Source organism: Novosphingobium sp. JCM 18896 (assembly GCF_025938095.1).
Classification (GTDB): Bacteria; Pseudomonadota; Alphaproteobacteria; order Sphingomonadales; family Sphingomonadaceae; genus Novosphingobium.
Genome location: NZ_JAPCZF010000005.1, coordinates 453268 through 509192, shown reverse-complemented (window position 1 = coordinate 509192; position 55925 = coordinate 453268). Strand labels below are relative to the sequence as shown.

At 67.3% G+C, this 55925-nt stretch carries 51 protein-coding genes (2 of these 51 only partly in view); 19 read left to right on the top strand and 32 right to left on the bottom strand.

Translation table 11 applies throughout. From position 1 onward, the window contains the following. A protein-coding gene (locus OLX23_RS19590; protein WP_264446745.1) for a 4-(cytidine 5'-diphospho)-2-C-methyl-D-erythritol kinase crosses the window boundary here: on the bottom strand, positions 1 to 587 show its 5' portion. 211 nt of this gene lie to the left of the window's left edge; 587 of the gene's 798 nt are visible here — the first part of the coding sequence; its start codon is at positions 585 to 587; its stop codon lies beyond the left edge, outside the window. Between the two features lie 148 nt (positions 588 to 735). Further along, entirely contained in the window at positions 736 to 2385 is a 1650-nt protein-coding gene (locus OLX23_RS19585) for an electron transfer flavoprotein-ubiquinone oxidoreductase (protein WP_264446744.1), read from the bottom strand. A gap of 117 nt (positions 2386 to 2502) precedes the next feature. On the opposite strand from OLX23_RS19585, the gene OLX23_RS19580 reads away from it, so the two are divergent. From OLX23_RS19580 to moaB, 3 genes are read left to right on the top strand one after another with little or no spacing between them, the layout of a single operon-like run. Continuing rightward, positions 2503 to 3243 carry a hypothetical protein gene (locus OLX23_RS19580; protein WP_264446743.1) on the top strand — a complete coding sequence of 247 codons (741 nt, stop codon included), beginning with the start codon at positions 2503 to 2505 and terminating at the stop codon, positions 3241 to 3243. Positions 3244 to 3297: 54 nt separating this feature from the next. After that, a complete protein-coding gene (locus OLX23_RS19575; protein WP_264446742.1) occupies positions 3298 to 5088 on the top strand; it encodes a lytic transglycosylase domain-containing protein in 1791 nt (596 codons plus the stop codon). After that, positions 5078 to 5605 carry a molybdenum cofactor biosynthesis protein B gene (gene moaB / locus OLX23_RS19570; protein ID WP_264446741.1) on the top strand — a complete coding sequence of 176 codons (528 nt, stop codon included), beginning with the start codon at positions 5078 to 5080 and terminating at the stop codon, positions 5603 to 5605. The genes OLX23_RS19575 and moaB overlap by 11 nt, the downstream gene beginning before the upstream one ends. A gap of 3 nt (positions 5606 to 5608) precedes the next feature. Here moaB and OLX23_RS19565 read toward each other — a convergent pair whose 3' ends face one another. The 3 genes from OLX23_RS19565 to OLX23_RS19555 are packed head-to-tail and all read right to left on the bottom strand — an operon-like array spanning position 5609 to position 7007. Beyond that, positions 5609 to 5839 carry a hypothetical protein gene (locus tag OLX23_RS19565; RefSeq protein WP_264446740.1) on the bottom strand — a complete coding sequence of 77 codons (231 nt, stop codon included), beginning with the start codon at positions 5837 to 5839 and terminating at the stop codon, positions 5609 to 5611. A 49-nt stretch (positions 5840 to 5888) separates the two neighbouring features. Beyond that, positions 5889 to 6089, bottom strand: coding sequence for a hypothetical protein (locus OLX23_RS19560; RefSeq protein WP_264446738.1), 201 nt, complete (start codon positions 6087 to 6089; stop codon positions 5889 to 5891). A gap of 57 nt (positions 6090 to 6146) precedes the next feature. After that, positions 6147 to 7007: an arylamine N-acetyltransferase family protein gene (locus tag OLX23_RS19555; protein WP_264446737.1), complete on the bottom strand. Its 861-nt coding sequence runs from the start codon at positions 7005 to 7007 to the stop codon at positions 6147 to 6149. A 77-nt stretch (positions 7008 to 7084) separates the two neighbouring features. Here OLX23_RS19555 and OLX23_RS19550 point away from each other — a divergent pair, with 77 nt between their 5' ends. Beyond that, entirely contained in the window at positions 7085 to 8164 is a 1080-nt protein-coding gene (locus tag OLX23_RS19550; RefSeq protein WP_264446736.1) for a PA0069 family radical SAM protein, read from the top strand. A gap of 10 nt (positions 8165 to 8174) precedes the next feature. On the opposite strand, the gene OLX23_RS19545 is transcribed toward OLX23_RS19550, so the two are convergent. Then, a complete protein-coding gene (locus OLX23_RS19545) occupies positions 8175 to 8774 on the bottom strand; it encodes a hypothetical protein (RefSeq protein ID WP_264446735.1) in 600 nt (199 codons plus the stop codon). A gap of 111 nt (positions 8775 to 8885) precedes the next feature. Then, a complete protein-coding gene (locus tag OLX23_RS19540) occupies positions 8886 to 10493 on the bottom strand; it encodes a long-chain fatty acid--CoA ligase (protein WP_264446734.1) in 1608 nt (535 codons plus the stop codon). A gap of 87 nt (positions 10494 to 10580) precedes the next feature. On the opposite strand from OLX23_RS19540, the gene OLX23_RS19535 reads away from it, so the two are divergent. Continuing rightward, a complete protein-coding gene (locus tag OLX23_RS19535) occupies positions 10581 to 10952 on the top strand; it encodes a hypothetical protein (RefSeq protein WP_264446733.1) in 372 nt (123 codons plus the stop codon). Between the two features lie 169 nt (positions 10953 to 11121). Here OLX23_RS19535 and dnaE read toward each other — a convergent pair whose 3' ends face one another. Next, positions 11122 to 14679 carry a DNA polymerase III subunit alpha gene (dnaE, locus tag OLX23_RS19530; RefSeq protein WP_264446732.1) on the bottom strand — a complete coding sequence of 1186 codons (3558 nt, stop codon included), beginning with the start codon at positions 14677 to 14679 and terminating at the stop codon, positions 11122 to 11124. 138 nt (positions 14680 to 14817) lie between these two features. Here dnaE and OLX23_RS19525 point away from each other — a divergent pair, with 138 nt between their 5' ends. After that, positions 14818 to 15999 carry a Yip1 family protein gene (locus tag OLX23_RS19525; protein WP_264446730.1) on the top strand — a complete coding sequence of 394 codons (1182 nt, stop codon included), beginning with the start codon at positions 14818 to 14820 and terminating at the stop codon, positions 15997 to 15999. 145 nt (positions 16000 to 16144) lie between these two features. On the opposite strand, the gene OLX23_RS19520 is transcribed toward OLX23_RS19525, so the two are convergent. The 4 genes from OLX23_RS19520 to OLX23_RS19505 form a co-directional block, all read right to left on the bottom strand. Next, positions 16145 to 16633, bottom strand: a complete 489-nt coding sequence (locus OLX23_RS19520) for a glutathione peroxidase (RefSeq protein ID WP_264446729.1) — start codon at positions 16631 to 16633, stop codon at positions 16145 to 16147. 10 nt (positions 16634 to 16643) lie between these two features. Then, on the bottom strand, positions 16644 to 16919 hold the full coding sequence (locus OLX23_RS19515) for a hypothetical protein (protein ID WP_264446728.1): 276 nt from the start codon (positions 16917 to 16919) through the stop codon (positions 16644 to 16646). A gap of 88 nt (positions 16920 to 17007) precedes the next feature. Beyond that, complete coding sequence (locus OLX23_RS19510; RefSeq protein WP_264446727.1) at positions 17008 to 17682, bottom strand: ABC transporter ATP-binding protein; 675 nt, start codon at positions 17680 to 17682, stop codon at positions 17008 to 17010. After that, positions 17675 to 18916, bottom strand: a complete 1242-nt coding sequence (locus OLX23_RS19505) for a lipoprotein-releasing ABC transporter permease subunit (protein WP_264446726.1) — start codon at positions 18914 to 18916, stop codon at positions 17675 to 17677. The genes OLX23_RS19510 and OLX23_RS19505 overlap by 8 nt, the downstream gene beginning before the upstream one ends. Before the next feature lie 201 nt (positions 18917 to 19117). On the opposite strand from OLX23_RS19505, the gene OLX23_RS19500 reads away from it, so the two are divergent. The 4 genes from OLX23_RS19500 (at position 19118) to OLX23_RS19485 (ending at position 22142) form a co-directional block, all read left to right on the top strand. After that, positions 19118 to 19342, top strand: coding sequence for a hypothetical protein (locus OLX23_RS19500; RefSeq protein ID WP_264446725.1), 225 nt, complete (start codon positions 19118 to 19120; stop codon positions 19340 to 19342). Between the two features lie 163 nt (positions 19343 to 19505). Then, on the top strand, positions 19506 to 20975 hold the full coding sequence (purF, locus tag OLX23_RS19495; RefSeq protein ID WP_264446724.1) for an amidophosphoribosyltransferase: 1470 nt from the start codon (positions 19506 to 19508) through the stop codon (positions 20973 to 20975). Positions 20976 to 20987: 12 nt separating this feature from the next. Beyond that, positions 20988 to 21698 carry an SDR family NAD(P)-dependent oxidoreductase gene (locus OLX23_RS19490; RefSeq protein WP_264446723.1) on the top strand — a complete coding sequence of 237 codons (711 nt, stop codon included), beginning with the start codon at positions 20988 to 20990 and terminating at the stop codon, positions 21696 to 21698. A gap of 90 nt (positions 21699 to 21788) precedes the next feature. Next, positions 21789 to 22142 carry a PilZ domain-containing protein gene (locus OLX23_RS19485; RefSeq protein ID WP_264446722.1) on the top strand — a complete coding sequence of 118 codons (354 nt, stop codon included), beginning with the start codon at positions 21789 to 21791 and terminating at the stop codon, positions 22140 to 22142. A gap of 8 nt (positions 22143 to 22150) precedes the next feature. On the opposite strand, the gene OLX23_RS19480 is transcribed toward OLX23_RS19485, so the two are convergent. Beyond that, entirely contained in the window at positions 22151 to 23524 is a 1374-nt protein-coding gene (locus OLX23_RS19480; protein ID WP_264446721.1) for a cryptochrome/photolyase family protein, read from the bottom strand. Further along, the gene (locus tag OLX23_RS19475; protein ID WP_264446720.1) at positions 23521 to 24465 is read right to left on the bottom strand and encodes a metal-dependent hydrolase; all 945 of its coding nucleotides are present in this window, start codon (positions 24463 to 24465) and stop codon (positions 23521 to 23523) included. Before OLX23_RS19475 ends, OLX23_RS19480 begins: the two co-directional genes overlap by 4 nt. Before the next feature lie 50 nt (positions 24466 to 24515). Between OLX23_RS19475 and OLX23_RS19470 the strand changes: the two genes are divergently transcribed. Continuing rightward, positions 24516 to 25220, top strand: coding sequence for a phosphatase PAP2 family protein (locus OLX23_RS19470; protein WP_264446719.1), 705 nt, complete (start codon positions 24516 to 24518; stop codon positions 25218 to 25220). Here OLX23_RS19470 and OLX23_RS19465 read toward each other — a convergent pair. Further along, a complete protein-coding gene (locus tag OLX23_RS19465; RefSeq protein ID WP_264446718.1) occupies positions 25217 to 26260 on the bottom strand; it encodes a 2-oxoacid:ferredoxin oxidoreductase subunit beta in 1044 nt (347 codons plus the stop codon). The two genes, OLX23_RS19470 and OLX23_RS19465, sit on opposite strands and share 4 nt — an antisense overlap. Then, positions 26257 to 28230 carry a 2-oxoacid:acceptor oxidoreductase subunit alpha gene (locus OLX23_RS19460; protein WP_264446717.1) on the bottom strand — a complete coding sequence of 658 codons (1974 nt, stop codon included), beginning with the start codon at positions 28228 to 28230 and terminating at the stop codon, positions 26257 to 26259. The genes OLX23_RS19465 and OLX23_RS19460 overlap by 4 nt, the downstream gene beginning before the upstream one ends. Before the next feature lie 247 nt (positions 28231 to 28477). Here OLX23_RS19460 and OLX23_RS19455 point away from each other — a divergent pair, with 247 nt between their 5' ends. Next, positions 28478 to 28960: an RNA pyrophosphohydrolase gene (locus OLX23_RS19455; RefSeq protein ID WP_264446715.1), complete on the top strand. Its 483-nt coding sequence runs from the start codon at positions 28478 to 28480 to the stop codon at positions 28958 to 28960. A 146-nt stretch (positions 28961 to 29106) separates the two neighbouring features. On the opposite strand, the gene OLX23_RS19450 is transcribed toward OLX23_RS19455, so the two are convergent. The 5 genes from OLX23_RS19450 to OLX23_RS19430 form a co-directional block, all read right to left on the bottom strand. After that, positions 29107 to 29649: a tetratricopeptide repeat protein gene (locus tag OLX23_RS19450; RefSeq protein ID WP_413629921.1), complete on the bottom strand. Its 543-nt coding sequence runs from the start codon at positions 29647 to 29649 to the stop codon at positions 29107 to 29109. 11 nt (positions 29650 to 29660) lie between these two features. After that, positions 29661 to 30842, bottom strand: a complete 1182-nt coding sequence (locus OLX23_RS19445; protein ID WP_264446712.1) for an RsmB/NOP family class I SAM-dependent RNA methyltransferase — start codon at positions 30840 to 30842, stop codon at positions 29661 to 29663. A gap of 6 nt (positions 30843 to 30848) precedes the next feature. Next, entirely contained in the window at positions 30849 to 32306 is a 1458-nt protein-coding gene (guaB, locus tag OLX23_RS19440; protein ID WP_264446710.1) for an IMP dehydrogenase, read from the bottom strand. Between the two features lie 276 nt (positions 32307 to 32582). Beyond that, entirely contained in the window at positions 32583 to 34043 is a 1461-nt protein-coding gene (locus tag OLX23_RS19435; protein ID WP_319641337.1) for a M28 family metallopeptidase, read from the bottom strand. Between the two features lie 93 nt (positions 34044 to 34136). Further along, a complete protein-coding gene (locus OLX23_RS19430; protein ID WP_264446709.1) occupies positions 34137 to 34892 on the bottom strand; it encodes a 3-hydroxybutyrate dehydrogenase in 756 nt (251 codons plus the stop codon). A gap of 96 nt (positions 34893 to 34988) precedes the next feature. Between OLX23_RS19430 and OLX23_RS19425 the strand changes: the two genes are divergently transcribed. The 3 genes from OLX23_RS19425 to OLX23_RS19415 all read left to right on the top strand — a co-directional run bounded on the left by OLX23_RS19425 (position 34989) and on the right by OLX23_RS19415 (position 37803). Further along, positions 34989 to 35861 carry a neutral zinc metallopeptidase gene (locus tag OLX23_RS19425; protein ID WP_264446708.1) on the top strand — a complete coding sequence of 291 codons (873 nt, stop codon included), beginning with the start codon at positions 34989 to 34991 and terminating at the stop codon, positions 35859 to 35861. 69 nt (positions 35862 to 35930) lie between these two features. After that, complete coding sequence (locus OLX23_RS19420; protein ID WP_264446707.1) at positions 35931 to 36596, top strand: hypothetical protein; 666 nt, start codon at positions 35931 to 35933, stop codon at positions 36594 to 36596. A gap of 58 nt (positions 36597 to 36654) precedes the next feature. Next, on the top strand, positions 36655 to 37803 hold the full coding sequence (locus OLX23_RS19415) for an alpha-hydroxy acid oxidase (protein WP_264446706.1): 1149 nt from the start codon (positions 36655 to 36657) through the stop codon (positions 37801 to 37803). Here OLX23_RS19415 and creD read toward each other — a convergent pair. The 3 genes from creD to OLX23_RS19400 form a co-directional block, all read right to left on the bottom strand. Beyond that, positions 37789 to 39213 carry a cell envelope integrity protein CreD gene (gene creD / locus OLX23_RS19410; RefSeq protein ID WP_264446705.1) on the bottom strand — a complete coding sequence of 475 codons (1425 nt, stop codon included), beginning with the start codon at positions 39211 to 39213 and terminating at the stop codon, positions 37789 to 37791. The genes OLX23_RS19415 and creD overlap by 15 nt on opposite strands. A gap of 65 nt (positions 39214 to 39278) precedes the next feature. After that, on the bottom strand, positions 39279 to 41378 hold the full coding sequence (locus OLX23_RS19405; RefSeq protein WP_264446704.1) for an FAD-dependent oxidoreductase: 2100 nt from the start codon (positions 41376 to 41378) through the stop codon (positions 39279 to 39281). Positions 41379 to 41539: 161 nt separating this feature from the next. Then, positions 41540 to 42340: a S8 family serine peptidase gene (locus OLX23_RS19400; protein ID WP_264446703.1), complete on the bottom strand. Its 801-nt coding sequence runs from the start codon at positions 42338 to 42340 to the stop codon at positions 41540 to 41542. 171 nt (positions 42341 to 42511) lie between these two features. Here OLX23_RS19400 and OLX23_RS19395 point away from each other — a divergent pair, with 171 nt between their 5' ends. Continuing rightward, positions 42512 to 43330: a DUF975 family protein gene (locus OLX23_RS19395; RefSeq protein WP_264446702.1), complete on the top strand. Its 819-nt coding sequence runs from the start codon at positions 42512 to 42514 to the stop codon at positions 43328 to 43330. A gap of 83 nt (positions 43331 to 43413) precedes the next feature. Here OLX23_RS19395 and sdhA read toward each other — a convergent pair whose 3' ends face one another. Genes sdhA through sdhC form a run of 3 tightly spaced genes read right to left on the bottom strand, consistent with a single transcriptional unit; the run spans position 43414 to position 46025 of the window. Next, entirely contained in the window at positions 43414 to 45225 is a 1812-nt protein-coding gene (gene sdhA / locus OLX23_RS19390; protein WP_264446701.1) for a succinate dehydrogenase flavoprotein subunit, read from the bottom strand. A gap of 2 nt (positions 45226 to 45227) precedes the next feature. Next, positions 45228 to 45611 carry a succinate dehydrogenase, hydrophobic membrane anchor protein gene (gene sdhD / locus OLX23_RS19385; RefSeq protein WP_264446700.1) on the bottom strand — a complete coding sequence of 128 codons (384 nt, stop codon included), beginning with the start codon at positions 45609 to 45611 and terminating at the stop codon, positions 45228 to 45230. Positions 45612 to 45623: 12 nt separating this feature from the next. Further along, positions 45624 to 46025 carry a succinate dehydrogenase, cytochrome b556 subunit gene (gene sdhC, locus OLX23_RS19380; protein ID WP_264446699.1) on the bottom strand — a complete coding sequence of 134 codons (402 nt, stop codon included), beginning with the start codon at positions 46023 to 46025 and terminating at the stop codon, positions 45624 to 45626. A 134-nt stretch (positions 46026 to 46159) separates the two neighbouring features. Here sdhC and OLX23_RS19375 point away from each other — a divergent pair, with 134 nt between their 5' ends. Together OLX23_RS19375 and OLX23_RS19370 are read left to right on the top strand one after the other, a co-directional pair. Further along, positions 46160 to 47122, top strand: a complete 963-nt coding sequence (locus OLX23_RS19375; protein ID WP_264446698.1) for a 50S ribosomal protein L11 methyltransferase — start codon at positions 46160 to 46162, stop codon at positions 47120 to 47122. Positions 47123 to 47275: 153 nt separating this feature from the next. Further along, positions 47276 to 49477: a TonB-dependent receptor gene (locus tag OLX23_RS19370; RefSeq protein ID WP_264446697.1), complete on the top strand. Its 2202-nt coding sequence runs from the start codon at positions 47276 to 47278 to the stop codon at positions 49475 to 49477. 178 nt (positions 49478 to 49655) lie between these two features. Here the strand turns inward: OLX23_RS19370 and OLX23_RS19365 are convergent, their stop codons facing one another. Together OLX23_RS19365 and OLX23_RS19360 are read right to left on the bottom strand one after the other, a co-directional pair. Beyond that, positions 49656 to 50804 carry a sterol desaturase family protein gene (locus OLX23_RS19365; protein ID WP_264446696.1) on the bottom strand — a complete coding sequence of 383 codons (1149 nt, stop codon included), beginning with the start codon at positions 50802 to 50804 and terminating at the stop codon, positions 49656 to 49658. Between the two features lie 59 nt (positions 50805 to 50863). Beyond that, entirely contained in the window at positions 50864 to 51655 is a 792-nt protein-coding gene (locus OLX23_RS19360) for an SDR family NAD(P)-dependent oxidoreductase (protein WP_264446695.1), read from the bottom strand. 71 nt (positions 51656 to 51726) lie between these two features. Here OLX23_RS19360 and OLX23_RS19355 point away from each other — a divergent pair, with 71 nt between their 5' ends. Next, a complete protein-coding gene (locus OLX23_RS19355) occupies positions 51727 to 52182 on the top strand; it encodes a winged helix-turn-helix transcriptional regulator (RefSeq protein WP_264446694.1) in 456 nt (151 codons plus the stop codon). Between the two features lie 148 nt (positions 52183 to 52330). On the opposite strand, the gene ligA is transcribed toward OLX23_RS19355, so the two are convergent. The 3 genes in view from ligA to recN are tightly spaced (at most 10 nt apart) and all read right to left on the bottom strand, a layout consistent with a single transcriptional unit that may run on beyond the window. Further along, a complete protein-coding gene (gene ligA / locus OLX23_RS19350; protein ID WP_264446693.1) occupies positions 52331 to 54466 on the bottom strand; it encodes an NAD-dependent DNA ligase LigA in 2136 nt (711 codons plus the stop codon). A 10-nt stretch (positions 54467 to 54476) separates the two neighbouring features. Continuing rightward, on the bottom strand, positions 54477 to 55130 hold the full coding sequence (locus OLX23_RS19345) for a hypothetical protein (RefSeq protein WP_264446692.1): 654 nt from the start codon (positions 55128 to 55130) through the stop codon (positions 54477 to 54479). After that, positions 55127 to 55925, bottom strand: the final stretch of a protein-coding gene (gene recN, locus OLX23_RS19340; RefSeq protein WP_264446691.1) for a DNA repair protein RecN. 866 nt of this gene lie beyond the right edge of the window; the window shows 799 of its 1665 coding nt (coding positions 867-1665); the start codon falls outside the window, past its right edge — the gene reads right to left on this strand; the stop codon is at positions 55127 to 55129. Before recN ends, OLX23_RS19345 begins: the two co-directional genes overlap by 4 nt.

Below are 55925 nucleotides of genomic sequence, written 5' to 3'. Positions count from 1 at the left end.
GAAAGCGCGATGTCGCGGGCGCTACCGCTCGGCATTGCGCCGCGATCAACCCCGTCCCAGGCCTTGAACACCGGTCCGGTCGCCAGCGGCACGCGCGGATTGACCAGCAGGACGGGCGTGCCCTTGAGATCGTCTTCGATCGGCGCGAGATCGGTACCCGTGCCCGTGCCGAGGCAGGTCACGCTCTCGACGCAGGCGGGAACGTCGGCGCCGAGCGCGGTGGCGATCTCGTGCCAGTTCTCGGGCAGACCGCCCCATTGGCGAACCATGCGGAAAATTGCGCCGGCATCGGCCGAACCGCCGCCGAGCCCCGCCGCCACAGGCAGGTTCTTCTCGAGCGAGACCGACCAGCCGGGCACATGCTTGAGCTTGCCCAGCGCCTTGGCGACGATGTTGCCGAACGGATCGTCGAGCGCGCCGGCGAACTCGCCCTTGACGTGGAGCACGTCGCGCGCGGCGGGACTGGCGCTCAGCCGGTCGCCCTGGTCGACGAAGGCGAACAGCGTCTCGAGCTCGTGATAGCCGTCCTCGCGCCGTCGGCGGACGTGGAGCGCGAGGTTGATCTTGGCGTAGGCGGTTTCGTGCACTCAATCCTCCCCGACACGGGGAGGGGGACCGCCGCAGGCGGTGGAGGGGGTTTTCGGGCGGGCGCTGCGCTCGTCGGCGAGCCCCCTCCACCACGCCCCCTGCGGGGTCGCGGTCCCCCTCCCCGTACCGGGGAGGATGTTAGCCCCCTCACATATTCGGATAGTTCGGCCCGCCGCCGCCTTCGGGCGCGACCCAGTCGATGTTCTGGGTCGGGTCCTTGATGTCGCAGGTCTTGCAGTGGACGCAGTTCTGCGCGTTAATCTGCAGGCGCTGGCCCGCGCCGTCGGGATCGACGAATTCGTAGACGCCGGCCGGGCAATAGCGCGCCTCGGGGCCCGCATAGACCGGCAGGTTGATCTCGGTCGGAACCGTCGGATCCTTGAGCAGCAGGTGAACCGGCTGGTCTTCCTCGTGGTTGGTGAACGAGAACGAGACCGAGGTCAGGCGGTCGAAGCTGATCACGCCGTCGGGCTTGGGATAGTGGATCGGCTGGAACAGGTCCGCGCGCTTGGTTTCCGAAGCGTCGGTGTGGTGCTTCATCGCCGGGAAGATCGGCAGCTTCAGATAGCGCAGCCACATGTCGACGTTGGCCAGCGCCGCACCGAAGATGTCGCCGTTGAACTTGGCGAGCAGCGGTTCGGCGTTCTGGACGAGCTTGAGCTCCTTGGCGATCCAGCTGTCGCGCACGGCGGCGTCGAACTCGTTCAGCGCGTCATGCTCGCGGCCACCGGCGACGGCGGCAGCGATGGATTCGGCGGCCAGCATACCGCTCTTCATCGCGGTGTGGCTGCCCTTGATGCGCGGCACGTTGACGAAGCCGGCCGAGCAGCCCGCGAGGACACCACCCGGGAAGGCCAGCTGCGGCACCGACTGCCAACCGCCCTCGTTGATCGCACGCGCGCCGTAGGACACACGCTTGCCGCCTTCGAGGATCTTGCGGATTTCCGGGTGCTGCTTCCAGCGCTGGAATTCCTCGAACGGATAGACGTAGGGGTTCGCGTAATCGAGCGTCGTGACGAAGCCCAGTGCCACCTGGTTGTTGGCCTGGTGGTAGAGGAAGCCACCACCGCCACTGCCGCTCTCCGACAGCGGCCAGCCCTGGGTGTGGAGCACGCGGCCGGGAACGTGCTTGTCGGGATCGATGTCCCAGAGTTCCTTGATGCCGAGGCCGTACTTCTGCGGCTGGCAATCGCGCTCGAGATCGTACTTGGCCTTGAGCCGCTTGGTCAGGTGACCGCGCGCGCCCTCGCAGAACACGGTGTACTTGGCGAGCAGGTTCATGCCGGGCTGGTAGTCGCCCTTGTGCTCACCATCGCGGCCGACGCCCATGTCGCCGGTCTGGACGCCGATTACGGCGCCCTTGTCGTCATAGAGGATCTCGGCGGCGGGGAAGCCGGGGAATATCTCGACGCCGAGTTCCTCGGCCTTGCCGGCGAGCCAGCGGCACAGGTTGCCCAGCGAGCCCGTATAATTGCCGTCGTTCGACATGAACGGCGGCATCAGGATGTGCGGGATCGGCATCTTGCCGTTGGCGGTGAGGAACCAGTGCCAATTGTCGGTCACCGGGGTCTCCGCCATCGGGCAACCGTCATCCCGCCAGGTCGGCAGCAGCTCGTCGAGCGCGCGCGGATCGACCACGGCGCCCGACAGAATATGCGCGCCGATCTCGGACCCCTTCTCGAGGATGCAGACCGCAAGGTCGGCATTGAGCTGTTTCAGCCGGATCGCCGTCGCCAGGCCTGCCGGCCCGCCGCCCACGATCACGACGTCATAGGGCATCGATTCCCGTTCGCTCATCTGTCCTGTCCTGTTTCTCCCGGCCCTGGTGGGCCGACCCCTGTACATTACACTAATCGTGCAATTAAATTCACCTGCGCCTTGATTGGAACGGGCGGGGAGGTCAAGACCCGGCGGATGGAACTTGCGGCGAAACCCGGCATCGGTGACGAAATCGCAGCCGCGCTCGACTGGTGGCGCGATGCCGGGGTCGACTGCGATTTCGCCGAGGAGCCGAACCGCTGGCTGGCGCCGACCGAGGCCGAGGCGAAGCAAGCTGCCCGTCGTCCCGTCGTCGCCGAAGCGCCACCCCCGCCGCCGAAGCCGACGATCGACCGCGGCACCTGGCCGCAGGACCTCGCCACATTCCACGAATGGTGGCTCAGCGAGGCCATGCTCGACGATGGCCGCACCAGCGGCCGTGTCGCGCCGCGCGGCAGCAAGGGCGCCGCGTTCATGGTCATCGTGCCCGAGCCCGAGCGCGACGATACCGATCGACTGCTGTCGGGGCCGCAGGGCAAGCTGCTCGACGCGATGCTCGCGGCGATGGGGATTGCGCCCGAAAGCATCTATCTAGCGAGCGTCCTGCCGCGCAACATGCCGATGGCCGACTGGCCGGCGCTGGCCGACAAAGGCTTCGGTGGACTCCTGATGCACCACGTCGGACTGGCCGCACCGCAACGGGTCATCGCACTCGGAAGCAACATCCTACCGCTCTTGGGCAACGATCCGGCGCATAGTCCTGCCGTTTTACGCGAAATTAACCATGAGGGTCTGACCATTCCCCTGCTTGCGGGTAAGAGCTTGTCTGCCTTGCTCGAACGACCGCGCTGGAAAGCTGGGCTGTGGCAAGGGTGGCTCGACTGGACGCAGGCCTAGACGATCAGGCCAGATCCTCCAGAGCCGGGGACGGAATAGGAATCGGACGCTAAAGTGACATTCGCTGCGAAAGCAAAGGCGCTGACCTTGGGTCTCGCCGTAGCCAGCGCCTTTGCGCTCGGAAGCGCCCCCGCCCAGGCCAACAGCGCCGCCGTCGACTATTTCCGCACGCGCGCGGACCGCACGGCCGTGCCCTCGCTGCTCAGCCAGGACGAACGCGCCTATTACCGCGACCTGTTCAGCGCGATCGACAAGAAGGACTGGACCCGCGTCCAGGCTCTGTTCGCGCAGAAGGAAGACGGCCCGCTCCACCAGGAAGCCCTCGCCGAATATTACCTCGCCTCGGGCAGCCCGCGTATCGAGCTCGGCCAGCTCAGCGCTTGGCTCGCCAAGGGCACCAGCCTGCCGCAATCCGAGCAGATCGCCCGTCTGGCGATGACGCGCGGCGCCGGCGCCATGCCCTCGCTGCCCGGCGCGCAGCCGCTGGTCAGCCTGCCGAGCGTGGCCAAGCGCATCCGTCCGCGCAGCGTCGAGGACGGCACGATGCCCGCCGCGATCGCCGCGGGCATTCTCGACAAGATCAAGAACGACGATCCGCTGGGCGCGCGCACGCTGCTCGACGGCGTCGACGCCACGCTATCCGATTCCGCGCGCGCCGAGTGGCGCCAGCGCGTCGCCTGGTCGTTCTACATCGAGAACCAGGACACCGAGGCTTACGGCCTGGCTCAGCTCGCGACCCAGGGTGCCGGCCAATGGGTCGGCGAAGCCTGGTGGACTGCCGGTCTCGCCGCCTGGCGCCTGGGCGACTGCCAGGGCGCGTCCGACGCCTTCAAGAACACCGCCGCGCGGGCCGACAACGCCGAACTGCGCTCGGCCGCCTATTACTGGCAGAGCCGCGCCTTGGTGCGTTGCCGCAAGCCCGAGGAAGCCGCCGCGCCGCTGCGCATGGCCGCCGCGCGCGACGAGACGCTCTACGGCATGCTCGCGGCCGAACAACTCGGCATGAAGCTGCCCGAGCAGCACGGCGAAGCGGATTTCACCCAGAACGACTGGCAGCGCCTGCGCGACAGCGGCAACGTCCGCGTCGCGGTCGGCCTCGCCGAGATCGGCCAGGATGCGCTCGCCGACGAAGTCCTGCGCCACCAGGCGCGCATCGGGTCGGCCGATCAGTATCAGCCGCTGACCCGCCTCGCGCGCGATCTCGGCCTGCCCTCGACCCAGCTGTGGATGGCCTACAATGCGCCGGCCGGCGGCAAGCCCGAGCCGGCGACGCGCTTCCCCACGCCGAAGTGGACGCCCGTCGGCGGCTGGCAGGTCGATCCCGCGCTGGTCTATGCTCATGCGCTGCAGGAATCGGTGTTCCGCGCCTCGGTCGTCAGCCCCGCGGGTGCGCGCGGCCTGATGCAGATCATGCCCGCCGCGGCCAAGGACCATGCGGGCACGCTCGGCTACACGGGCAATGCCAGCGATCTCAACAAGCCCGAGGTCAACCTCGCCTTCGGCCAGCGCCATCTCAACATGCTGCGCGACCAGAACTGCACCCAGGGTCTGCTGCCCAAGGTCATGGCAGCCTACAACGCCGGCGTCCTGCCGATCAGCCGCTGGAACACCGAGATCAAGGACCAAGGCGATCCGCTGCTGTGGATCGAGTCGGTGCCCTATTGGGAAACGCGCGGCTACGTGAACATCGTCATGCGCAATTACTGGATGTACGAGCGCCAGGCCGGCGGACCTTCGGAAAGCCGCGTCGCGCTGGTCCAGGGCATGTGGCCGACCTTCCCGGGCCTCACCGGTTCCAACGCCGTGCGCATGGCGGCGAACGGGGCGGTCGTGCGTGCCCGTTGACACGAGCCGGACCTTCACCCCGATCAACATCGCGGTTCTGACGATTTCCGATACCCGCACGCTCGACGACGATACGTCGGGCAAGGTTCTCGCCGACCGAGTCGTCGGCGCCGGCCACACGCTGGTCGAGCGCGCGATCGAGAAGGACGTGGTCGATCGGCTGGTGACGCGGCTCAACAACTGGATCGACGATCCGCGCATCGACTGCATCGTAACGACCGGCGGCACGGGCCTGACCGGCCGCGACGTCACTCCCGAGGCGCTCGACCGCGTCAAGGAAAAGGACATTCCCGGTTTCGGCGAGCTGTTCCGCTGGCTGAGCTTCAAGTCGATCGGCACGTCGACGGTGCAGTCTCGCGCGATGGCCGTGCTCAGCCGCGGCACCTACATCTTCGCCCTGCCCGGTTCGAACGGCGCGGTGAAGGACGGCTGGGACCAGATCCTTGCCGAGCAACTCGACAGCCGCAACCGTCCCTGCAATTTCGTCGAGCTGATGCCGCGGCTGCGCGAAGTCTAGGCGTCAGCCCGGAGCCGCGCCGTAGGTCGGCGGAACCGCGGCATCCTGGCGCTTCTCGCTATGCTTCTTGAGCAGATAGCCACCGGCCAGCGCGGCGATGATGCCGGCCGGCCCGAGGCGGCGTGCGATCGTCGCCGCCAGAACGCCCATGGCAGCGCCCTTGGCGCCGTTGCCACTACCCAGGCGTTCGGCGACCTGCTGGCCAGCGATACCCGCGATCAATTTACCAAGCATCGAAATCTCCTTTTGCGGAAAGGAAGACGCGACGCCGGGAGAAGTTCCCTCAGTCTTCGAGCAGCGCGCGCACCTTGCCCAGCAGCGCGGCGATGCGCTCGGCGGCTTCGGTGAAGGTCTTGGCGTCGTCGCGCTGGTTGTTGCCGCGGGCTTCCTTGGCGGCCTCGGCATAGTTCTCCATGTCGACCTCGAGCGCGTCGGCGATCATCTCGGCCTCGTCTTCGGTCAGGGAAAGCTTGATATTGGCCATTCGGAAAACTCCTTCAATCGACGGGCGCGATAGGCAAATCGCGGCGGGCGGGCAACCTCACCCAGCGAATATCCGCAGCCGGGTAAGCTCGGACGCGGGGATATCGAGGCCGAAGACGTCGCGCAGCGTCGTGGCATATTCGGCGGCGTCCTCGATTGCGCGGAACTCGGTCTCGCCGCCGCGGTAGATCGTCAGCCGGCGATCGCTCATCGCCGCGAAACCGTCGGGCAGCACGCGGCTGACCACGTGCAAGGTGGTGAAACGCGTTTCGGCTCGGGTCGATGTCCAGTGATTGGCCTGCTCGAGATCGATCGGTGCGACCTGGCCTAGCTCGAAGCTGTACTGCGGCTGCCAGTCCTCGTGGGGAGCCGAGCGGCCGTCGGTGGCGGCGACGGGCCCTGCCCGCTCGAGCAGCCATTCGCCGGCCATGCCGTCCTCCGGCATCAGACGCCGCAGCCGGTGCGCGGCGCCGTCCGGCGTGTGCCCCTCGGCCCCGTCGACCAGGCGCAGTGGCGGGACGAAACTGCCGCCGAACCCGGCGTCGGCGATCCAGTCTTCGCCACCCACATCGACCAGCAGCAGCACATGCGTGCGCGGCGGCGTAACGCCCGGCACCGCCTGCAGCCAGACGCGCGCCAGCAAGGGTCGGTTGGCGAAACCGAGCGCCGCCAGCATGTCGGAGAACAGGCGGTTCTGCTCGAAGCAGTAACCGCCACGCCGCCGCGCGACGAGCTTGTCGAATACGCTGTCGCCATCGACCGCGATCCCCCGCCCCAGGGGAATGTCGAGGTTCTCGAAGGCGATCGCCTGCCGATGCGCCGCCAGCACTTGCAGGAGCCCGGCGGCGTCGAGCGTCGGCACGGCGGCACGCCCGATGCGGTCCAGATAGGATGCGAGACGGGGATCGGTCGTGGTCATGCCCGCGATCTAGCCGCCGACGACGGACCACGCCAGCCTTGGCTTGCAAATTTGTTCTTTATATGTTCTCATGAAATATGAGTTCCAAGCCCTCCGTCCACGGCCGCGGCGCGCAGTCCGGCGCGGTCCCGCAGCGCTTCGGCCTTGCCGCGCGCGAGGACGACGGCGACTGGCTCGACGCACGCGAGGGTATCGACGGCCCCGGTCCCAAGCTGCGCACGACGGTGACCGAGGAACGTCCGAAGACGATCATCAGCTTCAACAAGTCTCCCGACATCGTCTTCGACCGGTCGATCAACGCCTATCGGGGTTGCGAGCACGGCTGCATCTACTGCTTTGCGCGGCCGACCCATGCCTATCACGACCTGTCGCCCGGACTGGATTTCGAGACCAAGCTCTTTGCCAAGCCCGACGCGGCGAGGCTGCTGCGCGAGACCTTGGCCAAGCCCGGCTACAAGCCCGCGCCGATCGCGATGGGGACCAACACCGATCCCTACCAGCCGATCGAGGCGCGCTACGAGATCACCCGGCAGGTGCTCGAAGTCTGTCTCGAAGTGCGCCATCCGGTGACGATCACCACCAAGTCGGCGCGCGTCACGCGCGATCTCGATCTTCTGGCGGAAATGGCCCGGCTCAAGCTGGTGGCCGTGGGCATTTCGGTGACGAGCCTCGATCCGCGCCTGTCGGGCCTGCTCGAGCCGCGCGCCTCGGCGCCCGCCAAGCGGCTCGCGGCGCTCGGGCAATTGGCCGCGGCGGGCGTGCCCGCGCATGTCTCGATCGCACCGGTGATCCCCTCGATCACCGACGAATTCATGGAAGCCATCCTGGGACAGGCGGCGGAACGCGGCGTAACCTCGGCCAGCTGGATCATGCTGCGGCTGCCGCACGAGGTGGCGCCGCTGTTCCGCGAATGGCTCGACGTCCACTACCCCGATCGCGCGGCCAAGGTCATGCACATCGTCCAGTCGATCCGTGGCGGTCGCGACAACGATCCGAGCTTCTTTTCACGGATGAAACCGCAGGGCGTATGGGCCGACCTGTTCCGCACGCGTTTCCGCCTGGCCTGCAAGCGGCTGGGGATAAACCGGGTATCGCTGGAACTGGACGTCGGCGGGTTTCGCAAGCCTTCGGCGAATGGGCAGTTGAGCTTGCTCTAGCGGTTAGTCATCAGATCGAGTTCGGATCGACCGGAACGATCCGCGGCGATGCACCCTGCGGCGCGGTGGGCATGGCCGGCGCCGAGACCGGCGGCGGCGCGATCAGGCCAGCGCAGCCCTCGCCGCTGTCGACGCGCTTGATCCGCGGCTCCTTGTTCTTGCCCTGCGAGGTCCACTCGGTGCGCTGCTGGCAGACTTTGCCGTCGGCACCCGTGGTAATCAGCGTATATTCGTAAGTGCTGCCCTTGGGCTGATCGCCGGCGATGACGAACTGCGGCGCGGCGGCCACCGATGCCACGGGCGCTGCGTACTGCGGCGCATATTGCGAGACGCCCGGCGTGGGCGGCTGGATCACGCGGCGCGCGCGCGGGATGCCGCCATAGGCGATCGGCGTGCCCTCGGGCTCGACCGCGGCGGGGCTGGCGCCCTGCACCACCGGCATGGCGACGCGCACGCGCGGCTCGATGTCGCCGACGTACTGGATCTCGATGTCCGAACCGTCGGGCATCTCGACGATCGTCGTGTGCCACTGCGGATCGGCGGCCTGGGCTGCACCGGCGGAAGCCAGGAGGGCGCCGCCGGCAAGGAGCACGGCCTGGAAGCTGCGCATAGTCGTTCTCCCGATCATGGTTATCTAAATGCTACGATCGGCGCCTGAACACCAGATGACGCTTGCGGGTATTTGTCCGGCTTTGGGACGAGCCCCGCCTTCCAGCCGCGCCTACCCTTCCAGCCTGTAGTCCTTGAACCGCTCGCGCAGGTCCTTCTTGCTGATCTTGCCCGTGCCCGTGTGCGGTATGTCGTCGACGAATTCGACGGCATCGGGGAGCCACCACTTGGCGACCCGCGCCGCCAGCAGCGCGCGCAATTCCTCGCCCGTCACCTCCATGCCGGGTTTCCTGACCACCACCAGGATGGGCCGCTCGTCCCACTTCGAGTGATAGACGCCGATCGCCGCCGCCTCGGCCACCGCCGGATGGGCGATCGCACCGTTCTCGAGCTCGACCGAGCTGATCCATTCACCGCCCGACTTGATCACGTCCTTGGTGCGGTCGGTCAGCTGGAGCGTGCCGTCGGGATGGATCGTCGCGACGTCGCCGGTGTCGAACCACTGGTCGGGATCGGGCGCAGCGTCGTAGTCCGCCTTGAAATAACGCTTGATCGTCCAGGGACCGCGCACCTGCAACGCGCCCGAGGTCACGCCGTCGCGCGGCAGGACCTTGCTCGGATCGTCGAGGTCGACCGTGCGCAGCTCGATCCCGAACAGCGCCTTGCCCTGCTTGGCCTTGATCGAGACCTGCTCGTCGAACGGCAGTTCGTCGAAGTTGGCGGGCTCGAAGGCGATCGTCGCGATCGGCGAGGTCTCGGTCATGCCCCAGGCGTGAGCGATGCGGATGCCTTCGCTCATCAGCCGCTCGATGATCGCGCGCGGCATGGCCGAGCCGCCGGTCAGCGCCTTGGTCAGCGGCGGCAGCGGCTGGCCGGTGGCCTCGCAATGTTGGATCACCGAGAGCCAGACCGTCGGCACGCCGGCGAGATAGTTGACTCCTTCCTCGTGGATCAGCTTGCACAGGTTCGCGGCTTCGTTGTTGGCGCAATAGACCAGCTTGGCGCCGACCGCCGCCGCCGCCCAGGGGAAGCCCCAATTGTTCGCATGGAACATCGGCACGACGGGCAGAACCGCGCAACGCGCGTCGAGATCGAGGCACTGCGGCATCAGCGCGGCATAGGTGTGGAGCATGTTCGAGCGATGCTCGAACAGCACGCCCTTGGGATTGCCGGTGGTGCCGCTGGTATAGCAGAGCATGACCGGATCGCGCTCGCTGCCATCGACCCATTCGGCTTCACCGTCCTCGGCGCCGATCCAGTCTTCGAAGTGCGGCGCGTGCTCCGACGAGTCGAAGCAGACGTAGTGCTCGATCGTGGTCCAGCGCTCGCGCATGCGATCGACTATCGGCTGGAAGGCCGCATCGTAGATCAGCACGCGGTCCTCGGCGTGGTTGGCGATGTAGTCGAGCTGATCATCGAACAGCCGCGGGTTGATCGTGTGGAGCACCCCGCCCGCCCCGGTCGCGCCGTACCAGGCGACGAGGTGGCGGCCGTGGTTCATCGCCAGGGTAGCGACGCGATCGCCCTTGGCCACACCCAGCCGCTGCAGCGCCTGGACCATCTTGAGCGCATCGCGGCGTATCGAAGCCCAGGTGGCGCGCGTCTGGCTGCCATCGGCCCACTGCGTGACGATCTCGCGCTCGCCATGCTCGCGCGCGGCGTGATCGATCAGCAGGGAGACGCGCAGCTCCCAATCCTGCATGGCGCCCAGAATGGTCATTCGGTTGTGGTCCCCTGACAGCTCAAGCGTCGGGACAGCTTAGCGATTCCGCGGATTCCCGCCAGCCGTGTCTTGCACCGGAAATGTTTGCTCACCGATTGTCGCCGGATTGCCGAACCCAGCGAAGCGCGCCACACCTTGCGGATGAGCCCGCTCCAGCAGACCAAGCTCTTCCTCGTCGAGCATCTGGACCTCGCCAAGGATGCCCTACACATCTACGTGGCGCTGACCGTGTTCCTCGGCACCTGCCTGCTGCTGCGCTGGAAGGCCGCGCAGTGGAAGCCGTGGCTGGCGGTGTTGGTGGTGGCCGTGATCGGCGAGGCCTGGGACCTGCGCGACAGCCTGACCTACCACACGCGGATCGATCTCTGGGGCAACGGGAAGGACCTGTGGAACACTATGTTGGCGCCGACGATCCTCATGCTTGCGGCCCGCCACACGCGGGTGTTTCAGCGCTAGAACGCAAGCAAATCCAATCCCTTCACAAACATCCGTCATCCCCGCGAAGGCGGGGATCCATCACCCGAGCTTTCCGATCGAGCCGCGGCGCAGGATGAAAGCCCCGGAGATGGATCCCCGCCTTCGCGGGGATGACGGATGATAAGCCGGAACGTGGCGCTTTAAGACCTCAAGCCACCAGCCGCAGGCTCGCGCCGCGTTCGGCGCGCAGCGAGACGTTGGCGACGCCCTCGATCTCGGCGATGCGGTCGACGAGTTCGCCATCGAGCACGAAATCGCGGCCCAGGCGCACCTTCTTCACCGTGTCATCGCCGACGTGCAGCGCCGCGCGGACCTCGCCGCGGCCCGGCGCGCCGGTGACGAGCATCATCGCCAGTTCCTGCACCGCGTCGATCCCCGAGATGTCGAGCGACAGCACCATCTTCGCGGCGTCGCGCACTTCGGACAGTGGCCGCGCGCCGCGGACCGTGATCCGCGGCGGCTCGTCGGGGCTCGGGCTGTCGAGTTCGACGGTGAGCAGCACGCAGGTGCCCTCGCGGCCCCATTTCACAAAGTTCTCGACCATCGACTCCTCGAAGCAGGCCGAGGAGAACTGGCCGGTGTTGTCCGAGAAGTCGCAGCGCACGAACTCCGCGCCCTTGCGCGTGCGCCCCTTGCTCGCGCCTTCGACCATGGCCGCCATCGTCGCCTGCAGGCGACCGGCCGCCACGCCGCCCGACATCAGGCTGGCGTGGCTTCGTGCGCCGTTGGCCGAGGCGATCGCGCGGTACTGCTCGACCGGGTGCGCGGCGAAGTAGAAGCCGAAGTTCTCGCGCTCCTTGGCCATCTGGTCGGAGCGCGACCAGGGCTCGGCCTCGACCATGCGCAGCGCCTGTTCGGTGTGATCGCCGAGCAGGCTGTGCTGGTCGCTGACGCGTTCGCGCGCCGAACGGTCGGCCTCCATCAGCAGGGTGTCGGCGTTGGCCATGATCTTGGCGCGATTAGGCTCAAGGCTGTCGAAAGCGCCGGCCGCGGCCAGGCCTTCGAGCTGGCGGCGGTTCATCGAGCCCGCCGGCGCGCGGCGGAACAGGTCATCCATGCTGGTGAACTTGCCGTTCGCCTCGCGCTCCTCGACGATCTGCTCCATCGCCTTCTCGCCGACGTTGCGAATACCGGCGAGCGCATAGCGAACGGCATAGGACTCGTCGGTCTGCTCGACGGTGAACTCAGCCTCGGACCGGTTCATGTCGGGCCCCTCGATCGCCAGGCCCGCGCGGCGCATGTCGTCGACGAAGATCGCCAGCTTTTCCGACTGATGCATGTCGAAGCACATCGCCGCGGCATAGAACTCGTGCGGGTAATGCGTCTTCAGCCAGGCGGTGTGATAGGCGAGCAGCGCATAGGCGGCGGCGTGCGACTTGTTGAAGCCGTAGCCGGCGAACTTGTCGATCAAGTCGAACAGTTCGTTGGCCTTCTTCGCGTCGATGTCGGACTCGGTCTTGCAGCCTTCGACGAAGCGCAGGCGCTGCGCGTCCATCTCGGCCTGGATCTTCTTGCCCATGGCGCGGCGCAGAAGGTCGGCGTCGCCGAGCGAGTAGCCGGCGAGGATCTGCGCGGCCTGCATCACCTGTTCCTGGTAGACGAAGATGCCGTAAGTCTCGGACAGGATGCCCGCGAGCTTCTCGTGCGGATACTCGATCGATTCGAGCCCGTTCTTGCGCCGGCCGAACAGCGGGATGTTGTCCATCGGACCCGGACGATAGAGCGAGACGAGCGCGATAATGTCGCCGAAGTTGGTCGGCTTCACCGCCGCCAGCGTGCGCCGCATGCCTTCGGATTCGAGCTGGAACACGCCGACCGTGTCGCCGCGCTGGAGCAGTTCGTAGACCATGGCGTCGTCCCACGGCAGTGTCGCCAGGTCGATCGTGATCGAACGCTTCTGCAGCAGGTCCACCGCCTTGCGCAGCACCGACAGGGTCTTGAGGCCGAGGAAGTCGAACTTCACCAGGCCCGAGTCCTCGACATATTTCATGTCGAACTGGGTGACCGGCATGTCCGAACGCGGATCGCGGTAGAGCGGAACCAGCTTGGCCAGCGGGCGGTCACCGATGACGACGCCGGCCGCGTGGGTCGAAGAGTTGCGCGGCAGGCCTTCGAGCTGAACCGCCAGATCGATCAGGCGCTTGACCTCATCGTTGGTGTCATACTCGCGCTTGAAGTCGGCGGCGCCGTTGAGCGCGCGCGGCAGGGTCCAGGGGTCGGTCGGATGGTTGGGCACCATCTTGCAGAGCCGGTCGACCTGGCCGTAGCTCATCTGCAGGATGCGGCCGCAGTCGCGCAGCACGGCGCGCGCCTTCATCTTACCGAAGGTGATAATTTGCGCGACGTGATCGTGCCCGTACTTGCGCTGGACGTAGCGGATCACTTCGCCGCGACGGGTTTCGCAGAAGTCGATGTCGAAGTCCGGCATGGAGACGCGTTCGGGATTGAGGAAGCGTTCGAACAGCAGGCCGAGCTTGAGCGGATCGAGATCGGTAATGGTCAGCGCCCAGGCGACGACCGAGCCCGCGCCCGAACCACGGCCGGGGCCCACCGGAATGCCGTTGTCCTTGGCCCACTTGATGAAGTCGGCAACGATCAGGAAGTAGCCGCCGAAGCCCATGCGGTTGATGATCGAAATCTCGAACTCGACGCGGGTCTTGTAGGCCTGGATTTCCTCCCACAGCCCCTCGGCCTCGAGCGTCGGGAAGCTGCGCCCCTCGAACTCGTCGGGCGGACAGGTCAGCGCCGCGTGCAGTTCGGCCCAGGCGCTTTCGGGATAGTAGAGCTTGAGCCGCTCGACCAGGCCGGTGCGCGAATCCGCGGCCATGACCCGCGCCTCGCCTTCCTTGTCGCCGGCGAGGCTGGGCAGGATCGGCTTGCGCTTGGGCGGCGCGACCGCGCAACGCTGTGCGACGACGAGCGTGTTGGCCAGGCCCTCGGGCAGATCGGCGAAGGCCTGTGCCATCAGGTCGACGGGCTTGACCCAGGATTCGCCGCTCGAGCGCGGCCGTTCGGGCGCGTCGATATGGGTCGAATTGGCGATGCACAACGCCGCGTCGTGCGCGGCGTGGAAGCCCGGCTCGGCGAACTGCGCAGGATTGGTCGCGACGAGCGGCAGGTTCCGCGCATAGGCGAGGTCGATCAGCGCGTCTTCGGAGGCATCCTCGACCTGATCGCCGCGGCGGGCGATCTCGATATAGAGCCGATCGCCGAACAGCGCCTGAAGCCGATCGCAATAGGTTTCGGCACCGTCGGGCTTGTTATCGGCCAGAAGCCTCGCCAGCGCGCCCTCGCCCGCGCCGGTCAGCGCGATCAGGCCATCGCTATGCCCTTCGAGGTCGGTCAGTAGCACATGCGGATCGAGTTCGACCGGCCGGTCGAGGTGCGCGCGGCTGACCAGGTGGCAGAGGTTGTCCCAGCCCGTCTCGTTCTGCGCATAGAGCGCCAGCCAATCGATCGCGCCGGCTCCGGGCAGGTCGATCGGACGCGCCACGGCCAGGAAGGTGCCGATGATCGGCTGCACGCCCATGTCCTTGCAGGCACCGGCGAAAGCGGTCGAGGCATAGAGCCCGTTGCGATCGGCGATGGCGATCGCGGGAAAGCCCCGCTCCTTGGCCAGCTTGGCGATCGCCTTCGGCTCGATCGCCCCGTCGAGCATCGTATAGCTGGAGAAGACCCGCAGGGGCACGAAAGGCGCATAGGACATGGGCCTCAGATTAGGGATTAGCCCCCCGCGGTATCAAGCGCGGAGCTGCATGTCCTTGGGGAAATGTCGCGGGCAAGCTTGCAAAATTGCACAGATATGCTCCTATCCGAGCCCGAGAGGTGTGAGGGGAAGCTGGTTATGGTCGATCTGTCCGGTGCCGACTTGTCGGGGGTCGATAGGCCGCCATCGCTCGTGGATCGCGCCAAGGCGATCATCCTGACGCCCAAGGACGAATGGCCGAAGATCGGCCGCGAGAACACGTCGCAGGGCGACATCCTCACAAGCTACGTCCTGCCCCTCGCCGCGATCGGTCCGGTCGCCTCGCTGATCGGCGGCCAGGTCTTCGGCTACGGCGCCTTCGGCGTCTCGTTCCGGCCCTCGCTGGTCGGCTCGATCATCAGCGCGCTGATCCAGTATATCGTCGTAATCGCCGGGATCTTCGTCCTGGCCTTCATCGCCGATTTCCTGGCTCCCAAATTCAACGGGCAGAGCAACCGCCTGAACGCGTTCAAGCTCGTCGTCTATGCATCGACCGCGGCTTGGCTCTCTCAGGTGTTCGGGCTGATTCCGGCGATCGGTTTCTTCTCGATCCTGGGGCTCTATACGCTCTACCTGTTCTATGTCGGCGTCGGACCGATGATGAAAGTGCCCGAGGACAAGGCCGCAGGCTATACCGCGGTGACCTTCCTCTGCGCGATCGTCGGCGGCTTCATCCTGTCGCTGATCGTCGCGCCGATTACTCTGCTCTTCGCCGGCCTCAGCGGCGGCGCGATCACCCAGTCCGACGGCGACGTCTCGGGCAAGGTCACGATCCCCGGCGGCGGTTCGGTCGATCTCGACAAGATCCAGCAGGCGACCAAGCAGATGGAAGACGCCGCCAACGGCAAGTCGCCGCCGATCGCGCCCGACCGGATGAAGGCCCTGCTGCCCGAGACGATCGGCGCCTACCAGCGCTCGGCCACCGAAAGCGTCTCGGCCGGGGCGATGGGCTCGACCGCGCAGGGCACCTACACCGCCGGCGACAAGAGCTTCGTGCTCAAGATCGCCGACATGTCGGCGCTTGGCGCGCTCTCGGGCCTGGGCGCTGCCATGGGCGTCGAACAGAGCAAGGAAGACGCCAACGGCTACGAGAAGACCTATTCGGTCAACGGCCAGATGCAGAGCGAAAGCTGGAACAAGACCACCAACTCAGGCAAGTTCGGCACGACGGTCAACAACCGCTTCATGATCGAGGCCGAAGGCAGCGCCGGTTCGATCGACGATCTCAAGCAGGCGGTTTCCTCGATCGACCACGACGATCTGGCGGACCTGGTCGGGTAACCCCTAATCCTCTCCGGAACGGGGAGGTGGCAGCGCGCAGCGCTGACGGAGGGGGCTAGCCAACAAAGCCTGCGCTTGCCGAGAGCCCCCTCCACCACCAGCTTCGCTGGCGGTCCCCCTCCCCGTGCCGGGGAGGATCAAATGACTAAAGCAGCGCCTCGATGTCGGCCGCCAGCTTCTCGGGCTTGTCGGTCGGCGCATAACGCCGCACGACCTTGCCGTCGCGGCCGATCAGGAACTTGGTGAAGTTCCACTTGATCCCCTTGGTGCCCAGCACACCCGGCGCCTCGGCCTTGAGCCAGTCGTAGAGCGGTGTCGCGCCGGGACCGTTGACCTCGACCTTGGCCATCAGCGGAAAGCTCACGCCGAAGTTGAGGTCGCAGAAGCTGGCGATCTCGTCCGCATTGCCGGGTTCCTGGTGACCGAACTGGTTGCAGGGGAAGCCGATCACCTCGAAACCGCGCTCGCCGTACTGGCGCCACAGCGCCTCGAGCCCCGCATATTGCGGCGTGAAGCCGCACTTGCTGGCGGTGTTGACGATGAGCAGCACCTTGCCGGCCTTGTCGGCCAGGCTCACACGCTCGCCGTTCGGCAGGGTGGCGTCGAAATCGGCGATCGTGCGGGGCTGCGTCATTCAGGTCCTTTCATCCGCGGGGAAAATCGGCGCGTCGCGACAAGGTGCGGATCTCGCCGATGGTCAGACGATGATCGCCCGCCTTTTCGATGACGTAGTGGTCCTGCTCGTCGCTGGGAAGATTGACGACGAAGCGGATCAGGTCGGCCAGGCTACCGTGGCGCACGGCCTTGAGATCGGAGAGCAGGCCGCCACCGTCGTTGCTGCGGTGGAGCGAAGCGTGATCCCCCCAGTCCGGGCCCGACGCACCATTCGGTTCGGCTTTGAAGGTGCTGGGATTGCTCATGTTTCGCTCCTTTCTCCGTGTCCGCCCTATCGCGCGGCGTGATCCTTAGTGAACACTTTTCCCGCACGGAGGTTGCAGCGCAAAGTCGCTATTCGAGCTTGCCGTCGTGAAGCCGCACGACGCGATCCATGGCCTGGGCCAGGCGTTCGTTGTGCGTCGCGACGATCGCCGCAGAGCCCTCGCCCCGCACGAGCTTGAGGAACTCACCGAACACGCGATCCGCGGTCGCCTCGTCGAGGTTGCCCGTGGGCTCGTCGGCCAGGACCAGCTCGGGCTTGTTGGCCAGCGCGCGCGCCACGGCGACGCGCTGCTGCTCGCCACCCGAGAGCTGGCTGGGCCGATGATCGAGCCGCGCGCCGAGCCCGAGCGCAACGAGCAGTTCGGTCGCCCGAGCGGTCGCTTCCTCGTGCGTACGGCCGGCGACGAGCTGCGGCAGCAGCACGTTCTCGATCGCGTTGAAGTCGGGCAGCAGGTGGTGGAACTGGTAGACGAAGCCCAGATGGTCGCGGCGCAGCGTGGTCCGCGCGTCACCGTCGAGCGCCGTGGCATTGGTGCCGGCGATCTCGATCTTGCCCTGGAAGCCGCCCTCGAGCAGACCGATCGCCTGGAGCATGGTCGACTTGCCCGAGCCCGAAGGACCGAGCAGCGCGACGATCTCGCCCGGCTGCACAGCCAGATCGACCCCGCGCAGCACGTCGATCGTCACGCCGCCCTGTGCGAAGCTGCGCTTGAGGTCGGTGATGCGGACGACTGGTTCACTCATAACGCAGCACCTGCACGGGATCGGTGCTCGCCGCGCGGAAGGCGGGATAGAGCGTCGCGAGGAAGGAGAACACCAGCGCCATGACGCTGATCACGGCGATCTCGACCGGATCGGAACGGCTGGGCAGTTCGGTCAGGAACCGGATCGAGGGATCCCAGAGGTTCTGCCCGGTGACAAGCTGAACCAGGTTCACGATCGGCTGGCGGAAATAGAGGAAGACGAAGCCGAGCAGCAGGCCCGTGATGGTGCCCAGCGCGCCGATGACGAAGCCCGTGGTGACGAAGATCTTGAGCAGCGAGCGCCGCGTCGCGCCCATCGTGCGCAGGATCGCGATGTCGCGGGTCTTTGCGCGCACCAGCATGATCAGCGACGAGAGGATGTTGAACACCGCAACGAGGACGATGATCGACAGCACGACGAACATCGCCACGCGCTCGACCGCCAGCGCCTCGAACAAGGAGGCGTTGATCGTCTTCCAGTCGGTGACGACGGCCTGCCCCTGGAGGCGCTCGGCCAGCGGATGCAGGATCTCGCCGACCCGGTCGGGATCATTGGTGGTGATCTCGATCATGCCCACCGAGTCCCCGGTCAGCAGCAGGGTCTGCGCGTCGGGGATCGGCATGACCACGAAGGCCTGGTCATAGTCGTAGACGCCGATCTCGAAGATCGCCGAGATATGATAGGCGACCTGCCGCGGCACCGTGCCGAACGGCGTCGAGCGACCGGCCGGATTGATGATCGTGATCGTATCGCCGACCTGCGCGCCGAGGTTCTCGGCCAGCCGCGCGCCGATCGCGACGTTGCTGGAACCGGCCTGCAGATCGATCAGCCGGCCCGATTTCACCTGCGGCTGGATGCGGCGAATGTCCTCGGCGGTATTGCCGCGTACCAAGATCGCCTCGACCCGGCCGTTGAAGGTCGCGAGCAGCGGCTGCTCGATCAGCGGCGACGCGCGGACGACACCCGGAGTTTTGCGCACGTCGGCGAGTACGCCCTGCCAGTTCTCCAGCCGTCCGCCATAGGCGTTGACGATGGCATGGCCGTTGAGACCGACGATCTTGTCGAACAGCTCGGCACGGAAGCCGTTCATCACGCTCATGACGATGACCAGCGCGGCCACGCCGAGCGCGACGGCGACGAGACTGATGCCGGCGACGAGCGCGATGAAGGCCTCGCCGCGTCCGGGAAGCATATAGCGCTTGGCGATCGTCCATTCGAAAGGGCTGAGGATCAAGCGGAGTTTGCCTGTCAGATAACCGGTATGGGTTCGCCGGCGGTTTAGGGTCAGCCGTGGGGCCTTGGCAAGCACCGTGACCATGCCAGGCTTAACCTGTGTGAAACCAATTCGCTTGTGGCCTGCTGAACCATTCTCCTTGGCCCCTCGTTAGAAACCCCCGGCTAGATAGCATGCAACGATCATGAAGGGATCTGACGCGTGTTTGTTACGAGAAGCAGCAATGGACCGCTCGTCGCCGAGCGCCGCACACCGGTCGCCCCCAAGCCACCCGAGCCGGCCAAGCCGCTCTCGCAGCAGCCCGAAGTGCGTTTTGTCGCTCCCGCTCACAACGAGACCCCGCGTCCTGTGGTCCAGGCCGGTGCGCTGAGCGCGGTCCAGCACGGCGCCAACAAGGTCTACGGCATGGTGTCCAAGTTCACCTGAAAGGCCGTTTGCGCCGCGATGAGAACCCCTGACCGGAGCGCCGCGGCACAGCGAAACATACCAAACCGGGGAGTTCGGCGACCGCCCCGCCGCGCTCCCCTTGCTTTCGCGACCGACTAGGCCCAAATGCGCGGCATATAGGGCTCGCTGGCCGGACGATTCTATGAACTTTACCAATCCTTTTCTCGATCGCGATGGCGACAAGCTTCGCGAGGAATGCGGCGTATTTGGCGTGATCGGCGCCAAGGATGCCGCTTCGATGACCGCTCTGGGCCTCCATGCCCTGCAGCATCGCGGCCAGGAGGCCGTGGGCATCACCAGCTTCGACGGTAGCGAGTTCTACTCGCATCGCGGCATCGGCCACGTCGCGCAGGTGTTCAACAGCGCCGAACGGCTCGCCGAACTGCCGGGTGCGATGGCCTCGGGCCACGTCCGCTATTCGACGACCGGCGGCTCGGGCCTGCGCAACGTGCAGCCGCTGTTCGCCGATCTCGCCTCGGGTGGGTTCTCGATCGCGCACAACGGCAACATTTCGAACGCGATGCACCTCAAGCGCGATCTCGTGCAGAAGGGCGCCATCTTCCAGTCGACCTCGGACACCGAGGTCATCATCCACCTCGTCGCCACCAGCCGCTATCCTACGCTTCTGGACAGGTTCGTGGATGCGTTGCGCATGGTCGAGGGCGCCTATTCGCTGATCTGCATGACCAGCGAAGGCATGATCGCCTGCCGCGATCCGCTGGGCATCCGCCCTTTGGTGATGGGCCGCATCGGCGATGCCATCGTCTTCGCCAGCGAGAGCGTCGCGCTCGACGTCGTCGGTGCCGAGCTGATCCGCCAGATCGAACCGGGCGAACTCGTCCAGGTCGATCACAAGGGCACGATCTCCAGCCATCGCCCCTTCGGCAATTTCAACGCGCGCCCCTGCATCTTCGAGCACGTCTACTTCAGCCGCCCCGACTCGGTGCTCGATGGCCAGTCGGTCTACAACGTGCGCAAGCAGATCGGCGTCGAGCTGGCCAAGGAATCGCTGGCTGCAGCGGACCTCGTCATCCCCGTGCCCGACAGCGGCGTGCCCGCGGCGATCGGTTATGCCCAGCAATCGGGCATTCCCTTCGAGCTCGGCATCATCCGCTCGCACTACGTCGGCCGAACGTTCATCCAGCCTTCGGACGGCGCACGCCATGCCGACGTCAAGCGCAAGCACAACGCCAACCGCGCGCTGGTCGAAGGCAAGCGCATCGTGCTGATCGACGATTCGATCGTGCGCGGCACCACCTCGATGAAGATCGTGCAGATGATGCGCGATGCCGGCGCGGCCGAAGTGCACATGCGCATCGCCAGCCCGCCGACCGAACATTCGTGCTTCTACGGCGTCGATACGCCCGAACGTTCGAAGCTGCTCGCCGCGCGGATGGACATCCAGGCGATGGCCGAGTTCATCCAGGCTGACAGCCTGGCCTTCGTCTCGATCGATGGCCTCTATCGCGCCGTCGGCGAAGCCGGTCGCAACAAGGGCTGTGCGCAATACTGCGACGCCTGCTTCACCGGCGACTATCCGACCCGCCTGACCGACCTGGCCGAGCGCGATACCCCCGATCTGCTGACCCTGCCGATCAACCGCGTCGCGTAAGGGAGTTCGGACATGAGTGAAGGGCCCTTCTCCGGCCAGGTGGCGCTCGTCACCGGCGCCAGCCGCGGCATCGGTGCGGCCACGGCCGAAGCTCTGGCCAAGGCCGGTGCGCACGTCGTCCTGACCGGGCGCGACACCAAGCGGCTCGAGGAAATCGAGGAGCGCATCTTCCAGGCCGGCGGCAATGCGACGATCGCGCCGGTCGACCTGGCCGAGCCCGACGGCATCGCTCGGCTCGCGACGGCGATCTCGCAGCGCTGGAAGGCGCTCGACATGCTGGTGATCAACGCGGCGGTTCTGCCCGAGCTGACCTCGGTCCAGGACATCAGCCAGCGCGCCTTCAACCAGGCGCTGACGGTAAACGTCCTCGCCACCCAGTCGCTGATCGCCAATTTCGACCCGATGCTGCGGCGGAGCGCCGATCCGCGCGTGATCGGCGTGACCAGCTCGGTCGGCGCCCAGCCGCGCGCCTTCTGGGGCGCCTATGGCGCGACCAAGGCCGCTTTCGACGTGCTGCTCGACTGCTATGCCCAGGAAACGCGCAACGTCTCGAAGCTGCGCGTGGCGATCGTCAATCCGGGCGCGACGCGCACGGCGATGCGCGCACGCGCCTATCCGGGCGAAGATCCGGCTTCGGTGAAGGCTCCCGAAGTCGTTGCGGAAAGGCTGGTTTCGCTTTTGGCAGAACCCTTTGCCAGTGGTCATAGAGAGTCCGTTAACTAGCGAAATAAACTCCCCCGTAGCCAGACCGGCAGCATAACCGGTCGACCGGCGGCGCTCGATTGGCCGCCGGGAAGGATTACGGAGCCCGGGATGTCCAATTTCGCTTCACAGGATCGCTACGCTTCGGCCGCGCAGGAGGATCGCTCCTCGCCGCGGACGCGCATCTCGATCCCGGCCTCGCTGCGCCCTTCGGGCTCGCGCGGGTTCCAGACCGTGGTGCAAGATCTCTCGCTCTCGGGCTTTTCGGCCATGGCGATCAACCGCCTGCATCCCGGAACGCTGTGCTGGCTGACGATCCAGGGCATGGAATCGATGGAAGCCCAGGTGATCTGGTGGAACAACAGCCTGGTCGGCTGTGCCTTCAACCAGCTGCTCAACCCGATCATCCACGACAACCTGCTCGAGCGCTGGCGCGGTAGCGGGATCTTCCGCTCGGTCTCGTAAGCTCGAAATCAGCGCCCAGCGGCGCTCTTCATCGCACGATAGGCCTCGAGCGCGCGCTCGCGGGCTTCGCGGTGACCGATGATCTTGGCCGGATAGGAACCACGCCGATCGTCGGGCGGATCATGGATATCGTCGTCCGACAGGTCGGCGAGTTCGGGCACCCATTCGCGGATATAGCCGGCAGCGTCGAACTTGGGTGACTGGGTCAGCGGCGCCATGATGCGGGTGAACAGGTTGGCGTCGACGCCGCTGCCGGCGACCCACTGCCAGTTTACCGCGTTGTTGGCATAGTCGGCGTCGACCAGGGTATCCCAGAACCAGCGCTCGCCCTCGCGCCAGTCGATAAGCAGATGTTTTATCAGGAAACTCGCCGCGATCATGCGGACGCGGTTGTGCATCCAGCCGGTATGCCAGAGCTGGCGCATGCCGGCATCGACGATCGGATAGCCGGTGCGGCCCTGCTGCCAGGCCTTGAGATCGGCGGCACTGCGCCGCCAGGAAAACGACCTGAATTCATCGCGATAGGAGCGCTCAGCATAGTCGGGAAACTGCCAGATCACGGTCTGCGCATAGTCGCGCCAGAGCAGTTCGCCGCGGAAACTTGACACCCCCTCGCCGCGCCGCATTGCCACCGCATTCCACACCTGTGTCGGCGAAATCTCGCCAAAATGCAGGTGCGGCGACAGACGCGAGGTGCCCTCGACCGAGGGCAGGTTGCGGTCGCGCTCGTAGTCGGCGGCGACGTGAAGAAACTCGTCGAGCGAGTCCTGCGCCGCCGCCTCGCCGCAGGCCCAGTCCTTGCGCAGGCCCGCCGCCCAGTCGGGCTTGCTGGGCAGCAGGTTCCAGTCGGCGAGGTCATCGGACTTCGGCCAGGTCGCGGGACTGGTCAGCGCGGGCTCATCGAGCGGCTCGCGCTCGGGCAGGCGCTGCATCGCAGCCTTCGCGAAAGGCGTGTAGATCTTGAACGGCGTCCCGGCACCCGTCGTGACCGCGCCCGGCGACAGCAGGTAGTTGCCGTCGTGGATATGGAGGTCGAGCCTGGCCGCCAGGGTTTCCTCGGCCGCACGCCACCAGGGTTCGTAGTGCGCGATGGCGTGGACCGACTTGGCGCCGGTCTGCCTGGCGAGCTTGACCAATTCGGCGACGCTTTCGCCCCGCCGCAGGATCAGCTTCGAATGGTGCCGGCCGAGCGAGCGTCCGAGCGCTTCGAGGCTGTGATGCAGCCACCAGCGCGAGGCCCCACCGAGCTTGCGGTCGCCTGGAGTCTCGTCGTCGAGCACGAAGACCGGGATCACCGGGCCTTCGCTGGCGGCGGCGCAGAGCGCGGGCTGATCGGCGAGCCGCAGGTCGCGGCGCAGCCAGACGAGGACGGGGGCGGTCACGGCTTGAGCTCGACCCGGAAATTGCCGGCGGTGATGCCGGAAAAGCGCTGGTCGCCCAGCACGATCGTCTCACCCTGAACCTCGGCTAGCGGCATGCGCGACCAGAACAGGAAGGCCTGTGCTTCGGGACTGTGAACGGCGCGCACCGCAATGCGCGGATCGGACATTCCGATCGGCCGAAATGGCGTCCTGGCCTTCAAGGCCAAGAACGGTTCGCTCTCATAGCTGCCATAGGCGCTATCGGTACGGACCAGGACCTCACGTCGCCAGAAGGTCAACGGCGTCGGATTGGCCACGACCATGCGAATACCCGGCACCAGATCGCGCGCCTGCGCGGCCGCCTGGGCGCTGATGCCGAGATTCAGCGCAAGATAGGCGACGATCCCGGCAAACGCCGTCGCGGCCGGCCGCCGCCAGTCGCGCCGTCCGACCTTGTCCCGCTTCCGCGAATGCCACACGCCGGCGATCAGCATCGCCAGCAGCCAGGGATCGACGATGAACAGCGCATCGCCATAGAACCAGCGGTGCGAGAAAGGTTCCAGCAGGCGCACGCCGTAGGAGTTCATCCAGTCGAACAGCGGATGGCTGAGGCAGCCCAGATAGGCCAGCGCCAGCAGCCAGCCCGGTCGCAGCGGCAGGCGATCGGCGGGACGCTTGCCGCGCCGCGTTTGCCAGCGATCGTACCAGATCATCGCCCCGGTCAGCAGCAGCGGCAGGACCAACATGGCGATCGGCCCGTGGGTGATCCCGCGCCGCAAGGCCAGGCTGACCGTGCCGAGCACCGTGCAGCCGGCGTCGATGTCGGGAATGTTCGCGGCGATGATCAGGGTCGGCATCGCCAGCCCGGTCTTGCGCTTGAGCCCCATCTGGCCGAGCAGCGCGCCGACGAGGCTATGCGTGACATTGTCCATGCGCACCTTGGTGCAAGTCCGCGCGAACAAAGGCAATCCCCGCTTGCAGCATCGCCTTGGCTCGGGCGTTATCCGCAAACATGACCGATCACCCCACCCCTCCCCGCTCCGCGCACGGCTGGCGCATCGACCCGCGCCACGCGCTGATCGCCGGGCTACTGTGCTGGGCGGGTTTCGCCGCGATGGCGGTGCTGATGCAGAGCGGGAGGATGGGCGCCTTCGACGCGGCCGGGCTCAGGCTGTGGCGCGATCATGCCGACCTCGGCCTGCCGCGCGGACCCGGCTGGCTGATCGAGGCGGTACGCGACTATACCGCGCTCGGCGGATTGCTGCTGCGCCACCTTTTCGCGCTCGCGGCCGTGGCGGCGCTGCTGTTCCTGCGCCTGCGCCGCGAGGCCGTGCTGTTCGCGGCCACGGTCATGAGCGGCTGGTTGGTCGGCAGCGCGCTCAAGGCGCTGTTCGGCCGTGCGCGACCCGACATCGTCCCGCACCTGATGGCGGTCGACGGCGCGAGCTTTCCCAGCGGGCATTCGTTCAACGCCGCCGTCGTCTATATCGCGATGGCGCTGGCCTTCGCCGCACTGAGCCCGCATCGGCGCTTGCGCTGGACCTTGATCGGCGGCGCGCTGCTGCTGACCTTGCTGGTCGGCCTGAGCCGGGTCTGGCTGGGCGTGCACTTTCCCAGCGACGTCCTGGCCGGCTGGCTCGGCGGCGCGGGCTGGGCCTTCCTCGCGTCGGCCCTGCTCTACCGGCCCGCAGCCGTGGTGGCCGAGGCCGGAACCTAGAGTTCCGGCCCGCCCTCGGTCACGGTCCAGGTCTGGCCCTTGGCGAGCAGCTTGCCGAGATCGGCCGACTTGCCGGCGTTGACCTGGCGGTCCTGGCCGAGCAGTTCGTCCTCGAAGGTCGGACGCGGATCGTCGTAGAGCACGCCGAGCGCCATCGGGAACGGTCCGAACGGCATTTCGACCAGCATGTGCGCGATCGCGCGGTTGGTCACGTCGTGGACGATCACGCCCGCCGCCTGCCAGTCACCATCGACGACGTCGACGACTTCGAGATGCAGGTGATCGATGTTGAGCGCGATGCCCTTGACGCCGCCCGACTTCTCGCTGCCGAACAGCATCGGCTCGCCGTTCTTGAGCCAGAGCTGGCTGCCCTCGGCACCCTTGGGGGCGGCGAAGTCCTCGAAGCGGTCCTTGTTATAGACGATGCAGTTCTGGAAGATCTCGACGAAGGCCGCGCCCTTGTGGGCGTGGGCGGCCTTGAGCACGCCCGAGAGCTCCTTCGACACGTCGAAGCCACGCGCGACGAAGCGCGCGCCGGCGCCGAGCGCGAGGGCCGCGGGCTGCGCCGGGCGATCGACCGAACCCACCGGCGACGACGGCGACGGCGTGCCGAGGCGGCTGGTCGGCGAGTACTGGCCCTTGGTCAGGCCGTAGATCTCGTTGTTGAACAGCAGAATCTGGCAGTTCAGGTTGCGACGCAGGATGTGCATCGTGTGGTTGCCGCCGATCGACAGGCCATCGCCGTCACCGGTGACGAGCCAGACGTCGAGCTCGGGATTGGCCAGCTTGATGCCCGTGGCGAAAGCCGGCGCACGACCGTGGATCGTGTGGAAGCCATAGCTCTCGACGTAATAGGGGAAGCGGCTCGAGCAGCCGATGCCCGAGACGAACACGGTGTTCGCCGGATCGGCGCCGATCTCGGGCAGAGTGCGCTGCACGGCCTTGAGGATCGCATAGTCGCCGCAACCCGGGCACCAGCGGACTTCCTGATCCGACTCCCAGTCCTTGAGAGTGGTCTGGATGGGGCTCATGTCGTTCATGGGTTCACCGCCTTGGTGCTGGGGAGCTGGGTGTCGTCGGCGTCGACCTCGCCACCCTCGTTGCCCGGAATGCCGTCGAAGAAGGTCGCGATGGCCTCCTGCAGTTCGGCGATCGTGAAAGGCTGGCCGCTGGTCTTGGTCAGCGGCTTGGCATCGACCAGGAACTGATCGCGCAGCACGGTCTTGAACTGGCCCGTGTTCATCTCGGGCACGAGCACATGATCGTAGCTGTGCAGCAGTTCGCCCAGGTTCTGCGGCAGCGGCCAGATGTGGCGGACGTGGACGTGGCTGACGTCGAGGCCCTTGGCGCGCATGCGGCGCACCGCCTGGTGGATCGGCCCGTAGGTCGAGCCCCAGCCGACCACGGCCAGCTTGCCGCCGGCCTGACCCAGCGCGACGTCCTGATCGGGGATCGAAGCGGCGATGCCGTCGATCTTGGCCTTGCGGGCGTCGGTCTGCGTCTGGTGCGCGAGCGGCGAGTAATCGATGTTGCCGGTATCGACCGCCTTCTCGATGCCGCCGATGCGGTGCATCAGGCCCGGCGTACCCGGCTTGATCCAGGGGCGCACGCCCTTGTCGTCGCGCTTGAACGGCAGGACCACCCTAGTCTCTTCTGGGCCGTCACCGTTCTTCTCTTCGAGGAACTCGACGGGGAACTCGGCGAAGTCGGCCGGGTTCGGCACCTTCCACGGCTCGGCCGCATTGGCGATGTAGCCATCGGTCAGCAGGATGACCGGAGTCATGTACTGCACGGCGATGCGGCAGGCCTCGATCGCGACCTCGAAGCAATCGGCCGGCGAGCGCGCGGCGATCACCGGGATCGGCGCGTCGCCGTTGCGGCCGTAGACCGCCTGATAGAGGTCCGACTGCTCGGTCTTGGTCGGCAGGCCGGTCGACGGACCGCCGCGCTGCGAGTTGACGATGACAAGCGGCAGTTCGGTCATGATGGCGAGGCCCATCGCCTCGCCCTTGAGCGCGATGCCCGGACCCGACGACGAGGTGACGCCGAGCTGGCCGGCATAGGAAGCGCCGATGGCGGCGCAGATCGCGGCGATCTCGTCTTCCGCCTGGAAGGTGGTGACGCCGAATTCCTTCATCTTCACGAGGTTGTGAAGGATCGCCGAGGCCGGGGTGATCGGATAGCCGCCGAAGAACATCGGCAGCTTGGCCAGCTGCGCACCCGCGACGAGACCGTAGGACACCGATTCAGCACCGGTGACCGTGCGGTAGAGACCCGCCGGCGACGGCGAGGGTTCGAGATGCAGCTTCTTGAGCGGACCTGCGAGCTCGGCCGTCTCACCATAGGCATGGCCGGCGTTGAGCGCGGCGATGTTGGCATCGGCCAGGATCTTCTTGTCGCCCTTGAACTTGGCATTCAGCCCGTCGATGATCGGCTGGCGATCACGGTCGAACATCCAGAGCGCCAGGCCCAAGGTCCACATGTTCTTGCAACGCAGCGCGTCCTTGTTGCCGAGGCCGAACGGCTTCACGGCTTCGACGGTCAGCGCACTGATGTCGAAGGCCAGCAGGTCCCACTTGGCGAGGCTGCCGTCCTCGAGCGGATTGGCCTCGTACTTGGCCTTCTCGAGGTTGCGCTTGTTGAACTCGCCGCTGTCGGCGATGATCAGGCCGCCGGCCTTGAGCGCGGCGACATTGGTCTTCAGCGCGGCCGGGTTCATCGCCACCAGCACGTCGGGCTGATCGCCCGCGGTGGTGATCTCGGTCGAGCCGAAATTGATCTGGAAGGCGGAAACGCCGAACAGGGTGCCGATCGGCGCGCGGATCTCCGCCGGGAAGTCCGGGAAGGTCGCCAGGTCGTTGCCCGCGAGCGCGGTGGAAAGGGTGAACTGCCCGCCGGTCAACTGCATGCCGTCGCCGGAGTCACCGGCGAAGCGCACCACGACCGCTTCTGGAACGTCATTCTCGCGCGGCTTTGCCGCTTCGTCACCTTCGGCCAAAATCGTTGCCATCACTGTCCTCTATGGCGTCGGTCTATCTACTGCCGGTCGCCCTACGCTCCCGCGGGGGAAGCACAATTCAGAAAAACTGTCAGGCGACAAAGCCTCTGTCGCCAACATACAATCTGCAAGACGCCGCAGGCGCAGCCTAGTCAAGCAGCAATGCAGGCCATATGGGTATGGCGAGCCGTTTGTGCCCGGAAAGATCATTCATGCCTGAGTTCAGATCATTTTTCCCGACTCGGGTCGGGCCCTGCCGATGAGCGATTTCAGCGCGCTGCCCTATCGTCCCTGCGTCGGCGTGATGCTGGTCAACGGCGACGGGCAGGTCTTCGTCGGCAAGCGGATCGACAACAAGGAAGGCGACGCCTGGCAGATGCCGCAGGGCGGGGTCGACGAGGGCGAGGACCTGCGCCCCGCCGCGCTGCGCGAACTGGCCGAGGAAACCGGCGTCCGCGAGGACCTGGTGACGATCATCGCCCAGTCACGCGAAGAACTGCTCTACGACCTGCCCGACGAGCTGATCGGCAAGCTGTGGAAGGGCAAGTACCGCGGCCAGCGCCAGACCTGGTTCCTGCTGCGCTTCGCCGGCGAGGACGCGGACATCGACCTCAACGCCCACGACCCGGCCGAATTCCTCGAATGGAAATGGGTCGCGCCCGAGACGCTGCCGGACATCATCGTGCCCTTCAAGAAGCGCGTCTATCGCACTGTCCTGGAAGAGTTTCGCGATCTGATTTGAGTATCCTCCCCGGCACGGGGAGGTGGCAGCGCGCAGCGCTGACGGAGGGGGCTCTCATCCAGGCGCACCCTCGCGAGGAAGCATCACACGATAGCCCCCTCCACCACCGCCTACGGCGGCGGTCCCCCTCCCCGTACCGGGGAGGATCAGTTCTCGCTGACGACCGGCTGCGGCTTGACCGCGTCGGCCGAGACGACGCGCGGCGGCGGGCCCTTGGCGATCACCGCCGAAAGCGCGCGCGTGGCTTCGCAATTGCTGCCGCACAGGCCTTCGAGGCGGCTCAGGTTGCGGCGCGCCTTCTCGATCGCGCCCTTCTCGGCGAGCGCGGCGCCCTCGCCCGAGATCGCCTGGACGTTGCTCGGCTCGGTCTTCAGCGCCTCGCGATAGTAGTGGAGCGCCTTGCCCTGCATGCCCTGGCGGCGAGTCGCCTCGGCCAGGTCGAGCAGGATCTGGATATTGCCGGGCTGCACGGTCAGCGCCGCCTCATAGGCGTCGACCGCCTCGTTGACGCGGCCGGCGGCCAGTTCGGCGCGACCTTGCGACAGCAGCGCCGAAGCCCGCGGATCGAGCGGCTTGGCCGGCGCGGAGAAACTGACGCTTGAGGTAACGGCGACGAGCAGGGATAGGGCAAGTGCAGCGGGCGTGTAGCGCATCAACAGGTCCTTGGCCGAAGCAGCGGTCATGGGCATTTCCATGACAGTTAGCAGCTTCGGGTTAAGATCGCGACGAAAAATCCGTCGGTTCCGTCGTGAAACGGGCTGAGCCGCAGGCCCTCGCCGCGCATTTGCCCCGCCGGAAGCATCGGCACCGTCGCTTGCCATTCGCCGTGACGGGCGAGGAAGGCGTCGACCTGCCCCGCGCCTTCGCGGTCAAGCAGCGAGCAGGTGACATAGACCAGCCGGCCGCCGGGGCGCACCAAGGTGGCCGCAAGATCGAGCAGCCGCGCCTGCAGCGCGACATAGCGCGCGAGCTGCTTTTCGGTGAGCCGCCAGCGCGCCTCGGGATTGCGCCGCCAGGTCCCCACGCCCGAGCACGGCGCATCGACGAGCACCGCGTCCGCCTTGGCCTGCCACGCGGCCAGCGCCTCGGCCTCGCGTCCGGTATCGAGCAGGACCGTCTCGACGATCGAGACGCCCGCGCGCTCGGCGCGCGGCATGAGGCGCGACAGGCGCGCGCGGTCGGCATCGCTGGCGATCAGGCGCCCGCGGTTCGCCATCGCCGCGGCGAGTGCGAGCGTCTTGCCCCCGGCCCCGGCGCAGAGATCGATCACGGTCTCGCCGGGCTGCGCCGCCAGCGCCTCGCAGGTGAGCTGCGAGCCCGTGTCCTGGACCTCGATCCGCCCGGCCTTGTAGGCGTCCCACTGCTCGACCGGTGTGCCGAACGGCAGGCGCAGGCCCTGCGCCGCGACCGTGGCTTCGCCCGGCGAAGGCAGTTCGATCGTCGCGCGATCGGCCTTCAAAGTGTTGATCCTGAGGTCGAGCGGGGCGCGATCGAGCAGCGCCGCCGCTTCTGCGCCGACGAGCCCGCTATCGGCCAGCGCCTGCTCGAGCCAGGCCGGCGCCACGCCGGGCTGGGCGACGGGCTCGTCCGGCGCGATCGGCGCAGGCGCATGGCGCGAGCCGTCGAACAGTGTCGCCAATGCGGCATCGTCCTGCGCGAGCAGCAGCATGGCGGCGCGCCCGCTCTCGGGTATCTCACCGCAAGCGCGGATAGCCGCATAGGCGAGCTCGCGCACGGCTCGGCGATCGCCGCTGCCGGCGAAGCGGCGCGACTTGAACCAGTCCGAGATCAGCCGGTCGGCCGGCGCGCCATTGTCGCGCGCCGCCGCGATGACGAGGTCGAGCACCTCGATCGCCGCCTGGACCCGTGCGGCGGGCGTCATCGCCGCTTACCGGGTCGGATAGTTCGGCGCCTCGCGCGTGATCGAGACGTCGTGGACGTGGCTCTCGCGCAGGCCGGCATTGGTGATGCGGATGAACTGCGCCTTGGTGCGCAGGTCGTCGATCGACTGCGAACCGGTATAGCCCATCGCCGCGCGGATGCCGCCGACGAGCTGGTGGATCACGTCCTTGGCCGGGCCCTTGTAGGGCACCTGGCCCTCGATACCCTCGGGCACCAGCTTCATCTGGTCCTTGATGTCGCCCTGGAAGTAGCGATCGGCCGAACCGCGGCCCATCGCGCCGACCGAGCCCATGCCGCGGTACGACTTGTAGGCGCGGCCCTGGTAGATGAAGCTCTCGCCCGGCGCTTCCTCGGTACCCGCGAGCATCGAGCCGATCATGATCGTCGAGGCGCCCGCGGCGAGCGCCTTGGCGGCGTCGCCCGAAGTGCGCAGACCGCCGTCGCCGATCACCGGCACGCCCGACTTGGCGGCCTCGGCCGCGGCTTCCATGATCGCGGTGAGCTGCGGCACGCCGACACCCGCGACGATGCGCGTGGTGCAGATCGAGCCCGGGCCGATGCCGACCTTGACCGCATCGGCGCCGGCATCGATCAGCGCGCGCGTCGCTTCGGCCGTGGCGACGTTGCCGGCGATGACCTGCGCCGAGTTCGACAGCTTCTTCACGCGCTCGACCGCGCGGGCCACGTCCTTGTTATGGCCGTGGGCGGTATCGATGATGACGACGTCGCATTCGGCCGCAAGCAGCGCCTCGGTACGATCGAAGCCCTTTTCGCCGACGGTCGTCGCCGCGGCGACGCGCAGGCGGCCCGAGGCGTCCTTGGTCGCGTTGGGGAAGTTGACCGCCTTCTCGATGTCCTTGACCGTGATCAGGCCGATGCAGTGGAAGGCATCGTCGACGACCAGCAGCTTCTCGATGCGGCGCTGGTGCAGCAGGCGGCGCGCCTCTTCCTGATCGACGCCGAGCTTCACCGTGGCGAGGTTCTCGTGCGTCATCAGTTCGCGCACCGGCTGGGCCGGGTTGGCGGCGAAGCGGACGTCGCGGTTGGTCAGGATGCCGACGAGCTTGCCGCTGGCCTCGACCACGGGGATGCCGCTGATGCGGTTCGCCTGCATGATCGCCTGGGCATCCCCCAGGGTGGCGTCGGGCGTGATCGTGATCGGGTTGACCACCATGCCGCTCTCGAAGCGCTTGACCGCGCGCACCGCGGCAACCTGTTCCTCGACCGTGAGGTTGCGGTGGAGCACGCCGATACCGCCGAGTTGCGCCATGACGATGGCCATGTCGGCTTCGGTGACCGTGTCCATCGCCGAGGAGATGACCGGAATGTTGAGCCCGATCTCGCGCGTCAGCCGCGTGCGGGTGTCGGCCTCGCTCGGCAGGAAGTCGGACTCGGCCGGACGCAGCAGGACGTCGTCGAAAGTCAGGCCGAGAGGGATGTCCATGGTGCCACTGCGCCTTTCGCGGTTGGATTCGTGGCGGCCCATGTAATCAAGCCGGCCCGATACCGCTAGGGCTGAATTGCACCTTGTCCTTCCCCCTCGATGGGGGAAGGATGCGAAGACTTGGTGAGCGCAGCGAACCTAGTCGCAGCTGGATGGGGGTGAGTGCGCAGTCGACCGATGCATCAGCCGGCGAAAATCACCCCTACCCAACTCCGGCTAGGCGACAAGTCGCCAAGCCTCCGTATCCCTCCCCCATCAAGGGGGAGGAAGCAGTCCCTACTTCTTCCCCTCGCTCCGTCGGGGAACGCGGCGGACGTCGGCGAACCAGCGGCCCAGCGCGACCTGGAAGGCGACGTCTTCGGCCGCGCCGCCGAGTTCGATCTTCTGCGACAGGTCGTCCTTGGGGCGGTGGTAACCGCCCTCGAAGAAGGCCTCGAGCCGCGCCATGTCGCCATAGGCGCTGGTGACCATGACCGCGGGAATGTCGTGCTGGTGCAATGCCCAGCCGTCCTGGCGGCGGACATAGGCGTCGATCCCGTCGCTGGCGACGAGCTTGCGCTTCTGCTGCCGGGCCACGGCGGCAATCTGCGCGTCGAGCGAGGTCATGCCCTTGCCGACGATCGCGATCGGGGTGCCCGCGGGCGCGATGGCGAAGCTGTCGATGTTGAAGGCCGCGACGATCTGACCCAGCGGCAAAGGCGGATTGTCGGCGAAGGCATGCGCGCCGAGCAGGCCCAGTTCCTCGGCCGTGGTGGCAAGGAAGTAGATGTCGCGATCGGCCGGCGGCATGCGCACCAGCCGACGCGCGGTCTCGGTCAGCACGGCCAGACCGCTGGCATTGTCGATCGCACCGTTGCAGATCTGGTCCTCGGCCGGCGGTTCGGCGCAGCGCCCGAAGCTGTCCCAATGCGCAAGGAACAGCACGGCGCCGGCATCGGAACGACGCCCCGGAATCTTGCCGATCAGGTTGTGCGTCTTGATCGTCGTCTCGGTGCTCGTCGCCTCGAGCGTCGCGGTCAGTTCGAGCGGCTGCGGCGCGAAGCCCGGTGCCACGGCCAGCTTCTCGAGCCCGTCCAGGCTGCGCGAGGCGCCCTGGAACAGCGCCACTGCGCCTTCGCGCGTGATGAAGCCTTCGAGATCGCCGCCGACATCGTCTTCGGCCAGGGCATAACCCGAACGCCGACGCCGCGCGGCAACGCTGTCGAGCGTGCGATCGCCGTCGAGCACGGTCAGCACCGCCGAGGCGCCGGCTGCGAGCAGCGCGTTCTGGCGCTCGCTGTCGTCGATCCCGGCATCGAGCAGCAACGCGATGCGCCCGGCCAGCTCGCTGCGCGCGGGTAGCGCTCCCTGCCCGCGGCCGACGAACAGCACCGGTGCATCCTTGACCAGCGCGCGCCGCCCCGAGGTCAGCATCAGCACCGCGTCGCGCGGTACGTACTGCCGGCGGCCCTTGCGCGTGAACATCGCCGAGGACGAGGCCGGCTCGCGCGCGATCAGGGTGACCGGAGCGAACCATTCGTGACCAGGCGTGTTGGTGCCCGAGACGAGGCCGATGTCGAACCACTGCTTGGCGAGATAGCGCAGGGTCTTCGCCTCGCCGTCGGTGCCGGGCTCACGCCCCTCGAAATCGTCGCTGGCCAGTGCGCGGATATGCTGCATCAGCTGGGCTTCGAGCACCGTGTCGCGACGCGACGCAGCGAGGCTCTCTGAAGACAGGCCGAGACCCGTCATCAGCATGCAACCGATGATCGCAAGCCTGCCCCTGTTCATCCGGTCAAGTTACAGCATCGCCTAGGGTCATCAAGATTTATGACTGTTAACCAAGAGGTTTTATTCAGCCGTCCAACCGCCATCCATGCTCATGTTGGCCCCCGTCACGTTGGCTGCGGCCTCGCTGCACAGGAACACCGCCATCGCGCCGATGTCGCTCGGCTGGACGAAGGACTTGGTCGGCTGGCGCACGAGCAGCACGTCCTCGATCACCTGCTCGCGCGTCAGGCCGCGCGCCTTCATCGTGTCGGGGATCTGGTTCTCGACCAGCGGCGTCCAGACGTAGCCGGGACTGATGCAGTTCGCTGTGACGCCATGGGTCGCCAGTTCGAGCGCCAGCGTCTTGGTCAGCCCGGCGAGCCCGTGCTTGGCCGCGACATAGGCCGACTTGAACGGCGATGCGGTCAGCGAATGCGCCGAGGCGACGTTGACGATCCGCCCCCAGCCCGCGGCCTTCATGTGCGGCACGGCCAGACGGCTGGTGTGGAACGCCGCGGTCAGGTTGAGCGCCAGGATCATGTCCCACTTCTCGACCGGGAACTCCTCGATCGGCGCGACGTGCTGCATGCCGGCATTGTTGACCAGGACATCGACGGGCCCCGCCGCCGCCATCAGCGCTTCGCAGCCGTCGCGCTGCGATAGGTCGCCGGCGACGTGACGCGCCGAAAGCTCGTCGCAAAGCGCCTGGATCGCCTCTGCTTCGCCGAAGCCCGAGAGCACGATCTCGGCGCCCTCCGCATGCAGCGCCCGCGCGACGGCCAGGCCGATACCCGAGGTCGAACCGGTGACGAGGGCGCGTTTGCCTTTGAGGAACATGCTCGACTCCATGGGGTTGTCAGCTAGGATTGCGTCAGCGGTATTCGCACTTGCGGCATGATCGACGCAAGTGCGGCGAAGGGAGGAAGAAGGCCAATGCGCCTCGACGATTTCGATCCTCGCGACATCAACGTCGAGGATCAGCGCGGCGGCATGCTGCCGATCGGCATGGCCGGCGGCAAGATCGGCTGCGGCACCCTGGTGATCGCGCTGATCGCGGCGGTGGTGTTCGGCGTAGACCCCACGCAGATGCTCGGCGGCCTCCAGCAATCGCAGGAGCAATCGGCACCGATGCAGCCGCAGGGCGCGCCCAAGAGCCTCAGCGAAAGCTGCTCGGTCGACGCGGTCAGCCGCGAAACCTGCAACGCGCTGGCTTCGCTCAACCGCACCTGGCAGCCGATCTTCGAGCGCTCGAACGTGCCGTTCCAACAGCCCAAGCTGGTGTTCTACTCGCAGATGGGTCGCTCGGGCTGCGGCGCGGCGCAGAGCGCGATGGGGCCGTTCTACTGCCCCAGCGACAACGGCATCTACATCGACACCGACTTCTACCGCGAGATGGAGCAGAAGCTCGGCGCCGGCGGCGATTTCGCACGCGCCTATGTCATGGCGCACGAATACGGCCACCACGTCCAGACCCTGACCGGCCTGTCGCGCCAGGTTCGCAGCGCGCAGGAGCAGAACCAGGGCCAGGCCAATGCCCTGCAGGTGCGCATGGAGCTTCAGGCCGACTGCTACGCCGGCGTCTGGGCCGCGAAAAACAAGGACCGCATCGAGCCCGGCGACATCGAGGAAGGCCTGACCGCGGCCAGTTCGATCGGCGACGACACCTTGATGAAGAACGCCGGCCAGCGCGTGAATCCCGAGAGCTTCACCCACGGTTCAAGTGCGCAGCGCATGGAATGGCTGCGCAAGGGACTCGAAAGCGGGAACGAGGACGCCTGCGACACGTTTGCCGATCTGAGGCGGTAGGACGGGTCGTGTCGCGCCGGCGCCGCTTCGATGGAACCCTGGCAAGGCACACGGCGGTTGGAGATTCGCATGCGTAAGATGAGCTGGCTCGCGCTTTCGGCTATGGCGCTCGCGACCGCCCCCGCGCTCGCCGAACCCGATGAGCCCGAAAAGCCGATCACCCAACGTGACGTCAGCGCCAAGGACGTGGTCTCCACGCCCGCGACCGATCTCAACCTCAAGAAGGACGAGATTCCGGCGATCCTGCTCGCCGCCGAGGAGCGCCCTTACACGCTGAGCGGGCTGTCGACCTGCCGCCAGCTCGCGACCGCGATCGGCGATCTCGATGCGGTGCTGGGCGAGGACGTCGACATGCCGCAGACCGAGGGCAAGCGCACCACGCCGGGCCGCGTCGCGCAGTCGGTGGTCGGCTCGTTCATCCCCTTCCGCGGCCTGATCCGCGAGGTCTCGGGCGCCAACAGCCGCGACCGCGCATTGCAGGCGGCGATCCTCTCGGGCGTCGCGCGGCGCTCGTTCCTCAAGGGCATCGGCCAGGGCAAGGGCTGCCGCTATCCGGCGCGCTCGGCCACGCTCGACGTGTTCAACGAACGCATGGCCGCGCTCGAAGCCGGCAGGGAACCGCCGCGCGCGCGGCCGGCCGACGCCGAACCGACCAACAGCAGTAGCGGCAGCAGCCGCAGCGATACCCGCGCGGTGCGCTATGTCTCGCGGCCGATGGTCCAGCGCGCCGACTGAGCCCCCTGTCTCTTCGGTGAGGATTGTTGCTTTTGAGCGCTTGCGCTAGCGAGCGCTCATGCGCCTAACCGACTGCCACAACATCGACGATTTCCGGCTTCTCGCGAAGCAGCGCCTGCCCTGGCCGGTGTTCGACTACATCGACGGCGCCGCCGACGACGAACTGACCAAGGGGCGCAACACCGCGGCCTATGCCGACTGCGACCTCGTCCCCGACGTGCTCGCGGGGGTGCACGAGATCGACACCTCGGTCGAGATCCTCGGTCGCAGGAGCGCGCTACCGCTGATCCTTTCGCCGACCGCGCTGCAGCGCGTGTTCCACTGGCAGGGCGAACGCGCCGTGGCCAAGGCGGCCGAGAAGTTCGGCCTGTGGTTCGGCATTTCGAGCCTCGCGACGGTGTCGATCGAAGAGATCGGCGCGCTCGTTTCGACGCCGAAGATGTTCCAGTTCTACTACCACAAGGACCGCGGGCTGAACCGCTCGATGATCGAGCGCTGCCAGGCCGCGAAGTTCGATGCGATCGCGCTGACGGTCGACACGATCGTCTCGGGCAAGCGCGAGCGCTGCGCGCGCTCGGGCTTCACCTCGCCGCCGAAGTTCACCCCCTCGTCGGCGCTGTCCTATGCGATCAAGCCGCGCTGGGCGCTCGACTACGTGTTCCGCGAGAAGTTCGCGCTGCCCAACCTCGACACCCATGTGAAGGAGGGTAGCGGCGAGGCCGTGTCGATCGCCGGCTATTTCAACACGATGCTCGACCCGTCGATGGACTGGAAGATGGCCGAGCAGCTGCGCGAGGACTGGGGCGGCAAGTTCGCGCTCAAGGGTGTGATGTCGGTCGCCGACGCCAGGCGCGCGGTGGCGATGGGCGCCGATGCGATCATGATCTCGAACCACGGCGGCCGCCAGCTCGACGGCAGCCGCGCACCGTTCGATCAGGTCCGCGAGATCGTCGACGCGGTCGGCGGGCAGATCGAGGTGATCTGCGACGGCGGCGTGCGTCGCGGCACCCACGCACTCAAGGCGCTGGCCGCGGGCGCCGACTGCGCCTCGGGCGGTCGCCTCTACCTCTATGCCCTCGCCGCCGCCGGCCAGCCCGGCGTCGAGCGCGCGATCGGCCTGCTCAAGGACGAGATCGAGCGCGGCATGAAGCTGATGGGGGTCAAGAGCGTCGCCGAACTCAACCGCGACCGGCTACGCTGGCGCTGAGCCCGGAGCGCGGCCGACCGCGCTCCAGTCCACCTTGCGCGTCGCGTACATCACCCCGGCCAACGCAGCGAACAGCAACACCGAGCCGATCACCAGCGACCAGGCCTCGAGGTTGAGCAGCACGAACAGCAGGGCATAGAGCCCGACCAGCAGCGCGCCGATGAAGCGTCCGCGCCGCCAGCTTTTGAGCACGGCCGCGCTGTAAGCGCTGAGCAGGCCGATGATCGCCGCCGAGGCGAGCAGATAGGCGGCGGTGAAGCCGATCACCTCGGCGAAGGCCAGCAGCATCACGAAGAACAGCACGAGCCCGGCACCGGTCAGCAGGTACTCCGCCGCGGCCACGCGCGCGCCGCCGACGACGTCGAACAGCAGGAAGGCGAGGAAGGTGAAGCCGATGAACAGGAAGCCGTACTTCACCGAGCGATCGACCTTCGAATAGAGGTTCACCGGCTCGATCAGTCCGACCGTGACGGCCAGGGCCTGGCCCGAGCTCGTGCTGACGCCGTCGACGGTGATGCCGATCCGGCTCGACGGTCCGTCGGGCGCACCGGTGTCGATGACCGGCGGTCCCTGATCGTCGGTCGCGACCGGCGCCTGGCCGAGCGCGAGCTTGTCGACCGTGTAGCTGGCCTTGAAGCCCTTGTCCGAGATCTGCGGCTTCTCGGGCAGGAAGGCACCGCCGAAGCTCGGGCTGGCCCAGGGCGAGGTCACGTCCCACTTGGTCTGGCCGCCGCGCGGCACCAGGCTCAGCGAGCGGCTGCCGCGCAGCCCGAAGGCATAGTCGACCGCGAGCGTACCCGCACCCGTCCACGGGACGAAGGCGAAGAATCCCTGTCCGCCCGTCGCGCCCGGTCCCTTGCCCGGCTGCACCGCGAGCGCCTGGCCATTGGCCATGAGCGTGCCGCCGGTGGTGAGCCCGCGCGCATCCGAAGCACCCAGGCGCAGTTCGGCGCGGTCCCAGATCAGCTTGTCGGCGGTCACCCCGAAGCGCGGCAGGTCGGCGGGCAGCGCGAAGCTCGCCTTGCCCTTGACCTGGGCTTCGTAGAGCACCGAACGGTAAATCGACTTGCGCCGCTCCTCGGGCTTGATCGCGGTGGTCACGTCGTTCTGCACGGGCGAGATGTAGAGCAGCTTCTCGACCTCGACCGTGCGCGTCGTGGTCTTGCCGTCGGAGCCGGTTTCGTTCTGCGTCTCGGTCGTGCGGAAAGGCACGACGACCACCGGCCCGGCCAGCACCTGCGGCCCGCCCCAACCGGCATTGATTGAATTCTGCGCGGTTTCGGACTGGCTCTGCCGGTCCCAGACCAGCGCATAGACCATCATCAGCGGGATCACGAGCGCCAGCCCGATCAGGCTGGCGAGCAGCAGCTTGATCCCCGGCGAGCGTTCCTTGCGCACGGTTTCGGTCATGACGGCCCCTTCCCCAACGTCCGGTCAAGATCACCCGGCGAGACTTGCTCGCGGCTGAACGAAGGTCAATGCCGCCGTGGAAGGTCGGCCGGCAGCATCGCCGTTTCGAGCGGATCGGGCGCGAACCAGGCTTCGCCGATCGTCGCCGGCGCATCGGGTTCGCCGATCAGGCGGGCGAACTTCTGGCCTTCGTAGGGCGCCGCCGCGAGCATGCGCGCGGCGAGCGCGTCGCCGATCGTGAAGAGCTGCGCCACCTTGCCTTCGAGTGCGCGGGCGATGTCGTCGATCGGCTCGCGCGCGGTCGACAGGATCACCGCGTCAGCCGCCTCGCGCCGCTCCTCGCCGGTGTGAACGTCGTAGAGCACGACCGCGCCCGGTTCGATCCGCCGTACCCAGGTGCTCGGGCGCAGGCGCACGCCGGCACGCTTCATCCGCGCGACGATGTAGCGCTCTTCCCAGTTGTCGGTGTTGCGCCCCGAGACCGGCGAATAGGTCGCGGTGACGAACTGCACCTCGGCGCCCTCGCCCGCGAGGATCTCGGCGAGACCCGGGCCCGTGTGATAGCCCTCGGCATCGATCACGAAGACCTTGCCGCTCGGCCGCACGCCGCCCGCCAGGATCGCTTCGGGGCGATGGACGAAAGGCAGGTCCCAACCGGGCAGGTCGGCGTCGAAATTGATGCTGCGCCCGCCGGGGCTGTAGCGCGCGCCGGTGGCGACGATCACCGCATCGGGCGCCTCGGCCAGGACGCCGTCGGCCGTGGCTTCGATTCCAGCTCGTACGTCCACCCCGAGCCGCGCCATTTCGCGTGCCCACCAGTCGATCGCAGAGCGGTAGTGCTCGCGTCCCGGCAAGCCGGCCCACAGCGACAGCGCGCCGCCCAGTTGCGCGTTCTTCTCGATCAGGGTGACCGCGTGCCCGTGCAGCGCCGCCACTCGCGCCGCCTCCATCCCGCCCGGCCCGCCGCCGACGACCACGACCTTGCGGCTCTCCGCCGCCGGCGTGAAGCTGTCGTCGTTCCACACGCGATCGCGGTAGCTCGCGGGATTGATCGCGCAGCCCTGCGCGCCGTCGCCGCCCGCGGCGGTGCACCAGTTGCAGGCGATGCAGGTGCGGCTCAGATGCTCGAGCCCGTCGCGCGCGTTCTGGACAAAACGCGGTTCGGCAATCAGCTGGCGCGCCGAGCCGACCACATCGCAGACCCCGTCGGCGAGCGCGGCTTCGGCATCGGCCATATCGGTCAGGTTGCCGAGCACCGACAGCACGGGGACCGCGCCCGCCGCCTTGCGCACCTGCTCGACGAAGGGCCGGTAGTATTGCTTGCGCTCGAAACCCGTGGGCATGCCGTGGTGGAACTGCTGCGGTTCGAGCCCGACGTCGAGATCGATGTAATCGAGCAGGCCACGTTCGCAGAGATGCTGCACCACTTCGAATGCCGTATCGGTGCCGTAGCCGCCCTCGATCTGCTCGTCGCAATTGAAGCGCATGCCCACGGCGAAAGCGCTGCCGGCGACTTCGTTCGCACCGTCGCGCGCCGCCTGCAGCGCCTCCACGACGAAGCGCATGCGGTTCTCGAGGCTTCCGCCATATTCGTCGGTGCGCTGGTTGAAATAGGGCGAGAGGAACTGCTCGACCAAGGCGGCGTGGCTGGCGTGGAGCATGATGCCGTCGAAACCCGCCTCGGCCATGTGCTTGGCCGTCTGACGGATCGCGGCGATCATTCCCGCGATCTCCTCCCTGCTCATCGCCCGCGTCGAGGCAGCGCGGCCGTTGAGCCCGAACTGCCGCACCGAGGGCGCGAGCGACGGTGCCGGCGGGCTCAGCGCCTGCCATTGCCCCGCGCCGATCCAGTGGTAGAGCGTCTCGCCGAAGATCTTGCCGCCGGCCGCGTGGATCGCATCGGCCATGACGCGGAAGGCGGCGACGTTCTCGGGCGGATGCGGCGACGGCTGGCGCGTGCGTCCGCGCTCGTGGATCGCCAGCGCCACCACGACCAGCCCGCAGCCGCCACCACGCACGCGCTCGGCACTATAGGCGACCAGATCGTCGAGCGGCTTGGAACCGGCGCTCAGCGCCGAACCGTGCGGGGCGAAGAAATAGCGCGTCGGGATTTCGACGGGGCCGAGCCGGATCGGCGAGAAAACCTTGGGATATTTCGGATGCATCGCCTCTCCTCCCGCATCATTGTTGTTTGCTTCGCTACAACGGGCGGACTCGCGGGTCATCCATTAATAGTACGGATCGGTCATATTTTATGCCGCAAGCCCTGCTGCACACCAAGGCTATCCCGGCAAGATGACCCGGTGAAGCGCGAAGGCTGGAACGATCAGGCGCCCGGTTGCGCGACGCGCATGTCGAGCAGGTGCGCGGTCTCGATCGGCGCGGCGAAGGAGGTGCCGGTCGCCATGGCGCCCGAACCATCGGCCAGCGCGGTCGGCACGCCGACACCGCGCTGCCAGACGTAGCGATAGCCGGTGGTGTCGGCCTCGGGCCGGTTGGTGCCCTTCCACGGCTGCCCCTGGGCATCGAGCGCGCCGACCAGCACCGCGCCCGGATAGGCCGCGCGCGCCGCGCCGAGGTTGCTTGGGCGATCGTGCCCGTCGTTGCCCGCGGCGAGGATCACGAGAATGCCACGCGCGGCGGCTGCGCGCACCGCCTCGACGATCAGCGGATCGTCCTTCATCGCCAGCGAGATGTTGATCGCCGAAACGCCGAGATCCATCGCCTTGCGGATCGCGCCGGCGACCGGCGCGGCGCTGCCCTGGCAGGGCGGATTGAAGCCGACGGGGCAGCCCGCGGGATCGTCGATGCGCAGCGAGATGATCTCGACCGGGCGCTTGGCCTCACGCGCGAGGATCGTCGCAACCATGGTCCCGTGATTGTCGCGCGGACGGAACGCCGGGCGCGCCGGCTCGGCCGCCATGTCGAATTCGCTGGTGACGAGCGCCTGCAGTTCAGGGGTTCGGGCGATGCCGCTGTCGATCACCGCGACACGAACGCGACCGGGGAGCGGCTGGACGACCGGGACCGACACGCTTGCGATCGCCGCGTGGTCCTGACCGATGGCCGCAGGAGAGACGATGCTCGCACCCGCCAACAGGCCGAGCAAACCCAGCAAATGACGCAATCAACCCACCCGCGCGGCCCACGCCGCGAGCAATCCCTGCCGGCGAGACTGCCGGCGCTCCGCTTATACCGCAAGTCTCGTTAACCAAGTTTTGCTTTGCCGATCGGCAGATTCCGTCGCGGCTTGGGTCACGCGACGGATGCAACGGATGTGGACCAAGCTGGCGTGGCAATGGCCACCGATCGCTCTAAACATCCGCCGCGCTCGGGCCGTGGGGAACGGTCGAAACCAGGGGGTACGATGAAGGAGTTCAGCATAGGCGGAGTGATCGGCGACACGATCGAGAACATCCGCGACAGATTCGGCTTTCACTTGGCCTACGCCTTGCCCGCGATGGTCCTCTCGACCTTGGCCGGCCAGATCGTCAGCCGCCAAGCGCTGACCACCCAGGCCCAGCCCGGCAATCAGCTCGCCTTGTTCTCCTCGCCCTACTACTGGCTGGCCATGCTGCTCGGCATCGTGATCGCGGGGTGGAATACGACGGCCCTTGTCGGCTCGATGCTGCAACGGCGCGGCGCGGTATCGTTCAACGACCTGATCGCGATCTCGATCGCGAATGTCGGCAAATTCATCGTGCTCTATCTGATCTGGTATCTGGCCTTCATCGTCGGCTCGATACTGCTGGTCGTACCTGGGCTGATCGTCGTGACGATCTGGTCCGCCGCAATCCCGGCGATGGTCGATCAAAAACTGGGCCCTTGGGCCGCCCTGCAGGAAAGCCGGCGCCTGTCCAAAGGCGCGCGTTGGAAAATTTTTGCCACGCTGCTCGTCCTCCTGCTGGTGATGGCAATACCCAGCCTCGTGCTGTGGGGCATCGCCGGGGGGCCGATGCAGATGATCGCGATCACCCAGGCCAATCCGCTGGTGTCGGGGGTATTCACTCTGGCAATGGGCCTGCTGTCGACAATCTTCCTGTCGGCCTATTTCGTCGCGATCTATCGCCGGCTGACCGGAGACGTCCGTCCGGGCCTGGTCGAAACCTTCGCCTGATCGGCACTTCGCCGATCGACACCAAAGCAAAAGGCCGGAGCTTGCGCCCCGGCCTTTCGTTTTTCCGGCTCCGATGCCGTCGATCAGTACACGCGCTTCTTCGGCTTGATGTACTCGACGTCGTCGGTCAGCGTGTATTCGTGGACCGGGCGGTAGTCGAGCTTGACGCCGCCGCCCTTGCCGCCCCAGCCGTCGAACCAGGCGACGGTGTGCTTCATCCAGTTGGCGTCGTCGCGATCGGGGAAGTCCTCGTGCGCGTGGGCGCCGCGGCTTTCCTTGCGGTTCTGCGCGCCGTGGAGCGTGACGCTCGCCTGGCTGATCAGGTTGTCGAGTTCCATCGTCTCGACCAGGTCCGAGTTCCAGATCAGGCCCTTGTCGGTGACGTGGAGGTCCTGCATCCGCTCGTAGGTCTTGGCGAGCTTCGCCTTGCCCTCGACCATCAGCTCGTCGGTGCGGAACACGGCCGCATGCGCGGTCATCGTGCGCTGCATCTCGGCGCGAACCTGCGCCGTCGGCGAGCCGCCCTTGGCGTTGCGGAAGTGGTCGAGACGCGTGAGCGCCAGATCGGCCGAATCCTTGGGCAGTTCGGGCCAGGCGGCAGCCGGATCGACCAGTTCCTTGAGACGGTGACCGGTCGCGCGGCCGAAGACCACGAGGTCGATCAGCGAGTTCGAGCCCAGGCGGTTGGCGCCGTGGACCGAGACGCAGGCCGCTTCGCCCACCGCGAACAGGCCGGGGACGACCGTCTCGGGGTTGCCGTCGGTGCCGATCGTCATGACCTCGCCGTGGTAGTTCGTCGGAATGCCGCCCATGTTGTAGTGGACGGTCGGAACCACCGGCAGCGGCTGGCGCGTCAGGTCGACGCCCGCGAAGATCTTGCCCGATTCCGTGATGCCCGGCAGACGCTCGGCCAGCACCGCGGGATCGATGTGATCGAGGTGCAGGTAGATGTATTCGCCGTTCGGGCCGACGCCGCGGCCCTCGCGGATTTCCATCGCCATCGAACGGCTGACGACGTCGCGCGAGGCGAGGTCCTTGGCCGACGGGGCATAGCGCTCCATGAAGCGCTCGCCGGTCGAGTTGGTCAGGTAACCGCCCTCGCCGCGCGCGCCCTCGGTGATGAGCACGCCCGCGCCGTAGATGCCGGTCGGGTGGAACTGGACGAATTCCATGTCCTGCAGCGGCAGACCCGCGCGCAGCACCATGCCGCCGCCGTCACCCGTGCAGGTGTGCGCCGAAGTGGCGGTGAAGTAGCAGCGACCGTAGCCGCCCGTCGCCAGGACCACGGCCTTGGCGCGGAAGCGATGGATCGTGCCATCGTCCATGCACAGCGCGATCACGCCGACGCACTTGCCGTTGTCCATGATCAGGTCGATCGCGAAGTATTCGATGAAGAAGTCCGCGTCGTACTTCAGCGACTGCTGGTAGAGCGCGTGCAGCATCGCGTGGCCGGTACGGTCGGCCGCGGCGCAGGTGCGCTGGACCGGCGGGCCCTCGCCCATGTTCTGCATGTGGCCGCCGAACGGACGCTGGTAGATCGTGCCATCGGCATTGCGGCTGAACGGCACGCCCGCGTGCTCGAGCTCGTAGACCGCGGCGGGTGCTTCGCGCACCATGTATTCGATCGCGTCCTGGTCGCCGAGCCAGTCGGAACCCTTGACCGTGTCGAACATGTGCCAGGTCCAGTGGTCCGGGCTGTTGTTCTTCAGCGAGGCGGCGATGCCGCCCTGCGCCGCGACGGTGTGCGAGCGGGTCGGGAACACCTTGGTGATGCAGGCGGTCTTGAGACCGGCCTCGGCGCTGCCCATCGTGGCGCGCAGGCCCGAGCCACCGGCGCCGACGACGACGGTGTCATAGGTGTGGTCGATGATCTTGTAGGCGGACTGAGTCGACATGCTTATGCGCCTCCGAGCGCGAGACGGATGACGCAGAACAAGCCGAACGCCGCGCCGCCGAAGGCAGCGAGGTTCAGCAGTGCGAGAACGGCGAACTTGTTGCCATGTTCGTGGACGTAGTCCTCGAACATCACCTGCATGCCGAGGCGCGCGTGCCAGAAGCTGCTGACGATCAGCAGCGCCATCGCGGTCGCGGGGACCGGCCGCGCGATCCATTCGCGCACGCTCTCGTAGCTGAAGTTCTGCATCATCAGCAGCGATGCGACGAACCACAGCACGAGCAGCAGGTTGCCGATCGCGGTGAAGCGCTGGAGCAGCCAGTGATGCGAGCCCGTCTTCGCCGAGCCGAGGCCGCGGACGCGGCCGATCGAGGTTCCGTTACCCATTGCCTGGCTCCCTCAGCGCAGCAGCAGCGCCGCCCAGAAGGCGGCAGTGAGGAGGATGCCGATGATCGGCGTGAGGACCGACCACAGCGCGTTGCTGTTCAGCTCGAAGTTCGCGCCCACGTCGAGGAAGAAGTGGCGGATGCCCGAAGCCATGTGGTTGAAGAAGGCCCAGGAAATGCCAACCAGTACGACCATGCCGTACCAGGCCGAGGCGTGACCGGTGAAGGTCGCGTAAGCGGCCGGGCCGCTGGCGAGCGCGCCGAGCCACCACAGCAGAACGCCGAGACCTGCGACCGCCAGGCCGTTGCCCGTAACGCGGTGAAGGATGGACACGGCCATCGCGGGTCCCCAGCGCCAGATCTGCAGATGCGGCGAAAGCGGACGGTTCCTGCCCGAAGGGCTGGCTTGAGCCATTTTCTCGAATCCCCGTTGTGCGAAGCAACATTGAGTGCTGCTCTTGCGCTCCCCCTTAGCCAAATCGCCGGGTCGTGCAAGTCGGTGCCGCCTTCGCCTTGGCGATCGGCTGCACGATGCCTATGGGGAGCGGCATGAGCACAGCCTGGAAACTGACCGCCTTCGCGCCGCGCGCCGTGATCGAAGCCGCGCTGATCGCGCACGAGGACGCCTTCGACTGGGATCCGGACATGGTGCTGTCGGGCAGCGAGATCGCCGAGGACAATCCCGACGACTGGCGGCTCGAGGTCTGGCTGCCGCACAAGCCGGGCAAGGCCGAAAAGGCCGCGGTCGTCGCGCTGTTCGCCGACAAAGCGCCGCCGCTCGAGGTCGAGGAACTGCCCGAGACCGACTGGGTGACCGAGAGCCAGCAGGGCCTCGAACCGATCCGCGCGGGCAAATTCCACGTCCACACGCCCGAACACGCGCCGCTGGCCCGGCGCGGCGTGCGCGACTTCACCATTCCCGCGAGCCGTGCCTTCGGCACCGGCCAGCACGCGACGACCGCGGGATGCCTGGCGATGCTGACGCACATGAAGCGCGAGGGCGTGATCGTGCGCAACCTCGCCGACATCGGCACGGGCACGGGCCTGCTGGCCTTCGCCGCGCTCGACCTCTGGCCGCGCGCGCTGGCGACCGCGAGCGACATCGACGACGTCTGCATCGGGGTGGTCGACGACAACGCCGCGCTCAACGGGATCCCGCTGGGCGCAGCGCCAGGTGCGGTGACGATGGTCGTGGCCGACGGCATGGCCCATCCCGTACTGCAGGTGCGCGGCCCCTACGACCTGCTGATCGCCAACATCCTGGCCGGCCCGTTGATCGAACTCGCACCCGATTTCGCCGACGCGCTGGTCCCCGGCGGACATCTGCTCCTCGCCGGCCTGCTCGAGACGCAGGAAGCCCAGGTGCGCGCAGCCTGCCGCCGCGCCGGCCTGCGCCTCGCGGCGCGCTTGGTGAACGGCGACTGGTCGATCCTGTGGCTGCGCAAGCGCCAGGGCGCCCGCGTCCGCACGACGCGGCCGGGGCAACTCCCCGACTGGTCGCGGCGCTGGTAACGCGCCTTTTTGCGAGCACACTGTTCTCCAAAGTCGTAGAACAATTCCGCAGGGCAATCGGCCTTGCCTGTATCGGTCAAATCCCTCCGTTTTGGTTGCAGCGGCCCCCAGCGCGCCGCATGCGACGGAAAGTGAACAAAATGGGAGGGGACCATGCAGCACTCGAAATTCGCGTTTCTGGCAGGTGCATCCGCACTGCTTTTCGCCGTTCCAGCACAGGCTCAAGACGCCGCTTCGGCGCCCGCCGCGCAGGAGACCGAGGCCCGGCAGGGTTCGGCCGCGGCGCTGATCGACGACATCGTCGTCCGCGCGCGTAAGAAAGGCGCGGCCGAGCGCGCGCAGGACGTGCCGATCGCGCTGACCGCGGTCAGCGGCGCGCAGATCGAGGCGATGTTCGCGCAGGACCTGACCGACGTCGGCATGACCATGCCCAACGTCCGCCTCGACGACGGCGGCGCCTTCCCGGGCGTGTCGAACTACACGATCCGCGGCATGGGCTTCAACTCGACGATCGCCTCGGTCGAGCCGACGGTCGGCACCTTCGTCGACGGCATCTACATCGGCGCCAACCTCGGCGGCCTGCAGGAAACGCTCGACCTGGAATCGGTCGAAGTGCTGCGCGGCCCGCAGGGTACGCTGTTCGGCCGCAACGTCACCGGCGGCGCGGTCGTGATGCGTTCGCGCCGGCCCGAGGGCGAATTCGGCGGCATTTTCCGCATCGGCTCGGGCAGCGGCAACCGCAAGGTCCTGGCCGCCGGTGTCGAGGGTCCGCTGTCGGACACCGTCGCCGCGAAGATCTTCGCGCAGTACAGCGACTATGACGGCGACTGGCACAACCTGACCACGGGCAAGCGCCACGGCGCCGACGAGACCTTCGCGGTCCGCCCGATGATCCGTTTCCGCCCGAGCTCCGCAGTCGACATCACCGTGATCGGCGAATACGGCAAGACCGACGGCGACGGCGTCGCCAGCCGCTTCATCGAGGACCCGGCGCAGCTGCTCTACACCCAGGGCATCCGCGAGCCGAAGGGCGCGGAGAACCTCTCGATCAACTTCGACGGCGACACCGACATCGAATGGAAGCAGGCCGTGCTCGACGCCAATGTCGAGCTGGGCGGCGGCACGCTGACCTCGATCACCGGCTATCGCAAGGTCGACTACTTCTCGACCGGCGACACCGACGGCTCGCAGAGCGAGACCGCGCGCGCGATCAACAAGATGAGCCAGCACCAGTTCAGTTCGGAACTGCGCTATGCGGGCAAGGCGCTCGACGGCAAGCTCGACTACACGATCGGTGCCTACTACTTCGAACAGCGCATGGAGCAGTTCTACCATGTGTTCTTCTTCGGCAATTCGAACCAGCGTTCGCGCGGCGTGCTCAACCACCACACCTGGTCGGTCTTCGCCCAGGGCGACTACGAGGTGGTGCCCGGCTTCTTCGTGACCGCCGGCGGCCGCTACACCTGGGAAAAGAAGCGCGCGGCGACGGGCCGCACCAACGAGTGCACGGTCCAGCTCGTCTGCAGCCTGACCGACGAAGGCTCGACCGTCTGGAAGAACTTCGCGCCCAAGGTCGGCCTGAGCTGGAAGGCCACCGACGACGTGCTGGTCTATGCCAGCTGGACCAAGGGCTTCCGCTCGGGCGGCTACAACATCCGCACCACCGGCGCTCGCTTCAACCCGGCCACCCCGGCCGCGGCGAACGAGTCCGCGGGGCCCTACGATCAGGAAGTCGTCAAGGCGCTCGAAGGCGGCATCAAGACCGAGTTCCTCGACGGCAAGGCGCGCGTCAACCTGGCCGCGTTCCACAACAATTACGACGGCCTGCAGCGCACGGTGAACCAGGGCCTGGTCAACTTCATCGCCAACGTCGCCAAGGCGACGGTCAACGGCGTCGAGCTCGAAACCACCTTCCTGCCCGCGCCGAACCTCGCGCTGACCGCCAACGTCGGTTACCTCGACGCGAAGTACAAGGACTACATCCTGCCGGGCACGACCACGAACCTCAGCGGCAAGCAGCTGATCCGTGCGCCGAAGTGGACCTATACCCTGGCCTTCACCCATGATCTCGACCTGGGCTCGGGCGGCGTGCTGACCAGCCGCGCCTCGCTCAACTACAGCGGCAAGACCCCGGCCAACGATCCGGGCAACTACTTCGCCGCGGCCTATCACCTGGTCGACGCCAGCCTGACCTGGTCGCCCGAGGGCAACAGCGACTTCAAGCTGTCGGCCTGGGTCAAGAACCTGACCAACGAGAAGTACTCGCTGACGGCGACCTATGTCGGCACCTTGTTCACCAACCTCTACCAGGCGCCGCCGCGGCGCTGGGGCGTGGAAGCCACGTACAAGTTCTGACCTTCTCTTAGATCCTCCCTATTTCTGCGAAGCATAAATGGGGAGGGGGACCGCCAGCCCAATTGGGCTGGTGGTGGAGGGGTATCTCGCGCAACCTACCCCTCCACCACGCTGCTTCGCGTCGCGGTCCCCCTCCCCGTTTGTGTCCTTCGGACAAAAACAGGGAGGATCTTTTCCCTCAATCCTTCGGCTGCTTGCGCACGAACGGATACTTCAGCTGCGCCCAGTAACCCGCGGGGACCTTCTCGGGCACGCCGTAGTCCTTGGGCCAGCGCCCCTCGGGCAGGTGGAAGGTGCCGAACAGCTTGTCGAGCAGCGGCAGGTGGATCGCGAAGTTCACGTCGACCGCCTCCTGCTCGAGCCCGTGGTGCCAATGGTGGAACCGCGGCGTCGCGACCCACTGGCCGAGGCGGTTGAAGTCTCCGCCCAGGTTGGCGTGGAGCAGCGACGAGTAGACATAGACGAAGCCGATATAGGCCTGCATCACCGAAGGGCTGAAGCCCAGGGTGAACAGCGGCAGCGAGGTCACCGCGCGCAGCAGCACGACCTCGACGAAATGCATGCGCGCGCCCGCCAGCCAGTCCATCGCCGGTGCCGAATGGTGGACCGCGTGGAAGCCCCAAAGGAACGGCACCGTGTGGAACAGGCGGTGGTACCAGTACTGGAACAGGTCCGAGAGCACGATCACCGCAAGGAACTGGACCACCCAGGGCAGCGCCGCGACCCAGTGGCGGAAGCCTTCCCAGCCGCCGGTATTGGCGTTGACATAGGCCTGCGGCGCCAGCGCGAGGAAGGTGAAGGCCTGCACCATCATCGAGCTGATAAGATAATAGAACAGGTCCTCGCGCCACTCGATGCGGAACAGCCGCTGCTCGGCGCGGTGCGGGAAAAAGCGCTCGATCGGCGCGAACATGAAGCCGGTGACGAGCAGGTTGACGATGAAGAAGTCGAGCCCGAAGAAAATGCCCCAGTCGCGCATTTCCGCGGGCTGGACGTTCGATCCGCCGATCAGCGCCGCGACGAGGCCGACGACCAGCGCGGTCGCGCCGAGCGCCTTGCGCGGGCGCAGCAGCAGGCTGAGCAGGGCGAGTGCATAGGAGGCCAGCAGCAGCGCATGGACCGCCAGGCGAAACTCGGGCCAGTCCTTGAGCGCCTGCAGTTCGGGCATCGCGAAAAGCCCCGGATAGCGCAGCGCCAGGACCATGCCGAAGCCGCAGATCGCGAAGAGCAGCGCGAAGAAGCCCGCGAACCAGCCCGAACCGAAACCGCGCACCTCGATCGGTGCCTGCAGGTCCTGCTCAAGGTTCTTGAAGAAATTCCGCAACATAGCCCCGCCCCTTAGGATAAGGGACGGACGCTATGACAATTTCGCGATGATGGCGAGCCTCAGCCGGCGCGATAGCGCGGCGCGACCTGGCCCTTCGACAGGTTCGGCGCCATCGCCAGCCGCGCCGCCTGCATCGCCTGCCACTGGCCCTCGTCGGGCAGCGGCGGAATCGTGACCGTCTCGCGCCGATCGAAGCCGAGCAGTGCCGCATCGACGAGATCGTCGACATCCATGACGAAATCGGGTGGGAAGGCGTCGACGTCCTTGCCCGAACGCTCCCAGATCTCGGTGCGCGTCGCGCCCGGCAGCACCGCCTGGGTATAGACGCCCTTGTCGGCGAGCTGCGCCGACAGCGCCTGGCTCAGGTTGAGCAGGAAGGCCTTGGTGCCGCTGTAGACGCCGTCGAACATTTCGGGCGCGAGCGCGAGGACCGAAGCGATGTTGACGATCGCGCCGTCTTCCTTCGCGACGAAGGCCTTCGCCGCGGCGGCGGCCAGTCGCGTCGGCGCGGTGACATTCAGCGCGATGATCCGCGCGAGCTGGTCCGGGCCGTTCTCGAGCACGCTGCCGTCGAGCGACATGCCGGCATTGTTGATCAGCAGGCTGACGTCGCCCGCGGCCAGCCGCGCCTCGATCCGGGTAACGTCGGCATCGGCGGTGAGATCGGCGCCGATCACCTCGATCGCCACGCCGGTCTCGCCGCGCAGCCGCTCGGCCAGCGCTTCCATCCGCGCGGTGTCGCGCGCGACGAGGACGAGGTTCAGGCCGCGCCGGGCCAGCCGGTCGGCATAGACCGCGCCGATCCCGCTCGAGGCGCCGGTAACGAGGGCGGTTCCCTGGGTATTGCTCATGTCGCAACTCCTGAATTCGACTCGATGTCGAGTGACTTGCATTTTGATAGTTATGTCGCTATCGTTCTGCAATGGACACCGAGAAATATTCCGCCGGCCCCTGCCCCCTCGCCCGTGCGTTGCTGCGCGTCGGCGACGCCTGGTCGATGATGATCCTGCGCGATGCGGGCTTCGGCGCGACGCGGTTCGACCAGTTCCGCACCAGCCTGGGCATCGCCCCCAACATCCTGACCAAGCGGCTCGCCGCCCTGACTGAGGACGGCCTGCTCGAGAAGCGGCGCTACAGCCAGCGCCCGCCGCGCGACGAATACGTCCTGACCGAGCGCGGCCGCGATCTGCTGCCGATCCTCTCCGCGCTCGGCGCCTGGGGACGCAGGCACTTCGGCGAAGGCTGCCTCAACGTCATGACCGACGGCACGACCGGTGCGGAGATCGAGCCCTTGGTGGTCGACCGCGTCAGCGGCACCCCGCTGGCCGATATGGAACTGCGCATGGTCGCGCCCGAGGAGCCCGTGTCGCCGAGTTGATGAACTCGGCCACCCAACACCGCTCACCCTGAGCTTGTCGAAGGGCTGCTCTTGTTTTGAGGCCGAGCGCTGGCGGAAAAAAGGGCAGTGCTTCGACAAGCTCAGCATGAGCGGAATTGGGGGCGAGCGAACGGTACCCCCGAACGCCCTACCCCGCCGCCTTGAAGATCTCCGCCCAGGCTGCCTCGTCGATCACTTCGACACCGAGCTTCTCGGCCTGCTTGAGCTTCGAGCCGGCACCCGGTCCTGCGACGACCAGATCGGTCTTGGCGCTGACCGAACCCGCCGCGCGCGCGCCGAGTGCTTCGGCCTGGGCCTTGGCCTCGTCGCGGCTCATCGTCTCGAGCTTGCCGGTGAAGACCACGGTCTTGCCCGCGACCGCGCTGGCCTTGGTCTCGACCACGTAGTCGGGCGGCGCGACTTCGGAGAGCAGGTCTTCCCATACCGCGACGTTGTGCGGCTCGTGGAAGAAGTCGCCGAGCGCCTCGACCACGACCGGGCCGACGCCCTCGATCGAGAGCAGTTCGGCCTTGGCCTCGTTGGCGACATTGCCTTCGGCGTCGGCCTCCTCGATGCGCGCCTGCTGCGCGACCTCGCGCAAGGCCGGCAGGGTGACGAAGCGCTTGAGCAGGTCGCGCGCGGTCACCGCACCGACATGGCGGATGCCCAGACCGAACAGCAGCCGCGCGGCGTCTGGCGTGCGCTTGGCCTCGATCGCCGCGAGCAGGTTGTCGACCGACTTGTCCTTCCATCCCTCGCGCCCGACGATCTCCGAACGGCGCTTGCGCAGGCGGAAGATGTCGGCGGGGCTTTCGAGCCAGCCCTCGCCGAAGAATTCGGCGATCGTCTTGTCGCCGAGCCCCTCGATATCGAGAGCCCCGCGGCTGACGAAATGTTTGAGGCGTTCGGTCCGCTGCGCCGGGCAGATCAGGCCGCCCGTGCAGCGCACGTCGACCTCGCCCTCCTCGGCGACGGCCTCGGACTGGCACTCGGGGCAGTGATCGGGGAAGTGGTAGGCCGCGCGCGCTTCCTCGCGCGTCAGGTTCTCGACCACCTGCGGAATCACGTCACCCGCGCGCTGGAGGACGATGCGATCGCCCACGCGCAGGCCGAGCCGGCCGATCTCGTCGCGGTTGTGCAGGGTGACGTTGGTGACGGTGACGCCGCCGACCAGCACGGGCTTGAGCCGCCCGACCGGGGTCAGCTTGCCCGTGCGGCCGACCTGGATGTCGATCGCCTCGATCGTCGTCTCGGCCTTCTCGGCGGGGAACTTGTGCGCCATGGCCCAGCGCGGCGCCTTGGCGACGAAGCCCAGCCGGCCCTGCCATTCGAGGCTGTCGACCTTGTAGACGACGCCGTCGATGTCGAACGGCAGCGCGGCGCGGCCCTCGCGAATCGCACGGTAGTGCGCGAGCATCTCCGCGACCGAATGGCAGCGCACGAAGGCGGGCGAAACGCGCAGCCCCCATTCGGCGATCTGGCCCATCATGCCGAACTGCGTGCTCGCCGGCACTTCGCTCGCCGCGCCCCAGCCGTGCGCGAGGAAGCGCAGCGGGCGTTTCGCCGTCACGCTCGCGTCCTTCTGGCGCAGCGAACCGGCCGCGGCGTTGCGCGGATTGGCGAACTGGCGAATCTTGGCGGGATCGAATTCCTCACCCTTGCTCTCGGCCAGCGCGCGGCCCTCGGCCATCAGCTGCTCGTTGAGCGCGAGGAAGGCGGCCTTTTCCATATAGACCTCGCCGCGCACCTCGAAGACCGCGGGCACGGTGCCGTGCAACTGCTGCGGGATGTCGGGAATGTGCGCAACGTTCGGCGTGACGTCCTCGCCGACCTGGCCGTCGCCGCGCGTCGCCGCGCGGACCAGCTTGCCCGCCTCGTAGCGCAGCGAGCACGACAGGCCGTCGATCTTGTCCTCGGCGGTCATCGTCACCGGCGCGTCCTCGGTCAGGGCCAGGAAGCGGCGCACGCGCGCGACGAATTCCTCGACCTCCTCGTCCGAGAAGGCGTTGTCGAGGCTCATCATGCGCTGTTCGTGCGTGACCTTGCTCAGCGGCGAGGCGGCGATCTCGTGGCCGACCTTGCGGCTCGGGCTGTCGGCGCGGATCAGCTGCGGAAAGGCCGCCTCGAGCTCGGCATTGCGGCGCACCAGCGCGTCGTATTCGGCGTCGCTGATCTCGGGCGCATCCTCGGCGTGGTAGAGCCGGTCGGCGCGCGCGATCTGGCGGGCCAGCCGCATCAGTTCGTTGGCGGCTTCGGCCTCGCCCAGCTGGAGCGGGTCGTTCATCTGCGGCTCCTCAGAAATCCACGTGCGCCGGCGGCGGCTGCTTGTCGAAGGCTTCGCCGGCGAAAGGTCCGTCGCGCCGCACCCAGTGCAGGAACAGGTGCGCCGACCAGCGGTTGGGGTTGGGTGTGGTGCGCCCGTGGTGGTGATGGACGCCCTGATAGAGCACCGCATCGCCCGTGGTCATCGCCATGGCGCCGGCATCTTCCTCGGGCGCGAAAGCCATGTCGGCGCGTTCATAGGGCGTTTCGATCGGCCGCCGCGCCACTTCGAGCGGCCAGGGTCGGTCGTCGGCCGCGCCGAGCATCAGCGAGACGCTGTGCTCGCAGGCCGGGCGATCGCCGTGGACGCGACAGATGTCACCCGCGCGGTAGATGCGGAAATAGCAGTAGGACGGCAGCAGGTCCTCGCCGGTCAGCGCCGCGACGGTGCCGGTCAGCCCCCAGTGGAAGGCGGCGAACATCGGATAGTGGTAGCCGTAGATCTCGACCGCCGGCCGCGCGAGCAGCGGCCCGTCCTTGGCCAACCGCGCGAAATCGACCTTCTGCCGACCGAGATCGACCTTGAGCCGCGCCAGCATGCCCGTCGCCACCTCGCGCGGCAGCAGCCCCGGCAGCGGCAGGTAACCCTGGCTGCGATAGGGCGCGGGATCGGGCAGCGTGGTCACACGCCCTCCAGCAGCCGATCGGCCTGGGCGCGCGCCTCGGCGGTGATCTCGGCGCCCGAGAGCATGCGCGCGATCTCCTCTTGACGGCCCGCGGCGTCGAGCAGGGTCACGCCGGTACGGGTGACCGTGCCCTCGCTCGACTTGGCGATGACGTAGTGGCGATTGCCGCGCGCGGCGACCTGGGGGCTGTGGGTGACCGCGAGCAACTGCCCGTCCGAAGCCAGCCGCGCCAGGCGATCGCCGATCGCCGAAGCGACCGCACCGCCGACGCCGCGGTCGATCTCGTCGAAGATCACCGTCGCCGCGCCGCCCTCTTCGGCCAGCGCGACCTTGAGCGCGAGGATGAAGCGTGACAGCTCGCCGCCCGAGGCGATCTTGCCGAGCCCCGCGAAGTCGGCGCCGGGATTGGTGGCGATGAGGAATTCGACTGCGTCCATGCCGCCGGGGCCCCAGCGATCCTCGGGCAGGCGCAGCACGGCGGTGCGGAAGCGCGCGGCATCGAGCTTGAGCGGCGCGAGCTCGGCCGCGACCGCCTTGTCGAGCCGCTGCGCCGCCTCGATGCGCACGACCGACAGCGCCTCGGCCTTGGCGCCATAGTCGAGCGCCGCGACCTGTGCCGCCTGTTCGAGCCCGGCGATCTCGGCCTCGCCGCCCTCGATGGCATCCAGGGCAGCGCGCATCGCGGCCATGCGCTCGGGCAGGTCGTCGACCTGGCAGGCATGCTTGCGCGCGGCGGCGCGCAGGTCGAACAGCCGCGTCTCGATGCGGTCGAGCGCGGCCGGATCGAACGACAGC

What these genes read in the sequence shown, in the direction of transcription:
- OLX23_RS19585 (WP_264446744.1), bottom strand. Translation starts at nt 2,385, where the DNA reads ATGAGCGAACGGGAATCGATGCCCTATGACGTCGTGATCGTGGGCGGC.
- OLX23_RS19580 (WP_264446743.1), top strand. Translation starts at nt 2,503, where the DNA reads ATGGAACTTGCGGCGAAACCCGGCATCGGTGACGAAATCGCAGCCGCG.
- OLX23_RS19565 (WP_264446740.1), bottom strand. Translation starts at nt 5,839, where the DNA reads ATGCTTGGTAAATTGATCGCGGGTATCGCTGGCCAGCAGGTCGCCGAA.
- OLX23_RS19560 (WP_264446738.1), bottom strand. Translation starts at nt 6,089, where the DNA reads ATGGCCAATATCAAGCTTTCCCTGACCGAAGACGAGGCCGAGATGATC.
- OLX23_RS19555 (WP_264446737.1), bottom strand. Translation starts at nt 7,007, where the DNA reads ATGACCACGACCGATCCCCGTCTCGCATCCTATCTGGACCGCATCGGG.
- OLX23_RS19550 (WP_264446736.1), top strand. Translation starts at nt 7,085, where the DNA reads ATGAGTTCCAAGCCCTCCGTCCACGGCCGCGGCGCGCAGTCCGGCGCG.
- OLX23_RS19545 (WP_264446735.1), bottom strand. Translation starts at nt 8,774, where the DNA reads ATGCGCAGCTTCCAGGCCGTGCTCCTTGCCGGCGGCGCCCTCCTGGCT.
- OLX23_RS19540 (WP_264446734.1), bottom strand. Translation starts at nt 10,493, where the DNA reads ATGACCATTCTGGGCGCCATGCAGGATTGGGAGCTGCGCGTCTCCCTG.
- dnaE (WP_264446732.1), bottom strand. Translation starts at nt 14,679, where the DNA reads ATGTCCTATGCGCCTTTCGTGCCCCTGCGGGTCTTCTCCAGCTATACG.
- OLX23_RS19525 (WP_264446730.1), top strand. Translation starts at nt 14,818, where the DNA reads ATGGTCGATCTGTCCGGTGCCGACTTGTCGGGGGTCGATAGGCCGCCA.
- OLX23_RS19520 (WP_264446729.1), bottom strand. Translation starts at nt 16,633, where the DNA reads ATGACGCAGCCCCGCACGATCGCCGATTTCGACGCCACCCTGCCGAAC.
- OLX23_RS19515 (WP_264446728.1), bottom strand. Translation starts at nt 16,919, where the DNA reads ATGAGCAATCCCAGCACCTTCAAAGCCGAACCGAATGGTGCGTCGGGC.
- OLX23_RS19510 (WP_264446727.1), bottom strand. Translation starts at nt 17,682, where the DNA reads ATGAGTGAACCAGTCGTCCGCATCACCGACCTCAAGCGCAGCTTCGCA.
- purF (WP_264446724.1), top strand. Translation starts at nt 19,506, where the DNA reads ATGAACTTTACCAATCCTTTTCTCGATCGCGATGGCGACAAGCTTCGC.
- OLX23_RS19490 (WP_264446723.1), top strand. Translation starts at nt 20,988, where the DNA reads ATGAGTGAAGGGCCCTTCTCCGGCCAGGTGGCGCTCGTCACCGGCGCC.
- OLX23_RS19485 (WP_264446722.1), top strand. Translation starts at nt 21,789, where the DNA reads ATGTCCAATTTCGCTTCACAGGATCGCTACGCTTCGGCCGCGCAGGAG.
- OLX23_RS19470 (WP_264446719.1), top strand. Translation starts at nt 24,516, where the DNA reads ATGACCGATCACCCCACCCCTCCCCGCTCCGCGCACGGCTGGCGCATC.
- OLX23_RS19465 (WP_264446718.1), bottom strand. Translation starts at nt 26,260, where the DNA reads ATGAACGACATGAGCCCCATCCAGACCACTCTCAAGGACTGGGAGTCG.
- OLX23_RS19460 (WP_264446717.1), bottom strand. Translation starts at nt 28,230, where the DNA reads ATGGCAACGATTTTGGCCGAAGGTGACGAAGCGGCAAAGCCGCGCGAG.
- OLX23_RS19455 (WP_264446715.1), top strand. Translation starts at nt 28,478, where the DNA reads ATGAGCGATTTCAGCGCGCTGCCCTATCGTCCCTGCGTCGGCGTGATG.
- OLX23_RS19450 (WP_413629921.1), bottom strand. Translation starts at nt 29,649, where the DNA reads ATGCCCATGACCGCTGCTTCGGCCAAGGACCTGTTGATGCGCTACACG.
- OLX23_RS19445 (WP_264446712.1), bottom strand. Translation starts at nt 30,842, where the DNA reads ATGACGCCCGCCGCACGGGTCCAGGCGGCGATCGAGGTGCTCGACCTC.
- guaB (WP_264446710.1), bottom strand. Translation starts at nt 32,306, where the DNA reads ATGGACATCCCTCTCGGCCTGACTTTCGACGACGTCCTGCTGCGTCCG.
- OLX23_RS19435 (WP_319641337.1), bottom strand. Translation starts at nt 34,043, where the DNA reads ATGCTGATGACGGGTCTCGGCCTGTCTTCAGAGAGCCTCGCTGCGTCG.
- OLX23_RS19430 (WP_264446709.1), bottom strand. Translation starts at nt 34,892, where the DNA reads ATGTTCCTCAAAGGCAAACGCGCCCTCGTCACCGGTTCGACCTCGGGT.
- OLX23_RS19425 (WP_264446708.1), top strand. Translation starts at nt 34,989, where the DNA reads ATGCGCCTCGACGATTTCGATCCTCGCGACATCAACGTCGAGGATCAG.
- OLX23_RS19420 (WP_264446707.1), top strand. Translation starts at nt 35,931, where the DNA reads ATGCGTAAGATGAGCTGGCTCGCGCTTTCGGCTATGGCGCTCGCGACC.
- OLX23_RS19415 (WP_264446706.1), top strand. Translation starts at nt 36,655, where the DNA reads ATGCGCCTAACCGACTGCCACAACATCGACGATTTCCGGCTTCTCGCG.
- creD (WP_264446705.1), bottom strand. Translation starts at nt 39,213, where the DNA reads ATGACCGAAACCGTGCGCAAGGAACGCTCGCCGGGGATCAAGCTGCTG.
- OLX23_RS19405 (WP_264446704.1), bottom strand. Translation starts at nt 41,378, where the DNA reads ATGCATCCGAAATATCCCAAGGTTTTCTCGCCGATCCGGCTCGGCCCC.
- OLX23_RS19395 (WP_264446702.1), top strand. Translation starts at nt 42,512, where the DNA reads ATGGCCACCGATCGCTCTAAACATCCGCCGCGCTCGGGCCGTGGGGAA.
- sdhA (WP_264446701.1), bottom strand. Translation starts at nt 45,225, where the DNA reads ATGTCGACTCAGTCCGCCTACAAGATCATCGACCACACCTATGACACC.
- sdhD (WP_264446700.1), bottom strand. Translation starts at nt 45,611, where the DNA reads ATGGGTAACGGAACCTCGATCGGCCGCGTCCGCGGCCTCGGCTCGGCG.
- sdhC (WP_264446699.1), bottom strand. Translation starts at nt 46,025, where the DNA reads ATGGCTCAAGCCAGCCCTTCGGGCAGGAACCGTCCGCTTTCGCCGCAT.
- OLX23_RS19375 (WP_264446698.1), top strand. Translation starts at nt 46,160, where the DNA reads ATGAGCACAGCCTGGAAACTGACCGCCTTCGCGCCGCGCGCCGTGATC.
- OLX23_RS19370 (WP_264446697.1), top strand. Translation starts at nt 47,276, where the DNA reads ATGCAGCACTCGAAATTCGCGTTTCTGGCAGGTGCATCCGCACTGCTT.
- OLX23_RS19365 (WP_264446696.1), bottom strand. Translation starts at nt 50,804, where the DNA reads ATGTTGCGGAATTTCTTCAAGAACCTTGAGCAGGACCTGCAGGCACCG.
- OLX23_RS19360 (WP_264446695.1), bottom strand. Translation starts at nt 51,655, where the DNA reads ATGAGCAATACCCAGGGAACCGCCCTCGTTACCGGCGCCTCGAGCGGG.
- OLX23_RS19355 (WP_264446694.1), top strand. Translation starts at nt 51,727, where the DNA reads ATGGACACCGAGAAATATTCCGCCGGCCCCTGCCCCCTCGCCCGTGCG.
- ligA (WP_264446693.1), bottom strand. Translation starts at nt 54,466, where the DNA reads ATGAACGACCCGCTCCAGCTGGGCGAGGCCGAAGCCGCCAACGAACTG.